Source organism: Ruminococcus champanellensis 18P13 = JCM 17042, from assembly GCF_000210095.1.
In the GTDB taxonomy this organism is placed as follows: Bacteria; Bacillota; Clostridia; order Oscillospirales; family Ruminococcaceae; genus Ruminococcus_F; species Ruminococcus_F champanellensis.
Genome location: NC_021039.1, coordinates 1,104,551 through 1,162,221, shown reverse-complemented (window position 1 = coordinate 1,162,221; position 57,671 = coordinate 1,104,551). Strand labels below are relative to the sequence as shown.

Here is a 57,671-nt window from a genome sequence, read left to right as displayed (position 1 = left end):
TTCTGAAAGAGAGCCTGCGCTTTTCCTGCGATTACAGACTCATCACCGGCATTATTACACTGGATAACCTGAAAGATGCAAATATTACTGATTTCGAACTGGAAGGCATCAACTCCTATGTGGAGCAGTATTATGTGGAGCAATATGAAGAAATGATGATAGGTGTAACAGTTCGGGAATTGTCTGATGGTCGTTGTCGCTGTTCGATGCGCACAAGCGGCAATATTTCTGCAAATGATATTTGCGCAGAACATGGCGGAGGTGGTCATTTCCACGCTGCGGTCTGTGAGCTGGACGTACCGCCAGAGGAAGCAAGGGCAATCATGGAAGAAACTTGCAGGAAGCATCTGACAGAAAGCGGCGATAAAGATGGCAAGACCGAAAATGATACTGTTTGACTACGGCGGAACGATCATGTATGAGCCCAGTTTTGAACCAGCTACATGATGGTGCTCGTTCATGTCATTTTGACTGGGTAAAACTGTTCCGTCAGGAGTGCGTGGACAACAATGTGACTTCTGTTTTCTGCGGAACAGGCAGACGTTTCGTCAAGGACGGAAAACTATATAAGCTGGAAGGAAAAATCCAGACACAGCAAGCGCGTAAATCAGGAATGAGTTTTCAGGGAAAACCGATACACTTTGACCTATATGACGATATGGGTTACCCGATCCCCGGTGATGACAGGCACAAACCGACATACCGTGAGTGCTGCAACACCTGCGGCATGTAAATGAGCTGTAACGGATGCTTTCGGTGCAGAAGTGGAAATATAGATAATCTGCATGATCATTTGACATTAGATGGAAGTCTGCCCCTTTCATATAGGTTCCTCGCGTCCTTATTATATCACAGGAACTGACCGCTTTCTATATTTTTATTATTTACCGCACTGAATATTTGCATATACGTTGTTTTCTCATTTTGCTCAGGGCTATCGAGAAAAAATGAAGGGATTATTATGAAATCACTGAAAAAACGAATGATGACGTTACTGACGTCTATGATTTTCATTGTTGGCATGATTACTGCACAGCCATTTCGGTATGCAAATCTGACTGCTTTCGCTTTACAGAGATCCGGTGATTGGATGTGGGACAGTGCAAGTGATGGTTCAGCTGTGGTTTGCGATTATTTAGGATTAGATGAAAGCGTTACAATTCCTACGCTTGTTTTTACAGGCAACAGTGCAGAAGGTAAACCAGTGACAGTGATCGGTGCTATCGGAGATTCATTTCAGCCCAACAACTCGGTTAAGACAGTAAGAATCCGGAGCAATCTTACAGGCATGATCTGTAGTCCATTCTGTATGTGGAAGGGACTAAATCAATTTACAGTCGATGATGACAGTAAGTTTTACTGTGATATAGACGGTGTGCTGTTTAACAAAGACAGGACAAAGCTAGTATGTTATCCGGCAGGCAGAAAGGGAGACTATATCATTCCTGACGGAGTGACTTCTATAAGCTACAGAGCTTTCGACGGCTGTTCTGGTCTGACTTCAATAACAATACCAGATAGCGTAACAAAGATTGAAAAAAATGCTTTTATGCACTGCTCATCATTGCAGTCAGTGTCACTTCCAGACAGTGTAATCGAAATTGAAGAAAATGCATTTAGAGGTTGTTCTGCTCTATCCACAATCAACATAGGGAGAGGTATCAAAACGCTTCAAGGTATTTTTCAGGATTGTACCTCATTGACTTCAGTGACAATTCCCGAAAATGTTGTGGCTATAGGTAGTGCTTTTGAGGGATGCAGTAATCTGATTTCAGTAAAACTTCCGAAGAATGTAACTTCACTCTCCGGTACCTTCAGCGGATGCACGAAACTGCTTTCCATAGAATTACCCGAGAGCATGACAAAAATCGGAATTAAAACATTTTACAACTGCAAAAACCTGAGTTCAGTTAGTATCCCAGCTCATGTCACTGATATACAGGATTCAGCCTTTGAAGGCTGTTCTGGTCTGACTTCAGTGACCATGCATGATGAATTGAAAATGATTGGGAGCTATGCCTTTCGTCAATGTACCAGCTTGACAGATGTCATAATTCCGAAAAATGTAAACGGTATTGGTGGTGAAGCATTTTCGCTCTGCACCAATTTAAAATCAATCACGATTCTTAGCCCAAGTTGCATCATTGCCGATGGCTACGCAACGATCAGTAATGAATATTCACACAGTCTTGTAAGGTATATTTATAACGGTGTGATCTATGGCTATGCTAATACGGGTACTCAGAAATATGCACAACAATACAGATGCAAATTTGTATCTCTGGGAAGTGATTATGAATATGAATACAGACTTAACTCCGACAAACTGAATGTAACACTTACAAGATATATTGGCTCAGATACAAAGATCGTCGTGCCAGCTTCTGTCTTAGGGCGTTCTGTTACAGCTATTGGAAGCGGAACCTTCAAAGGAAAGAAATTGATCATCTCTGTTACGATATCAGAAGGCATCACAGAAATTGAAAACTCAGCTTTCACTAGATGTAGCAAGTTATTTTATGTATCAATCCCAGGTAGCGTAAAAAGTATCGGAAACTGTGCTTTTGAAAGTTGTTCAGGACTGAATAACGTTGTTTTAACGGAGGGCCTCAAAACAATTGGTAACTTTGCTTTTTCAGGTTGTTCAGATTTGCAGGCAATAATGATACCGGAAAGCGTGACAAGCATTGGTGAAGGCGCTTTTTCCGGTTGCACAAACCTTACTATCATGGGATATACAGGTTCCGCCGCTGAGCTCTTCGCTAACGAAAACAGCATCCCGTTCAAGTCACTTGGAGAAGCTTCGACACCCCTCCTTGGTGATGTCAATATGGATGGAACATTCAATATTGCAGATGTGATCTTGCTTCAAAAATGGCTACTTGCCGTACCGGATACGCATCTAGCCAATTGGAAGGCGGCCGATTTCTATGATGATCATGTGCTGAATGTTTTTGACCTGTGCTTGATGAAACGAAAACTGATTTATGGATATGCTGACAGAGGTGATTGACAAATGAAATTAACAATGCTATTTAGTGCGATTTTGATAATATTCATGTGCCTGTCTGGGTGTCAAGTAAACAAAGTGAACAACAGCGAGTCTCAAAACACCGATATGACAGCTGAAACGATTGAAGAATCTAAGTCGGTGAAAATGAATTCAGTTGATTATAGCTCTGTTTATGATAGCTATCTGTTTGACACATTGATAGAAACATATGGTCTTTCGGCGGCTACCGCAGAAAATGCAACATCTGATAATTTGAACATACCACATAATGAGTTATTAGGAATTGTAAGTGCGTTGGTCTACGATTTTGAAAATGACGGAGCATCTGAACTGCTTGTTCTGACTCGTGAAAGTGCTGGAGATTACAGTTGTAAATGTTACTTAACTCTATATGCATACGAATCGGAAATGGTGGTCAGAGAAGACAGAATTCTGCTTGACGAATATGCGATTACTTACGGCGGCGAGCATGGAGATATATTTGAACTCAGTATTTACGGAGATACGATAGTTCAGTCACTTGAGACACGCAGATATGCGTCATACGGACCTGATGCGCTATGTAATGAATATACATTCATAGATGTGACTGACAACAAATTCTCTAAGCTTGTCTTAAAAGCTAACGCATTGCAAGTGGAAAACAAAAATTACGGTGAAATGCTCTATCATTGTGAGGAACTTTGTAGAAACAGTATGTATGGTGGCTGCGCCTATTATGCAGATAAAAATGAGATAAAAAGTGCCAACGCTTGTATCAATGACATGCTGTCTCAAAGGAACTTCGATTGGTTTGGTGGCATACAAATTGACGATAATCAGGTATTTATGCTTTCCTTCACAAAAGAACCTGATGTGAAAATCTGTGATTACGATAGGTATGAAGGATTTAAAACAACAGATTATACAGGTTTTCGCCAAAAAGCTCTTGATGCAGGTTATCTGCCAGAGATTCCTGCAGCAACAGAGATTACAGAGCCTTCTTCTGAAAAAGGAACGACTACAGAGTATTTTTATGATACATATTCCGCTGAGATGATCGTATGCAAGAAAAAAGGAGAAATCAGGGGAAACGGTGTTGAAGGATGCATCGCTGTATTTGATGAGCGGCGTGGAGACTATTCGTATACAGGAACAACATTGGAAAACAAGATGCAAGTTGTAGCTGTCCGTTGCTACATTTTGAAAGGTCATACATGGTATGACTTATATGATATTGATTACAACACTTACTACGGCTGGGTAGACGAGCAATACATTACATTTTATGATGAATCCACACAGACTGCACCATCTGTAACAACAACAGTGACAACAACAATTACAACAACGGCAACCACAACAACAGCAGAGCCGATTGGTACAAGCTGGCAGGCGGCGTATCGCATTGTGATTGACAATTATAAAAATTCGGAAGAATTTGAACCGGATTATATGTGGGATCTGAGAGATATTGATGGTGATAATGTCCCAGAACTGTTTGTTTCAAAGGGGGGTGAACTTCGGGATTCCGTATCTCTGTATAGCTATGACGGACAAAAAGCAATCCCTGTTGAACGCGCAAATGGAAGAAACAGCAATCATTATGGCTCATTTGGAATTGTCGGTATTTTGTCAAATGCTATGATTAGAAGCGGATATCATGACCATGGCGTGGATTTCTATACGTTTTATCAATATGCTGATCACTCAGTTACAGAATTCGGAACATATTACAATAATGCTGATTTCGCAGAACAAGGCGGGCTTTTGCCGGATTATAAGGTGAACGGTGAATATGTAACGCCTGATTTTTATCATGCTGTTATTCCTGATTGCACAGGAATGGAGTATATAGGACGTAAATACAGCTTTGACGATGTTTTGCCATTGGAATAATATAATTGATGAAAAATGACAGAAAGGAGATATTATGATTATAAGAAAGTTTTTTTCCATAGTGATTACAGTATGTTTGAGCTTGGCAAGCATACCGCTAATACCTCATAGCATGATTGCTGAAGCGGCAACCACCACCTCTGGTACTTGTGGCGACAACCTGACATGGAATTTTTCAGATGGTGTTCTGACGATTTCTGGTGTTGGCACTATGATGGAGGGAGAATTGTACTCCGACTACCCGTGGGCAGATATTCGCCTTAGCATCACAGAGGTTGTGATTGAAGAAGGCGTCAAAAGCATTGGAAAGGATGCATTTAGGATTGCAATGGCCCTAACTTCCGTTCATCTTCCGTCGAGCGTGGAACGCATCAGTGAGAGTGCATTTGCTGATTGTGATAGGCTTATGTCCATTGCTGTTGCTACAAGCAATCCTTATTTCGCAAGCAGCAACGGAATATTATATAATAATGATAAGACTACTTTGCTGATATATCCAGGAGGCAAGAGTGAAAAATGCTACATCATTCCTGATGGTGTAACGTCAATTGGAAATTACGCATTCTATAGCTGCGACAAACTCAAAACCGTCACGATTCCTTCCAGCGTGAAGAAAATCGACGCTTATGCGTTCCGGCTCTGCGAAAGTCTGATTCAGGTCAATACTACAGACGGGCTTATTAGCATTGGCGACTATGCCTTTGCCGGATGTCGTGCTCTCAGGGCATTCAATACTCCTGGAACGGTGACGAGTATCGGGGCATATGCGTTCAGTTCATGTACCCGATTGAAAACTGTCAATCTTCCGGATAGTCTGACAAATATCGGTAAGTTTGCATTTTACAGCTGCGATGAACTTGAAAACATTCATATTCCTGAAAGTATCATAACTCTCAACGATGGCGTGTTCGGACGATGCGAAAGTCTAAGCTCCATCATCATTCCAAAAAATATCACAAACATCGGCTATTACGCTTTTGGCTATTGTCAGAAGCTTTCCTCGGTTGTGATATTCGGTGATGTGGAGAGTATCGGGGATATGGCATTTGCCGGCTGTACTAGTCTTGCCACCATTGCCATAAATGGCCCCGAAAGCGAGATTTTTGATGCTGAAAGCACAATTAACAGCAATGTTGTGATTTACGGTCACAGCGGTTCAACCGCACAGAGCTATGCGAAAAAATATGATAGACTTTTTCATGAGCTATTAAGCGGTACCTGCGGTGATAATGTGGAATGGATACTCACTCCAAACGGCACACTGACAATTGCGGGAAATGGAGCAATGAAAAATTCTCAAGCATTTTATAACTACAATGCGCCGTGGCGTGATGAATTCCTTACGAATGTCATCATTGATGATGGCGTTACAGGAATAGGCGCGTTTTCCTTTAAGGATTGCTTCGATCTGAAACAGGTTGCCATCCCTGACAGCTTGACGAGTATTGGAGGATATGCATTCTGCAACTGTGAGGCTCTCATGTCATTAAATATTCCAGCAAGTGTAGTACATATCGGTGAACTCGCCTTTGAGGATTGTAGAAGAATGGGATCTGTCGGAATAGAAAACCCCGACTGTGAGATTTTTGGTGCGAAAGATACACTGTACCCTGGTTCAGTAGTTTATGGCTACAAGAGTTCTACAGCAGAAAGCTATGCCAAAGAATATGGCAGAAAATTTGTGGAGTGCAATATCGGATCCTGTGGCGAATCGCTTACTTGGAAGTATCTGGATGGAGCGCTTACAATCTCTGGTACTGGTGAAATGACAGATTATTCCTTTATATCTTCTCCTCCGTGGAAAAAGTATCAGGACAAAATCACAAAAGTAATCATCGAAGAAGGTGTGGAAAATGTCGGCGATTGGGCATTCAGATATTTTAATAACATCAACTCTGTCATCATTCCTGATAGCATAACAAGTATTGGAACATGGGCGTTTGGAGACTGCTATCAGCTTACCTCTGTGATCCTTCCAGAAAACGTAACTAAAGTGGATATTGTTGCCTTTGAAAATTGTTGTAATCTGCAATCTGTTTCAATCTATAATCCAGATTGTGAGATTTATGGTCATCGGAATACCATTCCATCTGACATAATCTATGGTTATCAAGGCTCTACAGCGGAAAGCTATTCAAAGAATTATAGCATTTCGTTTATCCCACTTGATACTTTCCTTGTAAAAGGTGATGTCAATGCTGACGGAATATTTGATATTGCTGACGTAGTATTACTTCAAAAATGGTTGCTTGCAGTTCCTAACACGCATCTTGCCGACTGGAAGGCAGCTGACTTCTGTGAAGATGAGAAACTGGATGTATTCGATCTCTGTTTGATGAAGCGTAAGTTGATAAACGGATAAAATAACAGGCACTGTGGATGAGCAAGTGTAAGAAGTATCACATTAGCGCCCACAGCCCCTAAAATTTTATTTTTATAGCAATTGGTACATGTGATAATGATAGGGCAATTATTCTTTACGATATAATAATCACAGGAGATGAAATTAAGTGTTTATATCATTTGAAAATACACATAGATGTGACTATAAATGCATCGTCTGTGGTGAGACAACAGTTACTGAACTCTCAATCTTAAGGCAGCAAGGTGGTATCTTTATGGATTAGGAATTATAAATATCTAACTTTCCCTTGCTGTTAAATGCACCCTCTCCAATTTTCAATCAGAAACGATAGCTTTTACTCCAAACAAAAATGCACCCCCTGACCATTCAGAGGGTGCATTGTATCAAAATTGGAGTCTTTAGCCAATACAAAGCACGTAAAACTGGCGTTTGCCGGGTTTGCGTGCTTTTTTCGTTTTTCGGCAGAATGGGGCTGAGGGCACTATGCGGGCACTACGCCTGCAAAAGCATACTACAAAATACTGCAAGCCGTATGGTGCAAGCGCACTGTGCGGCTTTTTTTATGCCTGCTCTTTTGCCGGAGTATGCTTTTTCAGAATCACATCTGACACACAGTTTACCACCTGTTCCTTACCCTGCTCCAGAATGTGCTCATAAATATTCAGCGTGGTTGTAACGCTCTTATGCCCCAGCCATTTACTAATGGTTGTAATGTCAATGTTCTGCATGCACAGCACAGAGGCAAGGGTGTGCCGGAACGCATGGGGGTTGATGTGGGGCAGATTGTGCCGCTTGGAGAATGCCGCAAGCCAGCCTGTGGGGCTGTCCGGATTCATGGGGTATCCCACCTTGCCAGCCTCCTCCCGTATAAACAGGAATTCCGCCCGCTGACTGTGGAGCTCTCCGCTGCCGGTGGAAATCTGTAAGTAGCTGTTCCAGGATGCGCCATAGGTCTGCCGCAGTGTTTCCCATTCCTCCCGGTATCTGCGCAGCAGCTGTGCGGTTTCCTCCGGGATACGGATGACACGGGCGGAGGTTTCTGTTTTGGTGGTATCCTCATAAACTCCCAGCTTCCGGGAGTACAGCAGATTGTTTTCAATGCGCAGGGCGCCTGCCTGCAAGTCAACTGCTGACCATTTCAATCCCATAATTTCACCCCTGCGGCATCCGGTCACAAGCAGCAGATGGGTAATAACCTGCCATTTCAAGGGCTCCTGCTCCAGCGCATCCCGGATTCGTTCCAGCTCCTCCGGCTGAAAGTAATTGACCGGGTGGGAGCGGGCAGATTTCGGCTTGTTTACCACCTTTTCCGCCGCATTGAAGGGCACCAGCATTTCCTTTTCTGCCTGCGCTAGAATGGATGCAATCAGCCGGTGATACTCCAGTACGGTTTTTTCTGCAAGGGGCTTTGTGCTGACCTGAAAGGAGAACAGCGCCGCCTTGTCCATCTCCAGAGCCTCCGCCAGCCGTTCGGCGCACTGTGCCTGGATCCGGTTTCCTTTGCACAGGCTGGTAATGGTGGTGGGAGAAACGCCGGAGCAGGCTGCAAGCCTTTCCCGTGTCAGTTGCTTTTGCGCCATGACAGCCCGGAAGTCTGCAATCGGGGCGGCCACGCCGGAAGAGGTGCGCACGCCTGCCTGCCGGAGCTGGTTATAAAAAGCGGTCAGGTGCTGGGGGCGAAGCTCCGCCAGTTTGATATGCCCGATGCCCGCATTGATCCGTTGCAGTAAGTCCTGGTATCGTTCCAGTGTACGGCGCTTTCTGCCTGCCTGTTCCTTGCATTGCATGGCATATGCCGCATACTGGGCAAAGGTCTGTCGATTGTCTGGGGCATAGCCCTGCCTGCACTGCTCCTCAAACAGCAGCGCCTGCCGCTGCACTTCCTTTTCCGCTTGCCGTCTGGTCATGCCGGGAGCAGGCTTGAAGGTCATTTCATAGGGCTTCAGCTTGTTCCCCTCCAGGTCATACCCCCTAGAAACCCGGATCCGGTAAGAGATCACATTGCCTGCTTTGTCATGTCTGTGTACATCTGTGTACAGGTGTGTACATTGGAAAATCCGGAAATGTACACACCCGCAACCCACATAAAATAGGGCTTTGCGGCACTTTTCAACAGGAGTTGTGTACATTGTGTACATGGGGGTAGGGGGTGCGGCATGTGCCGGGCAGCTCCTTCTGCCCCACAGGGGTTCCATCCCCCTTGCACGCTTTCGTACAACTTTTTCTCTCTTGTTCCTGTCTATGATGCATCAAACAAACAGCATGCCGGAGGCGGCAACCATCCGGCATGCGGAAAGCAAGAAAAGACCCGAAAAATCTATACTTGCCCGCTCCTAGTATAGCACGCTTTTGGAGCGATGGCAATAGAGAGGAGCTTACATGAACGAAAATACATTCCCCGAAATGCTGACTATCGCCAAAGCCGCAGAGCGCTCCGGACTGTCGGAGTATGCGGTGCGAAAGTTGGCACGGAGCAGGCAGGGGCGCAGCTTCACTGTCAAGCTGGGCACCAAGTATCTGATTAACTGGGGCAGGTTCTCCGCCTTTTTCAATTGCGAGGCGCAGGAGCCTATGCCCGACCCATGCAGGCGCATTCGCCCTGTGCAGATTGAGGGGGTGGGCAGATGATTGACATTTTGCAGTATCTCCCCACCGGAGGCATGGAGAATGCTATTTCACAAAGTGCCCTTGCTGCCCTGCTCCGGGTGGATAAGCGAACCGTGCGGGCATTGGTATACCGGGCACGGTGCAAGGGGGCGGTGATCTGCTCCACGCCGGATGCAGTAAACTGTGGGTATTACCTGCCGGAATGCCCGGAGGATGCGGTTCCCTATGTGCGGTTCCAGCAAGCGCGGATCCGCAGCGCCCGCCTTGCACTTCGCAGCGCAGAGCTGTATACAGGAGGGGAGGAGGCATGAATCAGGAGCTATTCAAATCCTACGTGGATATGATCTCGGAGGGAAACGGCGCACGCTTTCTGGAAAAGATGCCGCCCCAAGCCTTGCAGAAGGAGCTGGATAATCTATGCCATGCAGCCCTGCTTGCGCCGGACGTGGAACAGGGACACACCTTTTTAGAAAAGCTGATGGAATATGCATTCCGGGAGCAGCTGCCCAAAAAGCGGCTTGCCGTCTTGCGGGTAGCCTCGAAGCGTGCAGAGAACGTATACCAGGCGGGCGGATGGCTTCCGATCGTACAGGGGCAGGAGCGGGAACAGCCTGCTCCGCTTCCGTTTCCGGAAGATGTGTTCCCGCCTATGCTGGAACTGTACGGGGACAGCGTGGCAGCCAATGTGCAGGTAGATCCGGCGATGATTAAAACTGCCATGCTTGGGGCGTGTGCCCTGACCATGCAGGGAAAGTACCAGATTACATACCCCTCCGGTAACGGGCATCGGGAGCACTTATGCCTGTACCTGGTGATCGTAGGAAATCCGGGAGAGCGGAAAAGCAGCTGTTTCAGCCTTGCATTGCTGCCGGTGACCCGATGGCAGCACAGCCAGCGGGAATACTACAACGATCTCTTGACCAAATACCGGGTCAAGCAGAAGATTGCCCAACGGGAAATAGACGGCATCGAAAAGCAGCTTGCCAGTCAGAACCTCACTGACAAGAAACGGGGTGAACTGGGGGACAAGCTGACGGCGCTGGAGTTGAGCCGCAGCCAATGCAAGCCGCCGATTTCGCCGGAGATCCTTGCCACAGATACCACAGTGGAAGCCCTGTTCAAGCTGATGGAGCGCACGGGAGAAACTGCCGGGATCTTTTCGGAGGAGGCGGATTCCCTGAAAATCGTTGCCGGACTGTACAACGGCGGCACAGTGGGAAATCTGGAGTTGTTGCTGAAAGCATATGACGGCAGCGGATGCAGCCGGATCCGGAGCAGCGACAACCAAAGCCAATACCTGCATGAGCCGGTGCTTTCTGTCTGCTTATTCTCCCAGCCTTCCTTGTATGAAGACACGTTCAACAATGCGGAAATGCGGGGGCGGGGGTTAATCGGCCGTATGGTGGTATGCTTTCCGGCACAGAAGGCCGGTACCCGGAATGTGCGGAACAAAAGCAGAATTGACCCGGAGGCGCTGCATGCGTACTGTGAATTACTGGGCACCTTTGTGGACAAGCCAAGACCGGAGCCGGGCAGTATGCCGGTGATCCAGTGGACGCCGGAGGCGGCAGAGGTGATGCTGGACTATTTGCAGGAGCTGGAAAACAGCATGCAGAAGGGCAGGACAATGGAACAAGCTACGGATTATACCAGCAAGGCAGGCGGCGTTGCCCAGCGGTTTACCGGGATCCTGCATATGCTGTGGACGCAAGACCCGCAAAAGCCGGTCACATTGGACACGGCGCAGCGGGCAATCCGGCTGCACCGGTATTATTTCCGTCAGAAGCAGGTTGCAATGGAGCAGGAGGAGACACAGGAGCAGGCGCTGGCGGCTCGGGTTATGGAAAAGGTGCTGAACATGACAAAGGGCACCTGCAAGGCGTATATATCCGAGCGGGAATTGCATCAGCGCTTAAGGCACACCAAGAACCTGGAAAAGCGCTCCGGCCTGCGGGATATGCTGGAGCTGCTGGAGGCAAGGCACCTGCTCCAGATCGTAGAGGAGCGAGGGAAAAGCGCTGTGATTTTCCTAAACCCGAATTACACCCCCTAAGGGGATGTACACAATGTACACACCTTATGTTGAAAACCCGGAAAAATCCCGAAAAACTGGTGCTAGAGGGTGTGTACATTTTCAGAAAAGCCAATGTACACACCATGTACACGCATGTACACAGGTTTTTCTCAACCCCAAAAGGTGTGTACATCTGTGTACATCCTGTGTACATCGCAAAACTCGGGAATGTACACACCCGCAACCAACGTAAAATAGGGCTTTGCAGCACTTTTCAACAGGAGTTGTGTACATTGTGTACATGGGGGTAGGGGGTGGTAAAACACCACCCATCAAAGAGGGAACAATGAAGCCCCCTGATACAGGGTGGTATGCTGTCCTGCTCCGGAGTTACTAAAAATACGAATTTATGAGAAAGGAGCAGCCAATGACAAATGAACAGCTTGCGGCATTGATCCAGGCAGGGGACGCACCGGAGCTGCTGCCCATTCTGTGGGAGCGCACCAAGCGGTATTTGTACAAGCTGGCAGGCAGGGCATACAGTGCTTATAAGGAAAGCTGTGATCGGGCAGGCATTGTAATGGATGACTTGCGGCAAGGCTGCTATGAGGCGTTTCTGCAAGCGGTAGGGGCATATAAGCCGGAAAGCGGTTTCGCCTTTCTGTCCTTTACCGCATACCCATTCAAAAACGTGCTGCATAGCATGCTAGGGATCCGTACAAGGCGCAGGGATCCTTTGAACGAATGTAGCAGCCTGGATGCTCCGGCAGACCCGGAGGGGGAAAGCACCTTCCTGGAGCTGCTGCCGGATCCGGAGGCACTGCCCATCTATACAGACCTGGAGGAGCAGGAGGACGCCGCCGCCGTGCATGCCGCTGTAGAGCGCCTGAAAAGCCCTGTACAGCGCCGTGTAATATGCTTGTGTGATTTCTCCGGCATGAGCCAGAAAGCCGCTGGGGAGGCGCTGGGCGTGTCTGGGGAGCGGGTGCGGCAGATTCGCCGGGCTGCACTGCGGGAACTGCGTAAAGATCCGGTTTTGCAGCAGCTGTATTTAGAGAATTGCCGCCACAGTGAGCAGCTGCACCTACAGCGCATAGAATTCCGCCCAGACCTGCATGCACTGTACACACCCTAGCAGAGCCGCCTGCAAGCCCCACAGCGGCGTGTGTCTGCATGGTAGTATAATTTCATGGGTAAGCACAGAGAGCCTTTACAGGGGCGCTGCGTTGGTCTGTGGGGCTTCCCAGAGAAACCTGGAGCGAGGAAGCATGCGGGGACATGTTGAACCGATTCCATAAATTGAAACTGGACAGAAAGACCCCGCCGGAGCAGGACGCTCTGACGGGGTTGTGTGTTATAGAGTGGATTGTTCCCCCAGCATATCCAGATGGCGGCGGTACCGCTTGGGAATGTTGATGCCTACCAGGTAGCCGATCTGGTGCAGAAATTCCGAGATCGTGGAAAACCCGTCCTTGTAAAAGCGCTCTATGCGCTTGTCCTTGAAGGGAATCCCCTTGTACTCCGGTGGGCATACAAATGTCCAGTCCGCCCCGTCCCGGTCAAAGACGATCCGGAAAAACTGGTCTATGTCCGTGTCCCGGAAGCCGGCTTTCATCAGTAGAATATGGTGCTCCACTCCTTCATCAATCTGGCTTAGTATTGCGGTTTCCCCATCAAAGGAAATGGCGGCAAGCATGGGCTCGTTCTGCGCCATTGCCGCATCCACCTCTTGGGGGGACGGATATTTAATCAATTGCATGGCTGTTCCTCCTCCTCGTATTCGAGAATGTCGCCAGGCTGGCAGGCGGCATCTGCACCGAGATCGACGGCAATCTGATTTTCAACTGCTCTGTTTAAAAACTTATTCAAGCTTTCGCCTTGCCGTTCAGCGTGATGCAAAATTTCGGCTTTTCTGCCTTTGGGCACCTTCATTTCCAGCCGATCATATGCCTTTTTATTGTACTTTGCGTTTGCTCTTTGCCGTGCTTCACTAACCGACAAAATGAATCCCCCTCTTGTCTTATGCCGGAACACTGTCCATATACAGCTTGTCAGGGCAGATATCGACTTCATTTCCATTCTGATCTTTCCAAGTAACTGCGCCGCATTCAATATACACCGCATTAAAAAAAACAGTGTCTTTTAGAAAAGTAAATACTGGCTTTGCCAGCAATGGGGAAATGTCCCCGATGCGCTTCTCGCCGTTATCAAATTCGAGCAGCAGCCTGTAATTGCTGAGTGGCTGAACGCTGATAACTGTTTTCATGCAAGCACCTCCTTGTATCAAAGAAAGAGCCTTATTTCAAAGGCTCGATCTTAAAAAATGGTTCACCCTCCTGTGCCAGTTTCCAGTTTGCATCCAGTTCGTCGCGGTGAATCTCAATCCATGCTTCTACAAGTTTTCTTTGTTTCTTTGGGATGCTGCCGTCCAGTAACTCACCGTCTAATGTGAAACATGCAGTATCATTGTTATAAACAGCATGGATATGAGGCGGATTGTGATCGTCGTAGTACATGCGGATCAAGATTCCGTAGAACATTGATATTGTGGGCATTTGCTCACCTTCTTTCTATGTATGATTATACACTGGAAATGTACTATCGTCAATACATAAAATGCACAATATCGATAGTACATATTTGTACAGAATATATATTGAAAATGTACTGTCGACAGTGTATAATATCAATAGTGAGACACAGAAAGGAGGTGATCCCATGAATCGGGCGGCAGAAGCGCTTTACCTGTTGATGCTGAACAGCGGAAAGCTGGACACGGCAGAAACGGAGCAGGCATTTTACAGTGCCTACGATTATATTCTGGACATGGCGGAATGTGAGGAAAACGGCGAGGAGCGGGGCAAGGTATTTGACCTGCTTGCCAATGTGGAAAACCAGGCAAGAAGGACAGCCTTTCAGCTGGGCATGCACACAGCGTTAGACCTGCTCCGGCGATAACACAAGAAGCGCCCTCCCGCAAAGCCTGACAAGACCCGGGAGAGCGCACCACAAGCGGCAGTTTCCCGCCGCCCTGCTCCAGTAGTATAGCATGGAGCGGTGAAACTGTCAAGCGTGAAAGGAGTAAAAACGATGGAAAGTATTTTACAACAGGCAAAGGCGGACTGGCTCGACCGGCAACGGCGGCAGCTGTTCTGCCTGTGCTATCTGGATGCATACAACACCAGCAAGCCCTCCGGCTTTGGGTGGAGCCATGACAAGCGGCTTGTCATATGGGGAGCTGTCCGGGACTTTATAGCATATGCCGGCGGGGAAAACTATCTGTCTCCGGCGTTTGTGCCGAGATACTTATACAGCGGCGTTTTAGAATGGTTCGTAATGCATGGCACATTCCCGGAAAATCTGACCGCAACCAGATTGCAGCATAGGGTTCAAAGGAATCTTCCGGGAAACTGGCAGAAGAATGTTCACCAGCTTGCACAGGAGGAGCTTCTTATTCTTTACAGCTTTGTTGCGGAGAACGGGGAAAGGCTCTATACGGAGCAGGAGCAGGACGAAGCGGCGGAGAAACTCCGGGAGCTGTTGACACTGTACGAGGGAGGCGCTGCACAATGAGAGATCCGGAAATGATGGTAACGCCACAGGAGGCACGAAAGCTGTTTGAAGAAAGTACGCTGTTTGACATGCAGCAAGCCTATTTGCTGCATGAGGCATACCGGCGACAGTATACCGATGAATCCGGTAATCAGGAATGGGAAGACACCCGGCTGCTTTCCTTCCTGTACTACATAGGGCGGATACAAGGCATCCGGGAAGAACGGTACCGCCGGAGGAAAGCCCACAGTATGCGGGGCAGGGGATCCGCTCAAAATTGAGCAATAGTACTGCAAAGCCGTCCGGCGTAATCCGGGCGGCTTTTGTGACCTCGGGGTCACAAATCTGTGGGCAATTTAGCGGCGATGTCAATTGCTTCTCTCCGGTGACGGGTTGTGACGGGTTGTGACGGGTTTGCAGGGTTTTCTATATACTATATATTTTTTTCTTCTGAAATTTTCATATGATAGAATAGAAAAAACCCGTCAACCCGTCACAACCCGTCACACTCATGCACCAGCATGACAGAGGGTTCAGAGGGTTAAGAGGGTTTTCTATATACTATATATATTTTTTCTTCTGAATTTTTTATGATATTTTCTTCTTGCAATGTCTCAAAAATGCGGTCAATTACTCCGCTTTTACACCAGCGATTAAATCTGACATAAATTGTGTGCCAATTTCCGTATTCGTTCGGCAATGCCCTCCATTTACAGCCGTTTTCGATTATATACAGTAATGCACACAAAAAATCATAATTTGATACTTCTGGCTTTCTGCGAGGTGTGGGCATCAAATGCTCTATTTTCGCAAATTGTTTTTCTGTTAATCTCATGTGTTCATTATATCATATTTATTGTCAAATTGCAATAGTTTTATGTGAACAGGCTCTAATAAGCACAATCACAAACGCGCACTCGCTCTCACTGCCAGAAAGTTGGTCAGGTTAGTCTATACACTGCTGAAGACTAACCGCCTGTATGTCCCGCCGGAGGAGTATTGATCCGGCACCTCCAGCCCGTCGAAAAATTTTTTCGGCGCAGGCTTTAGTAGGAGATACCCTTTTTGTCTCTTCTTAGTCAAAATGTATGGGTTTCTTACTTGTTTTTCTGCTTTTTGCCTATTGACATTTTACCGTAGGACTCTTTCCAGGATGCTGACGGCTTCGATTCCAACGGTCCGGTTATCTTCAACGGCGGCTACTACTTCGGAAACGGCGGCAATTCCTTCGACTGCGGCGACGGCTACTCCATTACTTACAACGGCGGCTATGCGTTCGGCGGTCTCGGCATGAACGGCGGCAGCGGCTACAATATGTCCACGCAGATGGTCTTTACCAGCAGCGACGGCACGGTTCTTGCAACCAGTATGTCGGGCGGCAATATGACCTACGCATACGGCGATTCCAAAGTGCTGGCTTATTCCGGTGCGGAAGTAACCGGCGGCGAGAATATTTCGACGCTTGGTCAGCCGGCAGTCTACATCTCCGGTACTGCTTCCGGCGGTACTGCCAAGACGCTCGGACAGGGCGGCAGTACCGGCGGCAATCAGCCCGGCGGCCCCGGCGGTTGGGGCTGATCTACAGTTAATGTTCCCCCTGAACATAAAAACCTCTCCCAACTCCTGAAACTTAAACAAAAGCATCTCCGACCCCCTTCCGGAGATGCTTTTGTTTTTTATGGAATGCTTTAGGGATTAGCTCGATTCTGATATCAGCATGACATGATCGTAACACTTTTGTGGATTATCTTGCGCTCGTACATACAGCATGACACCATATATCAATAAAAATTACAAAAAAACATTGTTTTTTAATCGAACCTTTGTTATAAAGGTATAAACCGAACTTTACAGATCGGTCTTTCAGATAAAAACAGATGCGATTTGTATAGACAGACTGCAAAAACATTCATTTTTATTTTAGGGGAACCATAAGGGGGTACTCACATGAAAAAAAGAAAACTCACCGCAGCGATGCTGTCCGTGGCGATGCTCGCCGGCAGTATCACGCAGCTTCCGGCTGCAACGACGGCTTCAGCCGCCGACATCGCGATCGAGGACTTCTCGCTCGCAGACCTCACGATGACCGATGCCTACACGGTCAACGCATTCTCAAAAGAGGTCGAATATCTGCTGTCGTTCGATACCGACCGGCTGCTCTGCGGTTTCCGCGAAAATGCGAAGCTCGATACTAAAGGCGCAAAGCGCTACGCCGGCTGGGAAAATACCCTGATCGCCGGTCACAGCGTCGGACATTATCTCACGGCGGTTGCGCAGGCATATCAGAATCCCACACTGACTGCCGCACAGCGCAGTGCGCTTGAGGGCAAGATCAAGGCGCTGCTGGACGGGATGCGTGTCTGTCAGCAGAATTCCAAGGGAAAACCCGGATTTCTCTGGGCCGGACAGATCAAAAATGCCAACAATGTCGAAGTGCAGTTTGATCTTGTCGAACAGGGCAAGACCAATATCATCAATGAGTCGTGGGTACCGTGGTATACGATGCACAAGATCGTTCAGGGTCTTGTCGATGTATACAATGCGACCGGCAATGAGACCGCGAAAACAATCGCGTCCGACCTCGGCGACTGGACATACAACCGTGCGTCGAAATGGAGCGCGCAGACGCATAATACTGTGCTTTCGATCGAGTACGGCGGCATGAACGACTGCCTCTATGAGCTCTATGAGATCACCGGAAAGGATACGCACGCGGTCGCAGCGCACTATTTCGATGAGACCAATCTGCATGAAGCCGTTCTGAAAGGCGGCAGAAATGTGCTGACCAATAAACACGCAAATACGACGATCCCGAAGTTTATCGGCGCACTCAAACGCTATATCGTCCTCGACGGAAAGACCGTCAACGGTGAAAAGATCGACGCCTCGCGCTATCTGGAATATGCAGAAGCGTTCTGGGATATGGTCACGACACACCATACCTATATCACCGGCGGAAACAGTGAATGGGAGCACTTCGGTGAGGATGACATCCTCGATAAGGAGCGCACCAACTGCAACTGTGAGACCTGCAACTCCTACAATATGCTGAAACTCAGCCGCGAGCTCTTTAAGATCACCGGCGACCGCAAATACATGGATTTCTATGAGGGCACATATTACAACTCGATTCTTTCCTCGCAGAATCCGGAGAGCGGCATGACGACCTATTTCCAGCCGATGGCGACCGGCTATTTCAAGGTGTATTCCTCGCCGTATGACAGCTTCTGGTGCTGCACCGGCAGCGGTATGGAGAGCTTCACAAAGCTTGGCGATACGATGTATATGCACAGCGGCAATACGCTCTATGTCAATATGTATCAGAGCTCTGTCCTGAACTGGGAAGATCAGAAGGTCAAGATCACGCAGGACAGCAATATCCCCGAGAGCGATACCGCGAAATTCACGATCGACGGCAGCGGCTCGCTCGATTTCCGCTTCCGCATCCCTTCGTGGAAAGCGGGCAAAATGACCATCGCTGTCAACGGCACAAAATATACCTATAAGACTGTCAATGACTATGCGCAAGTGACCGGCGACTTCAAGACCGGCGATGTGATCTCCGTGACGATCCCCGCAGAGGTCGTCGCATATAATCTGCCGGATAACAAGGCTGTTTATGGCTTTAAGTATGGTCCGGTCGTGCTGAGTGCAGAGCTCGGTACGGAGAACATGGAAAAGAGCTCGACCGGTATGTGGGTCACGATCCCGAAAGACCCGATCGGTTCCTCGCAGAATATCACGATCTCCAAGGAGGGACAGTCTGTGACTTCGTTCATGGCGGAGATCAACGATCATCTCGTAAAAGACAAGAATTCGCTCAAATTCACGCTGAATGATACCAGCCAGAAGCTGACCTTTACCCCGCATTATCAGCAGTATCAGCAGCGCTACGGCATCTACTGGAAGTTCCTCTCGAACGGCACAGTCATTGAGGAAAAGCCGCCGCGTGCAAAGGTTTCCGTCAGCGATACCGTTCAGCCGGGCTACGGTCAGTATGAGGGCGACGATCTGCACGCAATGGTGGAGATCAATTCCGTCGGCGTGACCAATGACAGCACTTACCGCTATGCAAAGGCGGGCGGCTCGTTCAAGTATCAGATGGCAGTCGATCCGGATGCGCCGATGACCGTTTTGCAGGTGACATTCCGCAAAGAGGATAACGGCAAGCCCATCGTCATCACGGCAGGCAACAGCATTCTGTTTGACGGCGTGCTGAATTACGAGGGCAAAGGCGATACCTACAATGTCAAGCTGCTCATCCCGCAGGATGTGATCGAGGCATCGCTGAAAACCGTTCAGGCAAATGATACAGAATACTCCGTCATTGATATCGGATTCTCCGGCAAGGACGGCAAGGATTCTGCAAGAGTGTGTGACTTTATCTATATGAATGCGGTGAAGCCGGTCTATGAATTTGACAGCTCGGTTGCATATTTCGTGGACTGCGGCGATCAGGATACGACCACCGCGACCGGCAGCGACAAATTCGGTCTGTATAACTGCCTGACCGAACAGCTTTACGGCGCAGATGAGGTCACGGGTGCAGAGTGGGGTCTGATTGACGACGCGACCGATCAGTATAACGGTTCATCCAAGGGCGGCGGTCTCTATACCGCGAATACATGGTGCAATGAATCCGCCCCTGCTGACGGCGCGGATAAGTCCAGCAGTTTCCGCTATACCAAGAACCAGTACGAGAACAATATCGATCGCCATATCGACTATGCATTCTCGCTGCCGAACGGCAAATATACCGTTGAAATGGCATTTGCCGATCCGTGGAACTGTTCAAAGAATCCGACAGTCTATGCAAACTACGGCAAGGACGATCAGACGGTCGTTGCAAAGAACTGCGCGACCGACGGTACAGCCGTCAAAGGCAGTGTGACCGTGACCGACGGTAAGCTGACGCTGAATTTCCGTTCTGAGGACAAGGCGATCAATGTGTCTTATATCAAGATCAGCTTCGACGGCAAAACCACTCTGCCGGCTGCATCGCTGAAAGGCGATGTCAATCAGGACGGCAAGATTGATGCAAAGGATGCCGCGGCTCTGCGCGATTATTTGCTGATAAAGACCAAGACGCTTGCAGCGCCCGCGAATGCCGATATCAATGGTGACGGCAAGCTCAATGCAGTCGATCTGGCACTCTTGAAGCGCCTCGCAAAATAAGAAACCGAATAGGACAAACTGCCCTCACGTGATCGGAATGAGGGCGGTTTTTTTCAGGTTGACTGGTCACTACTTAACAGATTGTACGGATTAATTAGTTGATATTCGCGTTTTCTGCTTATTTTATTCATTTTTTGTATTGAACTTTTAGGTGAGTATGCTAAAATAGAAAATGGAGGATCGTGCATATCATGTACGGTCAGGGTAGTGCGGCGGATGTCCCCTTCATTCGCAGTACACAAAAGAAATAGGGAAAGGCGGTACCTTATGCAGAAAAATTTACGAATTCTCACCATTTGCGCAGCAATTACCGTTTCGCTGTGCGCCGCGATCAGTCCGTCACAGTTTCCGCTTGTGCAGACAAATGAAAGCGTAGCCGCACAAAGCATGCTATTTTACCCGAACTGATTATCGTGCTATTGTGCTGTGTAATACGGACAATAACAGTAACGGACATCATGCCGATGCTGATTATTTTCGCTATTATGAAAGCCCTGTATTGCCGGAAGAATCAAATTTCCATCCGGCATAATCCTCAACTTCCTATGGCATGCTTAATGATTGAATTTGCAGCGGTGATATCGTTGTACGCTGGGTATTCAAATGCCAAGTCTATATGGAAAACGCTACTAATTTCTGTGGCGGCATTGACCTGTGGATTTATAGCCGTTCACCATTTCAGAAAGATTCATATTAATTATTCGCTTACATTCAGCTATATTGTTCTGACTACAGTTTCTGTTGTTGGATGTATCATCTTCCGACTTTTTGCCGATTATGAGTCAACAAAGACCTACAACTGGGTAAATGTCGGATCAGTCACACTTCAATTTTCAGAATTACTCAAACCATTTATGGTAACTGCGTTTGCTATTGCTTGTAGCAATTTCCGAAAACATCCAAGGGCGTTTCTGTATTACTACGGATATCAGATAATTAATGTAATCCTGCTGGGGCTTCTACAAGAGTATGGCACCGCCATGGAACTCATTTTTATGACCTGCATTTCCGCAATGCTTGTACTACCGTTTCCCATGCATTTGAAACCGTTCAAACAACATCTTATGCGGAGTACTTTTCCAGCAATCGTACTGACACTTTTATGTATCCTTTTGAAGTTCAGTAAAAGAATGCTGGCAATGGCGGATGCTTCTGCAGATGAGCGAACCATTTTAGGACATACAGTTCATTTTTGGGATATCCGCCTTAATTCAACTGGTGAGGAAACGCTCAAGGCTGCAGAATCTATGCACAATTCGCCATTGGTCAGTGCCAATATGACGAGCTTTCAGAGTTTTCGCACAATGAAACCGTCAGTCATAACAGATTATGTTTTTGCTCTAATGGTAGAAAACTTCGGTTGGCTGATTCCGTCACTCTTGATTGCTTTTTTCTCATTCGTCATGATCAGCATCACAGTGAAACATAGGCGTAAAGCCGCTGAAGGTGGATTTTCTGATGCGATGGCTCTTGGAACTGCAATTCTGCTTCTGGTTCAGGCCGCCATTCATATTTTAGGACCATTTCGCATCCTCCCGTTCTCAGGGATTACTCTGCCCTTCCTAAGCATTGGCTTGAATAGTTTGATTGTATGCTTGCTTTTACTGACAACGACAGAAGATTCCCCTGATATCTCTATTACTAAATCCGATACGGATATTGAAACAAGCTATTTCAAACAAGTATCCATTTCAAACGACAGCGAAGATGAAGATATAATGTTCGCTGTGAATGACGATTTTGAATGTAACCGTCAACCAGACCAGCGGGCAAAAAAATGAGCCGAGATCAACCTCGGCTCAAATCCCGCATTTGGTTCATCACAATGAATTACTGTGAGCTGCTGTGAATTACTGTGCGTGAAATACTGCCAGTTACTATGAAATACTGTGGATGAGAAGCTGTTACTCAACAACAGCCTCGTTTTCAACAATCTGATGATATGTTCTGTGGCAGGTTTCAGGCAGAGTAGCACTCCACGGCATGATGCTGTCAAGCTGTTCGTCTGAAGGTGTTTTGCCCCACGAAGGAAGAACCAGCATCAGATAGGAGAGATAACCAAACACATTCAGTTCGTTTCGCTTGGCTGTTTCGATTATTACTCCCACTCTTTTTCCGGAGCCTTACCTAACACATTTTGCTTAGCGCTTATTACTCCTGATGCTTTGATTATCTAATGTCTCCGTATTATCCTGAGTTAAAAAGCTCCTGTTATCATTTCGTTATCAGGGGTGATAACTCCGATAGTTGCACTGTGGATAATACTCAAGTGGTATGTGAGTATTATAGCGTATTTGACCTCAAATTGCAATATGTTTTTCGAAATTTACACGCAATAATCTCAAAAAGCGTGGAAAACCTCTTGATTTCTTGAAGGTTATTGATTATAATATAAACACGCATAATGCGAATACTGCGTGCAGAAAGTTGGTGGCAGTTTGGGCAAGCACGATATCGTAAACGAAGTATTTCATACAGTAGGCGAAGTTGCAAAGAAGTCTGATTTCATTTCTGCCGGACTGAAAGATCAAGATGTTTATTCGCTTTTTAAGCAAGGATATATTGAGCGCGTCAGAAAAGGTTATTACAAGTTGGCTGCCTCCGATGAGCCAAAAGAGGAACTGCTCCTTTCCAAACTGATGATACCGGGGATCGTCTGTGTAGAATCGGCGCTGTTTTATTACGGTTACAGCGATTTTGCACCCCGTGAATGGACAATTACCGTTCCTCGTTCCTATTCCAGAACCGTAAAAGCAATACAGGAGAAAGTGCCGGTAAAGGCGTATTATGTTCAGAACGATATGTACCATCTCGGCGAAGCAACCGGCACATTCAACGGCGTAACACTTCCCGTATATGATCGTGAGCGTACAATATGCGACTGCTTCAAATACCGCACGAAACTCGACAATGAGATTTTCAATAAAGCAATCAACGCTTATGTGGCGGACGAGAAGAAAAACCTTGCCAACCTTTCAAAATACGCAAAGGAAATGGGCGTTTATAAAAAAATGATGAATGTAATGGAGGTGCTACTGAATGGCTGATATTGCTGCATCCGTGCTCGCACGGCTCAAAAATAAAGCTGCCGAAAGCGGCAGAAGCTATCAGCTCTGCCTGCAACTCTTCTGCCAGGAGGAATTCCTGCGCCGACTGGAAAAATCCAAATATGCGGAAAACCTCGTCCTGAAAGGCGGATTGTTCATCTACTCCCTCACGGACTTTGACAGTCGCGTTACCGTTGACGTTGATTTTTTGCTCAGAAAGATGCCGAACACACCCGAACAACTCAAAGCGATACTGGAAGAAATCGTCGCAACCGATACCGGCAACGATTTCATTACCTTTGAAATCAAAGACGTAGCGCCCATAGCGGTAGCGAAGAAATACGCCGGAATCGGCGCATCCCTCGTGGCGAAGATCAAGAATACAAAAACCCCTTTCGGTATCGACTTCGGTGTGGGTGATGTAATCGTACCAAAACAGGAAAAGCGGAAGATTCCGACACAACTTGACGATTTCGCCGCACCGACAGTCAACACATATTCGCTGGAAACGACGGTTTCCGAAAAACTCGACGCTATCCTTTCACTGATGGAGTTCTCCAGCCGGATGAAAGACTATTACGACCTTTATTACCTCGCAAACAAGTTCGATTTTGACGGCGCAATGCTGACGGAAGCTCTGAAAAAGACCTTTGAAAACCGTGGGCACCATTTCACTGTGGAGCAGTTTGAACAGGTCATGACCTTCGGCAGCGACGATGCTATGCAGAAGAAATGGAAAGCATTCTGCCGGAAAATCGACACAAAGACCGATGACTTTGATACGGTGTTGAGGACGATAAAAGCGTTTTTATATGCGCCATTTAGCGCAGTGTTTTCAAATACAGCCTTTTCCAAGAATTGGTCAGCCTCAAATTGTAAGTGGGGTTTAGAAAGGGATAATTTATGAAACCTAATGAAAAGCATCTTGAATTTTTACAAAGCAATATTTCAAGAATGAATCAGTGTTCTTTTCAGATGAAAGGCTGGGCGATTACTTTGGCATCTGCACTGATTGCGGTGTTTGTGTCAACAATTTCGGAAAACAATTTCGGAAATAAAATCTATATCTATGCCTCTATCGTTTCAACATTCTTGTTTTGGTGTTTGGATTCGCTTTATTTGTCAAAGGAACGAAAGTTTATCGGCATTTATAATGACTTAATTGGCACCAGCAATGGAAAAAATCAAAATCCAATAGCAATTAAGGACTATGAAATCCCTCTGAATAAATACAAAGGATGGAAATACTGCATCATTAGAGCTATGTTGCTTCCATCAGAAATTATATTTTATGGCGCAATAGTAATCGGACTATTCATTTTTTGCAAAGTTATCTAATGTGAGGTGATGAAATAATGTTTGCAAAGTTTAATTATTCTCCATCAGGTGCTTTTTATAACAGCGTAATTAACCATTTTTACACAAAAGGGAATGAGCTTTTTGCGGCTCACGAAAAGGAAGTGCAAGACTGTCTTTCTGATTATATTTCAGAAGATGGAGTAATAAATGGAACAGATTTAAAAGAACACTGGTTTTCGATTTCCAAAAAAGATATCTTTATATCTCACTCACACAAAGATATAAATAAGGTCAAAGCCTTTGCCGGATGGCTATATGATTGTTTTGGATTAGAAGCTTTTATTGACTCTTGCTCGTGGGGATATTGTGATGACTTGTTAAATAAGATAGATAAAAAATATTGTTATCGGCCAAAAACTAATACATATGACTATCAGCTAAGAAATTATACAACCAGTCATGTACATATGATGCTTTCTATGGCATTAACTGAAATGATTGACAACACTGAATGCATCATTTTCTTCGATACTCCACAATCTATTAATATGGCTGATGAATTGAAAAAGATAGAAAAGAAAAGCAAAAAAGAAACTACACTTTCCCCCTGGATTTATCACGAACTATCTATGACCACTATGTTAAGGGAAAGGCAACCAAGAAAAGCCATATCTGAAAGTACACATTTTCAGCATTCGTCAACACGAGACAGTATTGCTATTGAATATGATGTAAGCAAGGCTTTATCGGGAATGACAACTTTGTCAGATATCCAACTCCAACAGTGGAATGAAAATTGGAGTAAACGACCAATAAAAGTTCCTGAAGAAGCCCTTGACGAATTATATAAAATTGTTTTCCCGAAAGGACAATGAAAAAATGAGCACAAATATTTCAAAGCAAAAGCGAGATGACTTGCTGAATAAAATACAGGAAATCCGTACATATATCGCTTCCGCCAAGCAGGACGATAACACTGCCCGCTTGTTGTCATACCTTTCCGAGCTTGAAAAAGATGTGAACGGTAAGAAATACGGGCTTGTTTTCGAGGAACACCGAGAGAAAATTGACGATGAGCTTGCAACGCATTTGCCCGTATTATCCGAAGAAAAAGACCTTTTCATCGACAACGGTGGACAGATGAATTTTCTCATTGAGGGAGATAATCTCGCTTCTTTGAAACTGTTGGAGAAAACGCACAAGGGCAAAATTGACCTTATCTACATAGATCCTCCGTATAATACTGGAGCTTCAAATTGGATTTATGACAATAATTATGTCGATGGCAATGATTTGTTTAAGCATAGTAAGTGGTTGAGTATGATGAAGTCCCGCCTCGAGATTGCAAGACGCTTGCTTACAACGAAAGGTGTACTGATTTGTGCCATCGATGAAAATGAAAGCGCCACCTTAAGGTTATTGCTTGATGAGGTTTTTGGTGTTAATTACGAATACGACTGCATAACTATTGTTCACAACCCAAGAGGAATCCAAGGAAAGAATTTCTCATATACCAATGAATTTGCTTATTTTGTCATTCCTAAAGGGGATAAAATCATCGGTGAGCGTCGCCTATCAAATAATGAGATTTATTGGTCACCCCTGAGAAACTGGGGAAGCGAATCTTTAAGAACGGATGCGAGAAATTGTTTTTACCCCATTATCGTTAAGGATGATAAAATTATTGGTTTTGGTGAAGTGTCACCAGATGACTATCATCCGAAAAAGAATGAAATATTGGAAGACGGTAGTATTGCAGTATATCCCATTGATTCAAAAGGAATTGAACGCAAATGGCGTTACGCCCGCCAATCAGTAGAGGGGATTTGCAGCTATCTTGCTGTCAAGAAAACGAGAGGCATTTTTGATATCGAATTGGGAAAAACGTTCGGTACCTATAAAACGGTATGGTCGGATCCTAAATATGATGCTAATGGATACGGAAAGCAACTGTTAAATTCCTTAATACCAAACTGCCCATTCGATTTTCCAAAGTCTTTGTGGAACGTTTATGATTGTCTGTATTCCGTTGTGGCAAAAATGCCCAATGCCATCGTTCTCGATTTCTTTGCCGGTAGCGGCACAACGGGACACGCCGTAATGAAACTAAATGCAGAGGATGGTGGCAATCGCCGTTTCATCCTCTGTACTAACAACGAAAACAATATTTGCCGCGATGTTACCTATGAGCGCATCAAGCGGGTTATCGACAAAGAGGGCTATGCCGCCTCGCTAAAATATTACAAAGTAGATTACATTCCCATTTCCGAGCGTATGTATTACGAATACGCTGATGAACTCTTACTTCATATCCGTGAGCTTGTAGAACTTGAAAACGGTATTAATTTTACGGGTAATGCCGAAATTGCCATTGTACTGACAGATGAAGAATTGGAAGAATTCGTTAAAAACATCAATCAGCACAAGAAATGCAAAAAGATATATGTCGGACACGATGTACTGTTTGATGCCGAGCAAGCACAGGTATTTAAAAGCAAAAGAATCAGCGTAAACATCATACCAGATTACTACTATAAGGAATTGGAGGGTTGAAAATGGATATTACATTAGCAAATTTTCAGTTAAAAGCCATTGCCGATTTGACCGAATCAATGGAAAAGCCAAACCGTGAAATCGTTTTGAAAAGCTGCACCGGAAGTGGAAAAACCATCATCCTTACACACTTTATGGACGAGTATTTCAAAAGCAATGCGAAAACCGTATTTGTTTGGCTTACTCCGGGAAAAGGCAATCTTGAAGAGCAAAGCAAAGAGAAAATGGACAAATATATTCACGGCAGTAATACCAAACTGCTTTGTGATATTATGACATCCGGTTTTGAAGAAAACGATGCCTGCTTTATCAACTGGGAAAAGCTTACTAAAAAAGGTAATACGGCTCTGAAAGATAGCGAGAGGACAAATTTCCTTGAGCATATTCAAAAGGCATTTGATAATGGATTGTCATTCAAAATCATTGTCGATGAATCTCATCAAAATGACACGATAAAAGCTGATGATATTATCGAATTGTTTAATCCCGATAAAATCATTCGTTGCTCTGCTACGCCAAAATCATATAAGGATGCTATTTTGATAGAGATTCCCGAAGCGGATGTCATTGCCGAAGGACTAATCAAAAAGCTGCTGATCATCAACGAAAACTTTGAACAGAATATCAGTGTGGACGATCAAATTACATATTTGATCGATAAGGCAATCGCCAAGCAGCAGGAACTGCACTCTGCCTTCTTGAATCTGAAAGATCGTACCGTAGATATCAATCCCTTGATTATCGTTCAATTGCCCAATAAATCCGATGCTTTGCTTGAAAACGTTGAGAATTATTTTGAAAGCAAGGGCATTACTTATGAGAACAATCAGCTTGCGGTTTGGTTGTCCGACAAGAAGCAGAACTTGGAAGATATTGAAGAGCCGGATGCACAACCGGTAGCGGTTATCATCAAACAGGCGGTTGCAACCGGATGGGACTGCCCGAGAGCACATATTCTCGTCAAACTCCGTGACAATATGAGCGAAACATTTGAAATCCAGACAATAGGTCGTATTCGCCGTATGCCGGAAGCAAAACACTACGAAAGTGACCTCTTGGATTGCTGTTACCTTTATACGCTCGATGAGAAATTCACGGAAAGTGTTAAACTCAGTTTGGGCAAAGATGCTCTTGATGCGTGTAAAATATTTTTGAAGCAGGAACACCGTAATTTTGAGATTGTCAGCGAGTATAAGACAGATGTCCCTTTCCCTCGTGATGCAAAGTTGGCAATGAAGGTTATAAGCAAATACTTTGAAAGCAAGTATCATACGAGCAAGGATTTAGCCAAAAACAAAACGGTGTTAGGTGCAAATAAGTATTCCTTTGACGAAGATATAGTTGATTATACAAAATCGGGTTCGGTCGCCACTTTGAACAAGGAAGAAATTTCCGACCTGAATGATATTGCGATTCACGAAGAATTAAGCACAACAAAACACGGAAGAGAGTATCATCATTGTGCCGCTGAGATTGGAATGAAAGCGAATCTGGAATACAGCAGCATGAATGCCATTCTTCGCCGACTATTCCTCGATAATGTAAAATGCGAACATAAAATAGTCGCTTTGCCGACACGAGCCCTCTATTCTTTTGTCATCAACAACAAACACAAATTGATAGACGATGTCCGTGATGCAATGTCCGCAGAAAATGCTCAAATCACCTTAGCATTCAACAATATTACCGAAAAGCCCATATCGTTCCCGTTGGAAATGCTTTTTACTTACGACGGATCTGCAAAATCTCAGGCTGAAATGACGAAAAATGTGTACAAGGGCTATTTGTCATCTGCCGAAAAACGTTCTTTGCCGGAAAAGCTTTTTGAAAAGTACTGTGAAAGCAGTGGCAAAATCAGTTGGTTTTATAAAAACGGCGACAAAGGTAACGAATATTTCTCAATCGTTTATGAAGACAATTTCGGCAAGCAAAAATCTTTTTACCCTGATTACATTGTAGGCACAACTGAAGGCAAGACTTGGATTATTGAAACAAAAGGTGGATTTACAAAATCCGGCGACAGTGAAGATATTGATAAATACACCGCCAAAAAATTCGGTGTGCTGAAAAAATATCTGGGCAAATACGGCTTGCAGGGCGGCATCGTCCGGCAAGACAAGCAAAGCGGAGAGTTGTGTATCTGTACGGAAACATATTCAGATGACATAAAGAGCGACAGTTGGGTTTTGCTGTCAGATATTATGTGAATGTGGAGGATGATGAAATGAGTACGCAGGAAACAAAGAAAAATGTTCCGATATACTTTTATTATCTCACCATTTCCAAGCAGAAAGATAGTAAAGATGAGTCAATTTATGACATTTCAAAGGTTATTGATTCCCTATCTAATATGTTTACTTACGTATTGGGAAAAGACCTAACTGAACGCAAAAAAGATAATAAAACATCGGAAAAAGTCATTTGGTTAGACTCCGTGAATGATTTGAAGAATGGAAACTACGATTTAATTTTCAAATCTGCAAAGTATAATCATGTTCGCAATGAAATCGATACTGAGACGATGAAAGAGTTAGGAACACGAAAAAGGCAGCAAGATGGCGATGAAGAAAAAACGCACTTGTGTATTCGCCATTTTGGAAGTGAAATGCGATTTCTTGCAGTACACGAGAGCAATCATTATGGAATAACACTAAACGGTATCGTTGCATATTTGAATGAACAATTCATAAAGTACAACGAAGATTGCAAAGATGATTTCCATTATATAATCTCATATGACATTATGCCGGGTGAGGATTTCCTGTCTTCCATTAAAAAAGCAAAAACTATGTCTGTTCTAAAGCTCATTGTCAGTAAAGATGATATTAAAGACGATTTTATGGGGTTTGCAGGAAGAACGGATATAGCTGATGAAGTTGAAATATTTATTAAGCGTCCAAGAGGAACAAAAAAATATCCGGACAACTTGATACAAGCATACTTTAGAGAGAATCAGAAAAAGCAAAACAGTAAAATTAAAAGGATTACAATCAAAGGTACAAATGAAGCTGGACAATTCGAAATTGATACGGATCTAATGAAGATGAAGCATTATTTATCGGTAAAAGGTTTGGCTGTAACAAATGAAGTCGACAGCTATGACTTTTTCAATCGAGCACAGGAATTTATTGACGAAACGAGGAACAAGCAATGAATACAATCGTATTTGTTCCAATTAAGGACTACTTCCAATCAAGAAAGCGACTATGGTTAAAAATGCTTATACCCTTTCTTTTTGGGGTTGCTGCCCTTGTTGGCGCATTCGTTTTTGACTTTGGGGATGAAAACGGTATTTGCACTATTTTTTCGGAATTCATCAATGTACAGATTAACATAGTGGCAATCCTTATTTCGTTTTCTGTAGCCATAATAACAATATTGGTATCGGCTGATAATAAGAACATTGAACAGCTAAAAAACACTCCCTCAAGCGATTGCAAACAAATAAACGGCAAAACATTATCGCTGTTTCAAGTTTTATTATCCAACATTGCATACAATGTCATAGTGGAAATAATATACTTGATTCTGCTGATTGTAGTCGTGTTAATAAAGGCATTGTTGCCGGCTGTACTGTTTAAGTATATTACTGCTGCTTGTGTCTTCTTTATTATGCACATTCTTTTTGTATTGCTTGAATCTGTTTCACAAATGTATTTGACATTTTGGAGCAAAAAATAAAAAGGCGGCAGGGATTTCTCCCAGCCGCCGTATGTCTGTTATACGCAAATAAGATCATTATTGACGATCTCCGTTGCCGTTTCACGTACTGCGTTCATCCGCTGTACCCAAAGCATCTGATCTTCCGCTTTGAGCGTTTCCGTGATACCTTCTTTTTCGGCAAGTTGTTTTACCAGTCGACAAAAAAGATTTTCAGACTGCGCGTCAACATCTGCAAGATAACTGTTTAACTTGCAGGATGTCAGAAGATTAGCGTAAAATACTCGTTTATGCTGCCTGATATACCGCAAATGCCGCTGTCCCCAAATGCCGACAGGCTTGTTTTCTTCTTCGGGAAGTGACAGGCAGGGGATAAAATAATCGCCCTGCTTTTCATACCAAAGATCGTTCTTTTCATCGTAAATTCTGTTTTCCATTATGTGTTCCTACCTTTCATAATTGTTATTTTTTCTAAAGCGTTCGCCACGCTGTTTAGACTGTTTTTCCGACCTTGCTCTTTCGAGCAAACCATCAATTTGTTTACTTCCGAAAACTTTGCGGAGCAGTTTATAATCCTTATTATCCGCACGCAGATTTTCATTTTCGTAGGACAGCTTTTTGTTTGCCCTTGTCAGCTTTTCATTTTCACGGTATAAGTTGCCGTTCGTAATATTCAGTCGGTTATACCTGTCTATTGCTTTGAAATAGCGTGCAAACAAGGTGCTTATCAGCGACTTTAACCGAGATATAAGCGGCTCAACAAATTTTGTTTTATAAGTTCTTGCCGACATCATTGCAGACGGTTCAGGCAACTGATATTCGGGTTCGTTCATTATACTTTCATCAAGGTTCTGCAGCGCTCTTTCACCGTTATCAAAATTTTCTATACGGTCTGACATAACACGGAACTCGTCTTTTTTCTCGGCGAGCTTGTCCTCTAAAACTTCAATTTCTTTCTCTCTTTCCTGCTTTTTATAGTCAAGAACAGATAGGTGTTTTTCATGCGTACCTTTGTGTTCCCATTCAATTCCGTAACGCTCCATCACGGCTGCAAGCTGTTCTTTTTCGGCTTGTACCCATTGATTCCACTCGGTATCTCCACGAGTTCCGCCCTTAAAACCTTGTGTAGCTAACGCTTGTTTCAGGCTTACTCTTGTATCAAGTCCACGCTTGCTGCCGGTTGTGAACGGAACAAAATCAATGTGCAAATGGGGTGTTGCCTCATCCATATGCAAATGAACAGAGAACACTTTTAGGTTGGGATTTCGCTCTTGAAATCCACGGTAATACTCATCTAAAATTTGTCTCGCAAGCTGTCCGTTTTCGCTTTCGGCGCTCATATTTTCTTTATCACCAATCTGCAATATCAGTTCGTGGAACGGCTTTTCCTGCTTTGAATTTCTGATTTTTTCATAATAGTTTTCTATTCTGCGGTCGGCTCTCGTCTGTTTATCGTTGTATCTTTTGAGTGCTTCGTCAAACAATTCATGATAGATTTTCTTTATCGGCTCGTTACAGTAATCAATGTTCAAATGCGTTCTGCTACCGTCAACATTTTCCGCCTTGAACTTGCGGCTGTTATGATTGACCGAGCCTTTGCCAACCATTGCACTTATCGTTCTTTGCATTTATATACCTCCAATCTCACAAACTTGCTCGTCCTCGGTTCTGTTACTCTTGTCAAGAGTAACGCAAAAGCACTTTTGACAGTCGTTGGCTATCAAAAGGTGCTGTTGCGCTCTCCGAGGGGGTGTAGAGCTTTGCCCTGCTTACTGCGGTAAGCACCCAGCAGAGCCGCCCTTTGAAAAGGGCACCCTGCACCCCGCCGAAACTTCTGCGTGTCGGTCCGTGTCGATGGTGACGGTATTTCTGACACCGCCACCGCTGTCGAAAATATCGACACGACCGTCACACATCGTCACGCTGTCGGCTGCTCCCGGTGGAACGTGATTCGCCGCCCATCGTGACACCGACTGCTTTCATAGCGGATGCCATATTCATTCAGCAGTCGGCTGGCGTTGATATTCAGCTTCATCGTCAGGGCATTCGGCTTCATATCCACACCAAGCAGAGACACCAGCTCCGTCGGTGTACCCTGCCAGCCGGGAGTGTTGTTCGAAAGCTGTTTTGCTACCAGATCAAGGAGAGGTTCAGACGGCAGCTTCCAAAGATCTGCCTCCGTCCGTTCCAGCTCCCATATCAGCTTTTCGGGATTGCGGTTGAGATAGAGCCGCTGATCCTGCTGATCTCTGCCGGACACATCAAGCGTTGCAGCGTTCGCCGTGCGCTTTTCCTTTTGGAGCAGGAAAGCACCGTCCGCTGCACCGAGCAGACCGTTGGTGCCGGAGATCATATCATAGGGATCGTCTGACTTCTGCTTTCGGGTGTGGTGTACCAGCATCAGACACACACCGCTGTTGTCGGCAAACTGTTTCAGCCGGGCAATGATGTCGTAATCGTTGGCGTAGCTGTAACTGTCACCGCCGACCTCACGCACCTTTTGAAGCGTGTCGATGATGATAAGCTCCGTATCGGGATGCTCCCGGACAAAGTTCTGCAACTGCTCGTCCAGTCCGCTGCCAAGCTGACTTGCCGAAACAGAGAAGTACAGGTTTTCCGTACTCTCTGTCCCGAACATCTGATACAGTCGTTTTTGCAGTCGGCTGTAATCATCCTCAAGGGCAAGATACAGCACCGTGCCTTTTCGGACGGGATAGTTCCAAAGCGGCGTTCCCATGCTGATATGATAAGCAAGCTGCGCCATCAGGAAGCTCTTGCCGAGCTTGGGAGCACCGACAAACAGATACGTGCCGGGATAGAGCAAACCGTCGATAAGCGGCGGCCTGCTTCGGTAAACGGTGTCGTAAAGCTCGGTCATAGATACGGTGTGAAGGTATCTCGGATCAAGCATACGCATCATTTTTCGCTGAATTTGCTCAAAACTATTGAAATCTGCGTCTTCATTGGTTATACTATTATTAGGTATTGCATTGAGTGACTGTCCGTCATCTGCGCCAACAGATGTGTTCAGGGCGGTCATTTCTTTTTCATCATTCATTCTGTTCTCCTTTCATTCCGTATAGCGTAACGGTGATCTGCTCGATCAGCTCCCGCAGTTCATCGGTTACGCCGCCTGCGTTCTCGATTCGCTGTAATTCCGTGAGCACAGCGGCAAGCTGATCTCTGAGAGCTTTATACACTCTCGGATTGCCTTGTACCACGATATCACGTTCAAGGCAGCGACGGTAGCAGTATTCCTGCTTCGGAAGCCCGGAGAGCTTCACCGCCGCATTGATTGCTTCGTTTTCCTCAGGGGATACCCGAAAACCCACGGTAATATTTCTGAAACGGTTATGGTTATCTACATTTTTAGCGGACATCTTCTATTTCCTTCCTTTCATATCCTAATTTCTTTGCCATTTCTTCCTGCTTTGACGGGAAAAGATGCGCATATCGGTAAGTGATTTCAATGCTTTCGTGACCTACACGGTCTGCAATTGCCACTGCTGAGAAGCCCATATCAATCAGAAGCGATATGTGACTGTGACGGAGATCGTGGATTCTGATACGTTTTACTCCGGCTGCCTTTGAGCCCCGTTCCATTTCTCTGCCGAGATAGTGCTTTGAGATATTGAAGATACGGTCATTTTTATCGACGTCGTACAGCATACCGAGATAATCCTGCATTTCTTCACAGAGAAAATCCGGCATCTTGATTGTGCGGTTGCTTTTCTTCGTTTTCGGGGTAGTAATGACGTCTTCACCGTGCAAGCGCTGATAGGATTTATTTATCCGCAGCGTACCCTTATCGAAGTCGAAATCAGACGGCGTAAGCGCCAGCAGCTCGCCCTCACGTATGCCACACCAATAGAGCACCTCGAAAGCATAGAAGGAAACGGGCTTGTCCATCATTTCATCGGAGAATTTCTTGTATTCCTCCTTAGTCCAGAACTTCATTTCCTTGCGTTCTTCCGTACCCATATTCCCGACCTTTGAAGCAGGATTACAGTGCAGACCGTAGTGCCTGACTGCGTGATTCAGTATGGCGCTGAGTTGGTTGTGTACCGTTTTCAAGTAGGTCTGGGAATACGGCTTGTGTTTTTCATCGCGGTAGGCAAGCAGCTCATTTTGCCACGCCATAATATCCTTGTTGCTGATTTCGCTGAGACTGCGCTTTCCGAAATAAGGCATAATCTTGGTTTCTACGATATGCTCTTTGGTCATCCACGAGTTTTCCTTTAATCTCGGTCTCATATCGTTCCTATACAGTTCATAGAACGCCTCGAATGTCATGTCCATATCGGAAGCGTTCTGCTGCTGGAAAGTTCGTTCCCATTCGAGTGCTTCTTTCCTTGTGGAAAAGCCCCGTTTGCATTTCTGCTTACGTTCGCCTTTCCAGTCAAGGTATCTGGCGAGCACATACCAGGTGCCGTTATCGCTATTCTTATAAACCGGCATTTAGATCACCACCTTTCCATTGTGATATACTCTTTCATAGAAATACTCTCTGTTGATGCGTCCTGCGATTGTGATATACCCCTTTGATTTGAGCTCGTCATTGAGCTGGCGGATCACCTTATAAGCAAAAGAGGTAGATACCTCGAGAACTTCTGCGACTTCTTCAACCCGCATAAACTTGTTGTCCATTTTTTCACCTTCTTTCTTTTCAGATAGTTTTGTTGTTTAGTGTCGGAGAACTTTCTGACCGCATTCCGATTTGCCCGAGCGGATACGTCATTACCGTGGCGTATAACGGCTATTCAGTTGTTATATTAAGCATATTTGCTTAATGCCATTTCATTATACTAAACTAATTTGCTTATGTCAAGAGGTTTTTGAGAAAATATTTAACTTTCTTGCTTTGGTTATCTTGACAATATTATAACATATATGCTATACTGTGTTTGCAGTACATAGATGGGAGATAAGAACAATGGCAATCGGTGAAAGAATTCGTTTCATTCGCAATTTGAAAGGTATGACACAGAAGTGGCTCGGCATCGCCGTCGGTTTCCCCGAAAAGACCGCTGACATTCGTATGGCGCAGTATGAATCCGGCTCAAGAACACCAAAAGCCGTTCTGACCGGAGCACTTGCCAACGTGCTTGATGTATCTCCGTTGGCTTTGTCTGTGCCGGATATTGATTCGGAGCTCGGTCTAATGCACACTTTCTTTGCGTTGGAAGATCTTTACGGCTTGAAAATTGATAAAGTCAATGATGAGCTCTGCATCCGTCTTGACTCTCATAGAGGGAACAGCAATGCCTTCCTGTTTGATTTCTTTGCAGCTTGGCAGAAGCAGGCAGAGCTTTTCAAGAACGGTGAAATTTCCAAAGAGGAATATGATCGCTGGCGTTATAACTACCCGAAGTTCGATGCCGGCAGCGGATATGTTAAGGTGCCTTCTCAGGAACTCAGTGATGTACTGGCAGATGCCTTCAAAGACCGCCTGAAAGAAGATTAAAGATGACAAAAAGCCCGTAACTGTTTTATCCACAGTTACGGGCTTTCTTCGTCTTATAATACGGTTACATTAGTTCCAAAGCCACACCTTTTTTATTCTGATAACCCCGAAACCACTCGGGGTAGAGAATAAAGGGCGCCTCAATGGATGTTATCATTTTGTTATCAAAGCGGGTGGTCGAAGCTCGAAAGCCCTTGATATTACTGGTTTTTTGGGCTCTCTTTTATCATTCCCACTCGCTCCTTGCCCGAAAGGCTGAAAAGCCTTGAAAATGCTGGACTTTTGCGCTACGGCATTGCCCCGTGGCAACAAAATGACAACATTTTAAGATTATCCAAGAATAAAGAGCTATCTGATTCAATTTACGAATCGGATAGCTCATTTTGTATTTATGCCACCAATTCATTGTTAAATTGATTATCAATATCATGGCCATTGCTTTTTTTAATATCAGATTTTCCTCCTCAAGCAATGCCAGCTTTTTCTGCATTTTTTGATTTCTGCCATGGCCATTGTTTCGGTGTCTGAAGCTTTAACCTGCGTATACTTTTTGATCCATTTATGCAGCGTGGAACTGCTCATTCCGTATTCTTTGCATACATTACCGTTTTGACGTTGCTGTAACGACCACTGTTGCTGACAGTATGAAGTGCGACAAAAAGGGAAAGGCTGCATAACCACTTGGTTACGCAACCTTATCTTTAAAGAAATAAAGCTTCTATATTAGTATCCACCTATCCGGGGGTGCTTTGTCTTATGGCAACACGCACAGAGATTGTGCAGCAGATGCTATGTAAAACCATCCGGCAGGCTTTGTGCGGTGCTGCCTTAGATTCCATACTCCAGTTCCTCGCAAACCATAGACCAGAAGGTGTCCTCCCGATCAAAGGCATGCCGATCCAGCTCCGTCAGCTTTTCCCGGAATCCGGCTGCCGCAGCAGTCAGCTGCGCCTCCGTCATATTGTCCGGCTGGGGATGCTGCTTACCGTATGACCGCCAGAGCATCAGCTCCCGAACAAAGATGGCAAGATCCGGCGCCGCATAGAACACCTGCTTCTGTGCAGCATCCAGTTCATAAACCCGCTGGTCCGATGCGACTCCGATCAACCGATCCGGCAGATCCTTGTCCCTGCCAACCACCGTATAACATTGTCCCGCCAGGACTGTTTCATAAGTATCCTCCGGCTTGCAGAATACCAACTCCAGAATAGGCTCAGAGGGAAATTGAATCTCCTCGTACATAAACATGCTCCTTTCTACAGACCGCCTTTATGCGTTGTGTATGGTGAACCGATCCTCCTGGCAATCCAGCAGCTGTCGGGTCAGGGCATAATCCATGGCATCGCTGACTGCATGCTCAATGACACCGCCTGTACGGGTATAACCAAACAGCTTGGCGGTTTCCCGCAGCAGATCTGACCGGAGCATGCTGACCTGATCCTCCAGAATCAGCAGCATGCCGGCGCACAGCTCCTGGGGACAGATCTCCTCCATAGGTCGCTTGCCGGTTCCCTCCTTTGGGATCCGGCAGATCCGGTAGGCTTCCGGATTCTGCTCCCGGCTCCAGAACCAGCATGCATCCCCGGTATCGGTGCCGGAAATGCCACAGTCCTGCACTGCCTGGTCAAAAACCGCCTCTACCCGGCTGCCGCTGCGGGAAATACCAAAAGCATTCAGCACATGCCGCAGCACTGCCCGGCGACTCACTGGTGCCTCTGTTTCCACAGTTTTCCGGATCACCTGCATGATGGCTCTCTTGCTCTCTGGCAGATAAAATTGCTCCGGTGTGCCCAGAAGCTCCGGCACATACGAACTGTATGGGATGCAGCGATCCACCGCCGTCAGGGTCTGTTCCCGTTCAAAGCTTGGGATATGCTCCGGCGCAGGAGCTGCCTGCACCGGTTCCTGCTTTGCCTGGGTCTTTGCGTCCTCAATGGCATGCAGGAGCTGTTCCAGAGTACGCTGCCGGTTTTCATACCAGTCCAGAATATGCACCCGGTACAGCTGCCACCCAAGTCCACGCAGCACAGAAGGCTGAAGCAAATTCCGATCCCGGGCGGTGGTAGCGGTGAAGATCTGCTCATTTTCGCAGAGGATCCCCAACAGGTAGCCGTCCGGTCTGTCCGGATCGATGACACCCACATCCACCTTATAGGCAGAGCAGCCAATGCCGCAACGGGTCTGGAATCCACGCCCCTCCAAGGCAACGGCAATCTGCCGGGCAAAGGGATTGTCCGGTTCCACATGCTCCGCATGCACCGGCAATGCCCGGGTGCCCCTGGCTGCAAACTCCAGAAAGCCCCGCAAAGCAGCGACGCCGTCGGAACGGGTACGGGACAGGTCAATCTGCTCCGGCGCAATGACCGAGTACACCTGCATCTGCCGACGGGCACGGGATACCGCCACGTTCAGCCGCCGCCAGCCTCCATCCCGGTTCACCGGGCCGAAATTCATGGACACCTTTCCGTCCTTGTCGGGACCATAGCCGATGGAAAACAGGATCACGTCCCGCTCATCCCCCTGTACATTCTCCAGATTCTTCACCAGGATCGGCTCGTACATCTGTTCCGCATAGGTTTCCAGCTGGGGCTGCTTCCGGAATGCCTCCGCCAGCAGATCATCAATCAGCACCTGCTGCACCACGCTGAAGGTCACTACGCCAATGCTCTCCCGGCGCAGCTGTTCATCCGACAGCCGCCGCAGGATCTCCGCCACAATGGCTTCCGCCTCTGCCCGGTTCTGCTTGGTACCGCCCTTGTCATAGAAGCCCTCCACATGATGCCACTGTACCCGGGACACCAGGTCATCCGGGGAGGGGAAGGTAAACAGCTTGTTTTCATAAAATCGGGCGTTGCTGAATGCGATCAGGCTCTCGTGACGGGAGCGGTAATGCCACAGCAAGTGCCGCTGGGGCATAGCCAGTGCCAGACAGTCATCCAGCACGCTTTCCAGATCCTCCTGCTCGAAGTGTTCCTCGTCCACCTGGTTGGAGGCAAAGAAGCTGGTAGGAGGTAGCTGTCTGGGATCTCCCACCACCACTACATTTTCACCCCGGGCAATAGCACCCACCGCCTCACAGGTAGGCATCTGGGACGCTTCATCGAAAATGACCAGATCGAATTTCGGGAACGCCGGATCAATATACTGCGCCACGGAAATGGGACTCATCAGCATACAGGGACAGATCCGGCGCAACAGATTGGGAATGCTGTCAAACAGCTTCCGGATGGGCATCATCCTGCCGCCGCTGCGAATCGCCTTTTGCAGCAGGGAAAGCTCGGAGGAGCCTGCACCCGCAGAGGTGGCAGGAATCTTTGCAGACAGCCGTGCCGCCAGTTCCTGAACCGTCAGCTCCTGGAACCGTTCCGCCGTCTCCCGATACCGATTCACTGTGTCCTCAAACTGCTCCCCCTGGAAGCCGGACAAAGCCGGAGCACTGCGGAAGGCAGCAGAGATCACCGCCCTGCATACCCCCTGCCGGAACCCGGACAAAAGCTGTTCCTCCGTGACCTGTCCGGCTGTATAAGCATCCACTGTCTGCTGCAAACCCATCTGCTCCAGTGCATCCAGACTGTTTTCCAGCAGTACCCGGGATTTCAGATTGTCAATATCCCCAACCCAGCCGATTGCCTGCTGTTCCAGGGTCACAAACCAGTTCTCGGCTGCATCCAGCACAGCCCGATCCACAGGCATCCGGGACAGGGTTTCCTCCATCTCACGCCGGGCATTCTCTGCTGCCGGCAGCTGTGCTGCAATCCGGCTTCTGAACTGTGCATCCCGGAACATCTGCTCTGTCAGGCGACATGCCGGTTCCCGGTATGCGCCTGCCTGCGCCAGGCATTCCCGCAGAGCCATTGAATCCGTCCATGCCTGCTGCAAGGCAGCAAAATCCGTCTGTTCTCCCAGCCACAGGCTTCCGAACCGACTGGTCAGCGCTGCCGGAGCGGCGGACAGCTGTTCCCGGCGCTGCCTGCATTCGGACAACCGGCGGTACTGCTCCACAATGGTTTCCTTGGTGATCTGGTCGGGCTGTTTGGCATATGCCGCCAGAGTCTTGACCTGTTTGTTGGAGCCGATGAGCCGGGGCAGGAACCATTTTTGCTGGGTCTGGTTCCACCGGAGCATTGCGGCATCGCTGTCAAAGCTCTGCACACTGGGTTCATACTCCGCTGCGATCTCCCGACTCAAGGCAGTGTATGCAACACCATTTTCCAACAGGGCTTCTGTCTGACCACGGGTTTGCTCCAGCTCCGCATCAAACACCAGCGTCTCCAGTCCACGGCTTCGCTCCAGAACGGTTTTCAGCAACTGCAGCATATAACGGCTGCCGGCTGCATCCAGAGGCAAGCCCTCCCCCAGTGCTGTATAGATCCGACCGCTCTCCCGTGCCTGTGCTGCAAGAGTGCCTGCATTCTCCAGAAACTGCTGCCGTAGTTCCGGGGTATACTCCCGCATCCGGCAGTGCTGCAAGGGACTGTTCCGGTATCCCCCCAATGCCTGGCCTGCAACGGCGGTTTTGCGCACGGCATCCGTCCAGGCGGTGTACTGTTCCGGATCCGCAGCTTCTACAAAGTCGGGATCCATTGGGAGCTCCACTGAACAATCCTCCTGCATGAGCAGGGCATCGTATACGGACATGCCCACCGGACGCTTCCGGTACAGCTCCTCCATCACGCCATTCAGCTCCTGCCGCAGGTTGTGCAGCCGAGCAGCCTCCCGGTCGTAATCCTCCGGTGCCTTGATACGCCCCACCTCCAGGGTATGCGCCAGCTGATTGAGCACCGCCTTTTTCTGCGCCTTGTTGGAGTGAAGCTCCAGGCAGAAGGGATCCAGCCCAATGGCTGCCAGTCGCTTCTGCACCACGGACAGTGCTGCCATTTTCTCCGCCACGAACAGCACAGATCTGCCGTTGTACAGAGCGTTGGCGATCATATTGGTGATGGTCTGGGACTTGCCCGTTCCGGGCGGGCCGTGCAACACAAAGCTCTGCCCCCGGGATGCGTCATAGATCGCCGCCAGCTGGGAGGAATCCGCACTGGTGGGCACCGCCATGTCACAGGGGGACACCTGCGCATCCAACTGGGCAGGCGTCATGGACAGCTGCTCCGGTTCCCAGACAAGACTGCCGGAAACCAGACTGGATACCACCTTGCTTTGTTCCAGATCCGCTGACCGACTGCGAATATCGTTCCACATAATAAACTGGCTGAAGGAGAACTGTCCCAAAAATGCCACTTCTTCAATATCCCAGTGTTTTTTAGACATGACGCCCTGCCGGACGGTCTGATACACCAAAGGCAAATTCACGCCGCTTTCATCCTCCGGCAAAGGGTTAAGCCCATTGATCCGGATGCCGAAATCCTGCCGCAGCATTTCCAGCAGCGTCACGTTCATCTGGGTTTCCTCATCCCGGATCCGGATGGAGTAGGAGCGATCCTGAATCTTCCGAACCAGATCCACCGGTACCAGCACCAGTGGCGCATACCTGGGACGCTCGCTTTGATCCGTTTCAAACCACCGCAGAAACCCAAGAGCCAGGTACAGGGTATTGGCGCCGTTTTCCTCCAGACTCACCTTAGACTGCCGGTGCAGCTTTTTGAGGATCCGTTCCAGGTCGGCAGTATCCATAAAAGTGCGCAGCCGCTTGTTTTTGAATTCAGACTCCGCAATGGTGGTGATCAGATCCCGTTCGTTTTCGATCTCGAAGATCCGGCTGTCAGACAGGGTCAGGGTAAAATCATTGGGGGCAGGCATGATTTTGAAGTCCTCGCCCCGGGACACCTCGTCCTCCAGCTTGCTGAGATCTGCCGTCATCAGCTGAATGCTGGAGGCGGTGGGACGGAAGTTCAAAAGACTGTTTCGCAGGCTCAGATCCAGCAGTTTCCGCTCCCAGATGGTCTTTCGGGTTACGGTCTGCTCCTGGGAGGCAGCATTGTGCAGTGCCAGGTCGATCTGCTTGGGAGCAGCGGTTATGTCCGATTCCGTCCGGGTGCCGTAATCCACAGAGGCAAAGGTACCGTCCTGACTGATCCGGGTGGGAATGGGGCGGATGCCGCTGCCCCGGCACCGGCTCATGTCAATGGCACACTGGAACGCCACCGGATCCTCCAGATGCTCTGCCGCATGCTTGCCTGCATGATCAAAGTCCACGGATCTGCCTGCAATCCAATCCGTACACTCCACCAGGTACAGCTGGTCAATGCCGGATGCCATGCGCTTGGTCAGCGCAGAGATGTCATCCTCCACACACTCCGCAAAGGTCTCCTCCTCCAGCCACACCCCGGCAAAGGCATGCCCCTTGACGAACACCAACAGTCCATTCAGTCCTACAGCCTCCAGACATGCTGCATACAGCACCGCCAGATCCAGACAGGTGCCGCATTTCTGCTCCAGCACCGCATGGGGCAACCGCACCCGCTGTCCCATGGTTTCATAGCTTGCCGGGGGCATATGATACGCAATGTTCTCCGCCTGCAATGCAGCATAGATAGCTGCCGCCTGCGTTTTGACGATGTTGGGATTCCGGCTTTGGTAGCCGGTAAAGGAGGGCTCCCCCAGCCACTTTTGCAGCCATTTCCCTGCCTTTGCAGTCAATTCTCCTACTCTGGGATGATTGGGTGTCACAAAGGCTGCAATGATCTCCGGCACTTGCAGCAAGCCCGGCCACTGGTCATAGGCAAGCAGAGCAATGGAAATGCATTCCTCATGCAGACATGTCTCCCCCTGCATCACCCGGATCCGGATATTGCCCTCCATCCGCTCCGTCAGTGAAAACAGATAGTCCCCATGCATCACCAGCCGCACCGGGGACAGCTCCACCGGTGTTCCCGGAGACAGCTTCGGCAGCTGGGCTTCAAACACATGGGCAAATTCCGGCTCAAAGCTGATCCGCACCCGGAGACCGTCCAGTTCCTCCTGCCCCTGGTTGGTGAAAACCAGCCTGCGAATCACCGGAATATAATTTTGCTGCATGGCAAAGTTGATCGTTCCTGCAACCTGTCCGTTGATGCTGATGTTTGCATCCATACGCCTGCTCCTTCCTGCATGCACTGCGACAATATCTAAGTCTATTATAGCACGAACTTTGTCAGAAATCAACAAAAACCGTCCCCAGTCAAGCTGTTGCGAGAAAGCAGCGTCTGGAGTATCGCAAAAGCAGCCCGGAAACGATGGGATTCATCGCCTCCGGGCTGTTTGGATTTGTATTCGGCTGCACCACTCAAAGATGATACAGTATTGCCTTTACTTGCTGCCCAATCTGCGGAACAGCTTCACCAACTCCACGATGGGAATGATGAGGAACGCCAGTCCCACGGCAGTCAGATACTCCGCCGGACTGATGGACTCAAACTGGAACGCCTGCTTCAACGCCGGAATGTAGATCACGGCAGTGGTGGCAATCAGAGAGAACGCCATGGCGCCAAACAGGTACCAATTCTGCCTATGCACAGCGAAGATGGAACCCCTTTCCCGGCGCATGTTGAAGGCATGGAACATTTCCGTCAGAGACATGGTGAGGAATGCCATGGTCATGCCATCTGCACTGTTCTCAATGGCAAAATGTCCACGCTCCATATAATCCCCGATCAGGTACGCCGCCAACGTCAGCAAGGCGATCACAAAGCCCTGCCATACCACGTCCACGCCAAGACCGCCGGCGAAAATGCCCTCCTTCCGATCCCGGGGCGGCCGCTGCATAATGTCCTTCTCGCCGGCTTCCATGCCCAGCGCCAGTGCCGGAAAGGCGTCCGTGATCAGATTGATCCATAGCAGGTGGGTGGGCTTGAGAATGGTAAAGCCTAGCAGAGTAGCAATCAGGATGCTGATAACCTCCGACAGGTTGGAGGACAGCAGGAACCGGATGGTACGCCGGATATTATCGTAGATCCGCCGCCCTTCCTCTGCCGCCTTGACAATGGTGGCAAAGTTGTCGTCGCTGAGGATCATATCCGCCACGTTCTTGGTTACATCCGTACCGGTGATGCCCATGCCGACGCCGATATCCGCAATTTTGATGGAGGGTGCATCATTCACTCCGTCTCCGGTCATGGCAGTTACCATTCCCCGTGCCTTCCATGCCTTCACGATCCGCACCTTATGCTCCGGCTGTACCCGGGCATACACGGAAAATTCTGTGACACGCTGTGCAAAATCCTCGTCGCTGATCTGGTTCAGTTCCGCTCCGGTAATGGCCTGGGAGGGATCCGTCAGAATCCCCAGCTCCATGCCGATGGCAACTGCCGTATCCCGGTGATCTCCGGTGATCATGACCGGACGGATGCCGGCAGAACGACACTGGGCAATTGCCGCCTTGACCTCCGGCCGAACCGGATCGATCATGCCGGTCAGACCGCAAAATACCAGGGACTGCTCCAGATTTTCCGAAGTGTAATCCCCCGGTACAGGCTCCTGGGCATGCCGCCGGTAGGCTGCCGCCAGCACCCGGAGCGCCTTGTCCGCCAGTGCCTTGTTCGCCCCCAGAATCTGCTGCCGGAGGGCATCCGTCATGGGCACCTCCTTGGTGCCGTCAAAGTAGGCGCTGCACCGTGCCAGTAAGCAGTCCGGCGCGCCCTTGGTGTACTGGAGGATGCCCTCCTCCGTCCGATGCACTGTGGTCATCAGCTTCCGGTCGGAATCAAAGGGCAGTTCCCCGATCCGGGGCTGCTCGGCTTTCAGTACAGGCTTGGGCAGTCCGCACTTGTTTGCGTATGCCACCAGAGCGCATTCCGTAGGCTCTCCAATAGCCTCCCCCTGGTCATCCAGCTCTGCATCACTGCACAGTGCCATGGCGGTTGCCAGCAACGGCTCACTGCCTGCCTCCCGGGTTTCCACCACGGTCATTTTATTCTGGGTCAGGGTGCCGGTCTTGTCGGAACAGATGATCTGGGTGCATCCCAGGGTCTCCACCGCCGACAGCTTCCGGATCACCGCACCCTGTTTGGACATTTTCGTCACACCCATGGACAGCACGATGGTAACCACCGTTGCAAGCCCCTCCGGAATCGCTGCCACCGCCAGGCTCACTGCCACAATGAAGGTGTCCACATAGGTCTTGGGATTGGTAAAGTCACCGGTTCGCAGCAGGGATGCCACAAACACAATCACGCAGATGCCCAGCACCAGCCAGGTCAGATACCGGCTCAGCTGGGTCAGCTTTTCCTGCAAGGGCGTCTTTTCGTCCTGCGCCGCATTCAGCGCCCCGGCAATCTTGCCCATTTCCGTATGCATGCCGGTGCCGGTGACCACTGCGGTACCTCTGCCGTATACAATGGTGCTGCCCATATACAGCATATTCCGACGATCCCCCAGAGAGATCTCCTTTCCGTCCTCTCCATGCAGTCCCTCCGCTGATTTATCCACCGGCACGGATTCTCCCGTCATAGCGGACTCCTCACACTTCATGGAGGCGCATTCCAGGATACGGGCATCTGCCGGCACAGCGTCTCCAGCCTCCAGCAGGATCACATCACCGGGCACCAGCTCCTCCGTGGGCACGGTGGCAGGCTTTCCATCCCGCAGAACCTTGGAATGCGCAGCGGTCATTTTCTTCAGCGCATCAATGGCCTGTTCCGCCTTGGATTCCTGCACCACGCCCAGAACTGCGTTCAGCAGCACCACCACTGCAATAATAATGGTATCCGCAAAGTCCGACAGCCCCACTCCGCCCCCTTCAAACAGGGGGATCAAAGCAGAGACCACTGCCGCCGCAATGAGAATGATGATCATAGGATCCTTCAACTGTCCCAGAAACCGCTTCCAGGTGGGGGTCTTTGCCGCCTCTGTCAGCTTGTTTTTTCCATATTGTTCAAGCCGCCGCTGTACCTCCTTCTGATCCAGCCCCTTGGGACTGCTGCCCAACGCCTCCAGAGCATCCTCCGGGGTCTGCAAGTGATATGCCTTCTGCTCCATACCTGCAACTTCCTTTCCTATATTTTACAGCAAAAAGCGAGACTCCTGCATCTCTGCAAAAGTCTCGCAAATTTCGTCTCAACGAAAGATTTCCTGCCGAGAGCCATGCTCCGTGATGACGACAGGAACCATACATCCGCCCGGCGGATATATATGCTACTCCCTTTTCAATGATTTTACCATACCGAAAGCAAATTGTCAAGCCATCATAAGCACCTTTTTGTTGAACTCCTCCGGGGTGGTAAAGGTGGGAACCATCTCGTGCAGTGCCCACACGGCAGTTGCTTCATCATTTTTCAATGCCGCATCCCGCAGCCGCCGCAGTGCCTGAATAAAGGTGGTGTCATTGATCTCGATTTGTCTGCCAATGAAAATCAGCTTGTTTTGGGTCTTTTGCAGTCCCTCCTCGTCCATCAGCAGCTCCTCCTTGATCTTCTCCCCGGGTCGCAGTCCCGTAAAGACAATGGGGATATCTGTATAGGGCTGCTTGCCGTACATGCGGATCAGGTTTTCCGCCAGTGCCACGATCCGCACCGGCTTGCCCATATCCAGCACGAAGATCTCGCCGCCGTGGGCAATGGCTGCCGCCTCCATCACCAGGCTCACCGCCTCCGGGATGGTCATAAAATAGCGGATAATGTCCGGATGGGTCACAGTCACCGGCTTGCCCTGCTCGATCTCCCGTTTGAACAGAGGGATCACCGACCCGTTGGAACCCAGTACGTTGCCGAACCGGGTGGTGACAAATTCCGTCACCCCGTCCTTCTCCTGGGACAGATACTGGATGATCATTTCACAGCACCGCTTGGAGGCTCCCATCACGTTGGTGGGATTCACCGCCTTGTCCGTGGAGATCATCACAAACTTCTGCACATTGTGGAACTGTGCCAGGCTTGCTACGTTGAAGGTACCCACCACGTTGTTCTTGATAGCCTCCATGGGGGAAACCTCCATCAGAGGCACATGCTTGTGAGCCGCCGCATGGAACACGATCTCCGGCTTGTATCGATCCATGATCTGGTTCATCCGGAAGTAATCCCGGACAGAGGCAATCAAGGTCACCAGATCCAGGCCGTCCCCGTACTCCATTTTCAGCTCCTGCTGAATATCATAGGCATTATTTTCGTAAATATCCACAATAATGATCTGCTTGGGATCATATTTTGCGATCTGCCGCACCAGTTCCGAGCCGATGGAACCACCGCCGCCGGTGACCATACACACCTTTCCGCTGATAAACGCCCGGATATCCTGGTTGTCAAATTTGATGGGCTCCCGCCCCAGCAGATCCTCCACCTTAATGTCGTGCATCTGCCCCAGCAGGGTATTTTCTTCAAAGATCAGCTCACTGATAAAAGGCATTACCTTCACCGGCAGGTTCGCCTTTGCACAGATATCCAGGATCCGCTGCCGTTCATCGTCCAGGCAGGAAGGGATGGAGAAAATAATCTGCTGGATCTGCATCTGTTCCGTATACTTCAGAAGCTCGTCCGTGGTGCCAACCACCGGCACCCCTTGCACTGCCGTGCCGATTTTGGCAGTATCGTCGTCAATGATGCACACCGGATCATAGGAAGCGTCATTGACCGCCCGGCTTTCCCGGGTGTTGAAGATCTCCCGGATCAGCATATCTGTCGCTTCCCCTGCGCCGATGATCATAGTTCGCTTGTAGACTGCCTCCACCTTGCCGCAGGCGGTCAGTTCAATAAAGGTCTGCTTGAAGATGTACCGGAACAGACAGATGCCGATCACAATGATGCCTCCATGCAGCACTGCATAGATCACCGGCACATCCCCCCGGATGATGTACACCAACAGACAGGCGGCAGTGACCCCCGCTACAACCCCATATACACAGGAGAGATAGTCCTTTACATTAAAATATCGCCACAGTTTGTTGTATGCCCCTGCAAGCATCAGGCAGGCACCACAGCAGCACACACTGACCGCCATGGAGATCCGCAGGTCGGATACACCAAGCCCCTTCCCCCAATTGGACAGCAAAAAGTTTGCAAGCAGTGCAGAAATGGCTACGATAAATGCATCCGCAACTGCCAGAATCATTTTCCGGTACCGGAACTTCTGAATCAATTTTTTCAACCCACACATCTCCCACATGTTGTCTGAACTGTACTTGTAATGAATGACGGGATTAATTTACAAAATGTCAGGGCAGCACCGCACAAAACTTGCGCAGTATTGCCTTAAGGCTCGATGATAAAATACAAAGCCGTAAAAACCAGAACTTGTTGTATTTATTGTAACATGAGATCTCAAATAATTCAAGTGTCAGAGAATGGAGTTTTAAAGGAAATTTGAAGGGTTTTCTAATAAAAATGCACATACACAAAAAATCCCGGTCTCCAAACACAGAAACCGGGATATGATATATTATTCTACCGTTACGCTCTTTGCCAGATTTCTCGGCTTATCCACATCAAAGCCCTTGCCAACAGACACATAATAAGACAATAGCTGCAGGGGAATGACCGAAAGGCTCCCGGCAAACAGATTGTCGATTTTTGGAATATAAACCGTAAAGTCCGCCGTATCCTCCATGGCATAATTGCCGTAAGTGGTCAGACCGAACAGCTTGGCGCCCCGGCTCTTGACCTCCACCATATTGCTGATGGTTTTTTCATACAGCGCTGACTGGGTCACCACGCTGAACACCACGGTACCGTCCTCGATCAGGCTGATGGGGCCATGCTTCAGTTCTCCTGCTGCGTAAGCCTCTGAATGGATGTAGCTGATCTCCTTCAGCTTCAGACTGCCCTCCATGCCAATGGCATAATCAATGCCTCTGCCGATGAAGAATGCGTCCTTGATGTTCACGATCTTGGAGGCAAACCACTGGAGCCGCTCCTTATCCTCCAGAATCCGCTGGATCTTCTCCGGAATGGTTTCAATGTCTGCGGCCAGTGCGGCGAACCGCTCCTCTGTGATCTCTCCTCTTGCCTTGGCGAACTGCATCGCCAGCAGATATGCTGCAACCAGCTGGCAGCTGTACGCCTTGGTGGTGGCAACGGAGATCTCCGGCCCAGCCAGGGTGTAGAATACATCGTCCGCCTCTCGGGCAATGGAGGATCCCACCACATTGACAATGCCCAGAGTCTTGACGCCCTTTTCCTTGCAAAGCCGAAGTGCCGCCAGGCTGTCTGCGGTTTCGCCGGACTGACTGATGATGATCGCCAGACTGTTCTTTGCCAGGGTCATAGTCCGGTAGCGGAACTCGGAAGCAAGCTCCACCCGAACCTGTAAGCTGGTCAGCTCCTCCAGCACATACTGCGCTGCCATGCCGACATGGTATGCAGAACCGCAGGCTACAATATAAATCTGCTGGATATTACGCATTTCCTCATCGGTCAGCCCAACGCTTTCAAAGCTGATTTTTCCGTTCTGTAATACGGAATGGATAGTATCTCGCACCACCTTGGGCTGCTCGTGGATCTCCTTGAGCATGAAATGCTCGTAGCCGCCTTTTTCTGCCGCTTCCGTATCCCAGTCAATGGTTTTCATTTCCTTCTGGATCTCGTCCCCGTCCAGATTGTAGAAGGTCACGCTGCCCTTTGTGAGCCGGGCAAGCTCCAGATTGCCGATATAGTACACATTCCGGGTGTATTTGAGAATTGCCGGCACATCGGAGGCAAGATAGCTTTCTCCTTCCGCCAGCCCGATAATCATGGGACTGTCCTTCCGGGCTGCATAAATCTCCCCCGGGTATTCCTTGAACATAACCGCCAGAGCATAGGATCCCCGGATTCTGACAAGGGCATGGTTCAATGCGTCCACCGGCGTGCCCAGATACTTTTTGTAGTAGTAATCGATGAGCTTTACAGCAACTTCCGTATCCGTCTGGGATTTAAAGGTATAGCCCTTTTTCAGCAGCTTATCCCGCAGCTCCTGGTAGTTTTCGATGATGCCGTTATGTACTGCGACAACGTTTTCATCATCGCTGCAATGAGGGTGGGCATTGAGAGCGGAAGGCTCTCCATGGGTCGCCCACCGGGTATGCCCGATGCCGCAGGTACCCTTGACTGCCTTGCCGTCGTTGGTCATTTCCTTGAGTACCTTCAGCTTCCCCTTGGCTTTGACAATCTCCACCTCGGCATTTTCGTTCCGGACAGCGATGCCCGCAGAGTCATAGCCTCTGTATTCCAGCTTGGACAGACCGTCCAACAGAATGGGTGCTGCCTCTTGACTACCGGTAAATCCTACAATTCCGCACATAAATTGTTCTCCTCACAAAAGAAAGATAATATTGTCATGCATGTTCCTCTCCGGGAACTGAACAGATCACTGCCGCTTTTTCTTCACACTGCGTGGACGCTCCTGGATCCGGCTGATATAATCCACACTGATGAGCACGATCTGGTGATTGGCACGTTCCACCTGGATTCATCCCTCCTCCACCTTCCGGAGAAATCCACCTACCGTAGAAACAGCGCCATCTGACACATACACGATCACTTCCTGACCCAGCATGGTTTGAATCAGATCATACATATCCTTGTTTCCTTTCCTCCGGCACCGTCCGATGATCCGCCGGATGTGAGCACGCCGTGCTGCCGCTCTTGCAGGCAGTATGATCAGAAATAAAACTATGAAAACGATCCAATACGCCTGCATTCTGATCCTCCACCGGGCTTACTCTGCCAGAAATATGTTATTATATTATTATACACGACTTTCAATGCATTGTCAACCAATTAAACGGGATTTGTGCAGCAGGCTCATGTCCCGGTCAGCATCCGGCGCAGCATGGTCAGATCCGCTCCGTTCAGCATGCCGCTGCCGTCCAGATCTCCTGCCCGCCAGTTTGCCAGGGATACCTGCTCCCGGCGCAGCCATCTGCCCAGCAGCACTGCATCCGCCACGGTACACGCTCCGTCTCCGTTCACGTCTCCGGTAACGGAATCCTGCCGCAGCCGATATGTTTTGATCCGGACATTGCCCTGCTCCGAGCAGTATGCCACATACAGCATATCCCCGGCGGCAGCGGTTGCAGCGGCTCCCACCGTTTCACCGGCAATGCTGTTGCCAAGCTTCGCAAATCCACCGTCCCGGTACTGATACACCGCCAGGTCACTGGGATTCTGGGTGCTGACGGTGAGATACAACCCGTCTGCTGTCCGGGTCAGTTCCGTGTAATAGCAGTTGCCGCTGACGGCATTCCCCAGCAGGGCATGTTCCGTTTCTCCGTTCTGCAAAGCATACAGCCCCGCCGCCTGCTCTGTGGCAGAAATATAATACCCCTCCTGTCCCCGGATCAGATCCGTCCTGCCGGCGCTCTGATCGGACAGGGAAATGGTTCTGTGTCCCTGCGCATCCCACACATCCACCGCCGGAGCCGTGCTATTCACCGCCCCCCGGTATGCCACCGCAACACTGGTATCATCCGCCCCGATGGACAGATTGCACACATCCCCGGCGCCATCCTCATAATCGGTTTTCTCCCCGGTATTCAGATCATAGGCAGACACATGAAGCCCATATGGGAAGGAGCCTGTGGTGTAAGCAAGATACAGTCGATCCCCCCATATAGTGAAATCCTGGTACTGAGACAGTTCACTGCCCCGGGTCAGTTGCTGCCATGTCCCATCCTGATAGGATTGGATCACATAGGAAAAATTCTTGCCGTCCTGGTACAGCACATAGGGAATCTCGCCTCGCATGCACAGCTTCGGATCATATGCCTGCTCCGGCAGTCTGCTAACCTGTTCCCAGGTGTTGTCCTGCAACCGGCTGAGGATCGCACCATCGGTTCCACCCGTCAGCATATACAGCACACCGCTGTCCGATGCCTGCAGATCCAGCGCAGAGGCTCCGGTCATCCAGTCCGCCTCCGGCATGCTTCGCCAAAGATCCCGATCCGTAGTATCCTGAAACCGGGCGGTAAAGTGCAGCTGATCCCCGTCGATCCGGATATCCGAAAGCCGGATGCCGCTGTTGGTGCCATCCGAATACACCAGTGCCCCATCCGTAATGGTAGCTGTAGGATCCAAAGAGCCAATGCTGTCCGGCGCACCCTCTCCCCCGTAGGCGGACAGATAGGGGTTCCCTTCCCCGGCGTCCAGACCGGTTTCCTCCGGCCGGAACACATAGATCTGATCTCCGGATGCACCGTGGTTGCCGTGAATCTCCGTGTTCACCCGGTACACCACCATGCCGGTGCCGTAGATCTTCACGTCCATTTCCTCTGAATAGGGTGTGCCCTTCTGTCGGAATTCCACAGCGAAAAATTCCGTATCCGACAGAGGCGTTTTCAGCAGATACAACCGGTTGCCGGATCGGGCGGAGGCTGGTTCCAGAGTATAGGTTCCGTCCTGGGTAACGGTTTTCGCATCCAGCCAGCCAGATACACTATACCGCATATACGCCAGAGGATACTGCACAAATATCGAATTTGAAGCCATAATGTCCCACATCCCGACAGGAATTCCAGTACGGTCATCGTTCCGGTACAGATCCGGGTAACCCACCGAGTGCAGGAACTCATGCCCCAGCACGCCTACGCCACCCATGATGGAACTGCCAAACAACGTGGCGCTGTTCTGTATGTTCACCATGCCACTCTGCACATCATTGATTCCAATACCTGGCAGTGCAAACGCCCGGGGCCAGAACAGGGACTCTGCGGTTTCAGTGTCCGCATCCATTACTAGGATAATATTATCCACAAGGCCATCACCGTTTCCATCCAGCCGGGAATCCCGGGGCACTGGCACATGGGAGATCACTTCTGCAGCCATAGTTTCCAGATTGTGATAGCTGTCCAGTTCTCCGGACATGGTGTAGGGCAGGATGGTGTCCCCCTCCAGCTGGGGAAAAACGAAGTCCACCTGCATCTGCCCGTAGGAGATTTCGTTGATGTACCCTGCCAGGGAGCGGAAGGTGTTTTCCTTCCGGCAGTAATCCAGCATTTCCGCCGTATGCGCCTCCATAAAGTTATAGCCATCCTCTCCCTGGAACTGGGCAAACAACACCAGGTTGTGCACAGTCTGCACAGCAGCGTCCGCATGCTCCGTCCCAGGGGCATATCCCCCCAGCAGCAGAAACACCGTGCATACAGCAGCGGTCAAGAGCCGGAATCCTCTTGGTTTCATAACACTCCTTCTTTCTTTTTAAAAATGCGTGCAATTTGCACAAGAATAGTATACATATAAATTGAGAAAATGTCAATCTCGACAGCACAGATCCATGAAAAAACCGCACAAGCTATGCCTGTGCGGTGCTGTATGATAGAATATGCTGTGCAAACAGACGATCCGCCTGCTGTAGAAGCTCCGGCTTTGCCTTGCGCAGTAAGGAATCAAAATTGGGCCGCCGATCAGACAGATTGTGACAATCCGAGCCAAAGAGCACCGGCAGTCCCCGTTTCAAAAGCTCCTTGACGATCCGCTTCTGCCGGAAGCTTTCAAATGCCTCTGCATTGATCTGAAAAATGGCGTCCCACCCGAGCACCGTTTCCAGATCCTCCTGGGAATACCACATCAGATACCGATGCACATGGGCGATCACCGGGGTCAGACCCTGCTGCACGGCAATGGCATGCACCTCCTGCTCCATCCAGCTCTGATAGGGCACATAGGGCAGCTCCAGCAGGATGAGATCCGTTCCGGTTATGGCCAACGCCCTGATCTGTGGCAAATCGCTGATACCCTGCTCAATGGCAACCTCCGCTCCAAGCCGCAGCTCCATGGGCAACTGCTGTTCCACAAGGGCATCAAAGCGCATCTGCCGCTTTGTCAGATACGCTGCCGGATCCGGCTCCCGGTGCAGGTAAAAATGAGGGGTCGCCACCACCCGCTCCACCCCCTGGGCATGAAGCCGGGTCAGCATCTCCAGGGACATATCCAGGCTCTGACTGCCGTCATCCATATTGGGGAGAACATGCGTGTGTACATCCGTCAGCATGCGGATCCTGCCTTTTCCTTTTCTTCTGCCTGCTTTGCAGAGCCGTACTGATAGTCGTATTTATACTTGTACTTGTATTTATAATTGGAGTAGTAGCCGCTCCCGTGCTTGCTGGACACTTCGTTGACCGCAAAGCCCAGCACGTTGCAGTTGGCAAGCGCCAGCCGGTTCACAGCATCGTCCAGTTCCGGATAAGTGGTAAAACCGTAATGCACCACCATAACCACCCCGGCGATTTCCTGGGACAGACCAGCCACATCGGACACTACGTTGATGGGGGCGCAGTCGATGAGAATCATGTCATACCGCTCCTTCAGCGTCTCCAGCAGTTCCTTCATCTGTCTGGATGCCAGCAGCTCAGAGGGGTTGGGGGGAATGGTGCCGGAGGTCAGCACATCCAGGCTACCGGTCACGTTCCGGTTCAGCGCCTTGTCCAGAGGCTTGTCCCCGGTAATCACATCGGACAGTCCGACCTTATTGGACAGCCTGAAGCACTTATGCTGCACGGGCTTGCGCATATCCGCATCGATCAGAAGAACCTTCTTGTCGGTCTGTGCCACCGCCACTGCAAGATTGGCAACGGTAACGGATTTCCCCTCGCTGGGGTTCGCACTGGTCATGGCAACGATCCTGCTGTCGCAGGTGGAAATGACGAAGGACAGGGCGGTGCGGAAGCTTTTGTATGCCTCCACCGTGGAAAAGGGAATGTTCTCATTGCCGAACAGCAGCCGGGTCTTCCGATCTGCATCCGTACCCCGGTTCTTTTTCTTTGCCTTGCCCCCGATGGACTGGATCTCCGCAATGATGGGCTTGCTGAAATGCTCCCGGAGTTCTTCCGTACCCCGGACTGTATTGTCGAAAAAGTCAATCAACAGAATGACCAGGATTGCCAGCAAAGCACCTCCGGCAAAGCCGATGGCAGTGTTCTTGGTGACACTGGGGGATACTGCCGCCTCATAGATCTTGGCATCCCCGATCTTTTCCACCGAGCCGGCACCTACCACCCGGATCAGAACCTCCGGTGCCACATCTGCCATAATGTTGCAAAGCTCTGCGGACAGGGCGGCGTTCTTGGTGGTGGCGGTGATCTTCAACACCTCTGTATTGTTCACTGCCGCCATGGTGAATGCGCTTTTCAGGCTTTCGTTGGTGATCTTGCCATTTTTTATGGTAAAATTGCCGGACAGCTCCTCCGGGGTATGCTGCTTCAGCAGCTGCTCCCCCACCTGCTCCATCACTGCATCATTGTTGAGAATGACAATGTAGGTGCTGACCAGGGATTTGGACACGGACAGGTCACTGTTGTTGATGTCCTGTTTCTGATCCTCCTTGTTGCGCACATACATGGATACGTTGGACTGATATTTTCTGGGAATCGCAAAATCTGAAATCAGAAACGCCCCCAGCCCGCAGATCAGAGCGGCACCGATGATCCACCAAATGCGTCCCAGCATCAGATAAACCAGATCTTTGATTGTGTATTCTTTTTTCATGCATTCTTCCATCCTTGCTTATTCTGCCGCACCGCCAATGGTTCCCCAGGCGACACACTATCAGATTAAAGTATACCACTTATCTTATTTATTGTCAATCAATTTGCATGCATTTTTTCCTGTGGCAAATCCTCTGTACACTTTTTTATAAAAACATCTTTCACATGAAAGCGAAATGCGGTATAATAGAAGCATACGGATACAGAAGGGGGAACGGATATGGGCAAGGAACCGGCGGAACAGAGCCTGCACAGCGGACACCGGGATCGGATGCGGGCTAAATTTTTGCAGCAGGGACTGGAGGGCTTCCAGGAGCATGAAATGCTGGAGCTGACCCTGTTCTACGCCCTGCCCCGGGTAAATACCAACGAGGTTGCGCATCGGCTTTTGCAGCGGTTCGGCTCTCTGGCAGATGTGCTGAATGCAGACTATCACGCCCTGCGGGATGTAAAGGGTATGGGGGAAAGCAGTGCCATGCTGCTGACTCTCATCGCCCAGTTGTCCCGGCAGTACCGGCTCAGCGCCCGGAAGGATCTGACCCTGAACACCTTTGACGCCACCTGTGCCTACTTCAAGGATATTTACCTGGGAGAACCGGAGGAGCAGCTGCGGCTGGCGTGTCTGGATGACCGGCTCCGGCTCATGTCCTGTGGGGTGGTGTCCGAAGGCGCCCCCAGCAGTGTGCCGGTACACATGCGCCGGCTGGTGGAGTATGCATTGCAGCAGAAAAGCGAGCTGGTGGTGCTGGCGCACAACCATCCCAACGGCACGGCGATGCCTTCTCCGGAGGACATTGCCGCCACACAGAAGATCTTCAATGTGCTCAAGAGCGTGGGCATCCGGCTGGTGGATCACATCATCGTTGCCGGAGAGCAGGCAGTATCCTTAAAGGAATACGGGGCATTTTCATTATTGGATTAAAAGGAGAACCTATGGAACAGGCATGCTTTCATCTCAAATCGGATTATCAGCCTGCCGGGGATCAGCCGGAAGCCATTCAACAACTGGTGGAGGGTCTGAACCAGGGGGAAAAGGGACAGGTGCTGCTGGGAGTCACCGGCTCCGGCAAGACCTTCACCATGGCGAACGTCATTGCGCAGGTGAACCGCCCTACCCTGGTGCTTGCCCACAATAAGATCCTGGCGGCGCAGCTTTGCTCCGAATTCAAGGAGTTTTTCCCGGACAATGCAGTGGAGTATTTCGTATCCTACTACGATTACTACCAGCCGGAGGCATACATTCCCAGCACCGACAGCTTCATTGAAAAGGACTGCGCCATCAACGACGAGATCGACCGGCTGCGTCATTCCGCCACCACCGCCCTGGCGGAACGCCGGGATGTGATCATCGTGGCAAGTGTATCCTGCATCTACTCCCTGGGCAGCCCGGAGGAGTACCGCTCCATGGTGGTATCCGTCCGGCAGGGCATGGAGAAATCCCGGGAGCAGCTCATGTCGGAGCTGGTGCGGATCCAGTATGAGCGGAACGATATCAGTCTGGAGCGGAATAAGTTCCGGGTGCGGGGGGATGTGCTGGAGATCTGCACCTCCGGCACGGCGGATCATGCCCTGCGAATCGAGTTTTTCGGGGATGAGATCGACCGGATCACCGAGATCAACATGGTCACCGGGGAGATCCTTGCCACCCTGCAGCATGCCGCCATCTTCCCGGCAAGCCACTACATTGTGGGCAGGGACAAGCTGGAGGATGCCATTGCGGACATTG

47 protein-coding genes (2 of these 47 running past the window's edge) are annotated in these 57,671 nt (G+C 48.9%); 26 read left to right on the top strand and 21 right to left on the bottom strand.

What is annotated here, in order from left to right; genetic code table 11:
• From RUM_RS05105 to RUM_RS05085, 5 genes are all read left to right on the top strand, one after another.
• Positions 1-398 carry the 3' portion of a DHH family phosphoesterase gene (locus RUM_RS05105; RefSeq protein WP_054685884.1) on the top strand. 7 nt of this gene lie to the left of the window's left edge, so only the last 398 of its 405 coding nucleotides appear in the window; its start codon lies off the left edge, out of view; the stop codon is at positions 396-398.
• 20 nt (positions 399-418) lie between these two features.
• Positions 419-733 carry a hypothetical protein gene (locus RUM_RS05100; protein WP_015558126.1) on the top strand — a complete coding sequence of 105 codons (315 nt, stop codon included), beginning with the start codon at positions 419-421 and terminating at the stop codon, positions 731-733.
• Between the two features lie 228 nt (positions 734-961).
• Positions 962-3,013: a leucine-rich repeat protein gene (locus RUM_RS05095; protein ID WP_015558125.1), complete on the top strand. Its 2,052-nt coding sequence runs from the start codon at positions 962-964 to the stop codon at positions 3,011-3,013.
• A 3-nt stretch (positions 3,014-3,016) separates the two neighbouring features.
• Complete coding sequence (locus RUM_RS05090; RefSeq protein ID WP_015558124.1) at positions 3,017-4,891, top strand: hypothetical protein; 1,875 nt, start codon at positions 3,017-3,019, stop codon at positions 4,889-4,891.
• Positions 4,892-4,925: 34 nt separating this feature from the next.
• Positions 4,926-7,253: a leucine-rich repeat protein gene (locus RUM_RS05085; RefSeq protein WP_015558123.1), complete on the top strand. Its 2,328-nt coding sequence runs from the start codon at positions 4,926-4,928 to the stop codon at positions 7,251-7,253.
• A 563-nt stretch (positions 7,254-7,816) separates the two neighbouring features.
• On the opposite strand, the gene RUM_RS05080 is transcribed toward RUM_RS05085, so the two are convergent.
• On the bottom strand, positions 7,817-9,256 hold the full coding sequence (locus tag RUM_RS05080; RefSeq protein WP_157864598.1) for a tyrosine-type recombinase/integrase: 1,440 nt from the start codon (positions 9,254-9,256) through the stop codon (positions 7,817-7,819).
• A gap of 379 nt (positions 9,257-9,635) precedes the next feature.
• Here RUM_RS05080 and RUM_RS12025 point away from each other — a divergent pair, with 379 nt between their 5' ends.
• The 4 genes from RUM_RS12025 to RUM_RS05060 all read left to right on the top strand — a co-directional run bounded on the left by RUM_RS12025 (position 9,636) and on the right by RUM_RS05060 (position 13,012).
• A complete protein-coding gene (locus tag RUM_RS12025) occupies positions 9,636-9,884 on the top strand; it encodes a hypothetical protein (RefSeq protein ID WP_015558121.1) in 249 nt (82 codons plus the stop codon).
• Positions 9,881-10,174, top strand: coding sequence for a hypothetical protein (locus tag RUM_RS05070; RefSeq protein WP_015558120.1), 294 nt, complete (start codon positions 9,881-9,883; stop codon positions 10,172-10,174). The genes RUM_RS12025 and RUM_RS05070 overlap by 4 nt, the downstream gene beginning before the upstream one ends.
• Positions 10,171-11,916, top strand: coding sequence for a YfjI family protein (locus RUM_RS05065; protein WP_015558119.1), 1,746 nt, complete (start codon positions 10,171-10,173; stop codon positions 11,914-11,916). Before RUM_RS05070 ends, RUM_RS05065 begins: the two co-directional genes overlap by 4 nt.
• Before the next feature lie 388 nt (positions 11,917-12,304).
• On the top strand, positions 12,305-13,012 hold the full coding sequence (locus RUM_RS05060; RefSeq protein WP_015558118.1) for a sigma-70 family RNA polymerase sigma factor: 708 nt from the start codon (positions 12,305-12,307) through the stop codon (positions 13,010-13,012).
• 219 nt (positions 13,013-13,231) lie between these two features.
• On the opposite strand, the gene RUM_RS05055 is transcribed toward RUM_RS05060, so the two are convergent.
• The 4 genes from RUM_RS05055 to RUM_RS05040 are packed head-to-tail and all read right to left on the bottom strand — an operon-like array spanning position 13,232 to position 14,432.
• Positions 13,232-13,636 (bottom strand): hypothetical protein, encoded by a 405-nt coding sequence (locus RUM_RS05055; RefSeq protein WP_015558117.1) that lies wholly within the window; start codon positions 13,634-13,636, stop codon positions 13,232-13,234.
• A complete protein-coding gene (locus RUM_RS05050) occupies positions 13,627-13,878 on the bottom strand; it encodes a MoaD/ThiS family protein (protein WP_041326279.1) in 252 nt (83 codons plus the stop codon). Before RUM_RS05050 ends, RUM_RS05055 begins: the two co-directional genes overlap by 10 nt.
• Before the next feature lie 19 nt (positions 13,879-13,897).
• Entirely contained in the window at positions 13,898-14,143 is a 246-nt protein-coding gene (locus RUM_RS05045; RefSeq protein WP_015558116.1) for a DUF2442 domain-containing protein, read from the bottom strand.
• 31 nt (positions 14,144-14,174) lie between these two features.
• Positions 14,175-14,432: a DUF4160 domain-containing protein gene (locus tag RUM_RS05040; RefSeq protein ID WP_015558115.1), complete on the bottom strand. Its 258-nt coding sequence runs from the start codon at positions 14,430-14,432 to the stop codon at positions 14,175-14,177.
• Positions 14,433-14,595: 163 nt separating this feature from the next.
• Here RUM_RS05040 and RUM_RS05035 point away from each other — a divergent pair, with 163 nt between their 5' ends.
• The 3 genes from RUM_RS05035 (at position 14,596) to RUM_RS05025 (ending at position 15,710) form a co-directional block, all read left to right on the top strand.
• The gene (locus RUM_RS05035; RefSeq protein WP_015558114.1) at positions 14,596-14,835 is read left to right on the top strand and encodes a hypothetical protein; all 240 of its coding nucleotides are present in this window, start codon (positions 14,596-14,598) and stop codon (positions 14,833-14,835) included.
• Positions 14,836-14,967: 132 nt separating this feature from the next.
• Positions 14,968-15,450 (top strand): hypothetical protein, encoded by a 483-nt coding sequence (locus tag RUM_RS05030; RefSeq protein WP_015558113.1) that lies wholly within the window; start codon positions 14,968-14,970, stop codon positions 15,448-15,450.
• Complete coding sequence (locus RUM_RS05025; RefSeq protein WP_015558112.1) at positions 15,447-15,710, top strand: hypothetical protein; 264 nt, start codon at positions 15,447-15,449, stop codon at positions 15,708-15,710. The genes RUM_RS05030 and RUM_RS05025 overlap by 4 nt, the downstream gene beginning before the upstream one ends.
• A gap of 260 nt (positions 15,711-15,970) precedes the next feature.
• On the opposite strand, the gene RUM_RS12380 is transcribed toward RUM_RS05025, so the two are convergent.
• Entirely contained in the window at positions 15,971-16,264 is a 294-nt protein-coding gene (locus RUM_RS12380) for a transposase (RefSeq protein WP_081459989.1), read from the bottom strand.
• A gap of 455 nt (positions 16,265-16,719) precedes the next feature.
• Here RUM_RS12380 and RUM_RS05020 point away from each other — a divergent pair, with 455 nt between their 5' ends.
• The 11 genes from RUM_RS05020 (at position 16,720) to RUM_RS04970 (ending at position 31,184) form a co-directional block, all read left to right on the top strand.
• Complete coding sequence (locus tag RUM_RS05020; RefSeq protein WP_015558111.1) at positions 16,720-17,007, top strand: hypothetical protein; 288 nt, start codon at positions 16,720-16,722, stop codon at positions 17,005-17,007.
• Between the two features lie 369 nt (positions 17,008-17,376).
• Positions 17,377-20,604 (top strand): beta-L-arabinofuranosidase domain-containing protein, encoded by a 3,228-nt coding sequence (locus RUM_RS05015; RefSeq protein ID WP_015558110.1) that lies wholly within the window; start codon positions 17,377-17,379, stop codon positions 20,602-20,604.
• Between the two features lie 464 nt (positions 20,605-21,068).
• Positions 21,069-22,385: an FtsW/RodA/SpoVE family cell cycle protein gene (locus RUM_RS05010; RefSeq protein ID WP_015558109.1), complete on the top strand. Its 1,317-nt coding sequence runs from the start codon at positions 21,069-21,071 to the stop codon at positions 22,383-22,385.
• Between the two features lie 636 nt (positions 22,386-23,021).
• Positions 23,022-23,651 carry a type IV toxin-antitoxin system AbiEi family antitoxin domain-containing protein gene (locus tag RUM_RS05005; RefSeq protein WP_242821751.1) on the top strand — a complete coding sequence of 210 codons (630 nt, stop codon included), beginning with the start codon at positions 23,022-23,024 and terminating at the stop codon, positions 23,649-23,651.
• Positions 23,644-24,558: a nucleotidyl transferase AbiEii/AbiGii toxin family protein gene (locus tag RUM_RS05000; protein ID WP_015558108.1), complete on the top strand. Its 915-nt coding sequence runs from the start codon at positions 23,644-23,646 to the stop codon at positions 24,556-24,558. Before RUM_RS05005 ends, RUM_RS05000 begins: the two co-directional genes overlap by 8 nt.
• Positions 24,555-24,989 (top strand): hypothetical protein, encoded by a 435-nt coding sequence (locus RUM_RS12020; RefSeq protein WP_015558107.1) that lies wholly within the window; start codon positions 24,555-24,557, stop codon positions 24,987-24,989. Before RUM_RS05000 ends, RUM_RS12020 begins: the two co-directional genes overlap by 4 nt.
• A gap of 17 nt (positions 24,990-25,006) precedes the next feature.
• On the top strand, positions 25,007-25,825 hold the full coding sequence (locus RUM_RS04990) for a TIR domain-containing protein (RefSeq protein WP_015558106.1): 819 nt from the start codon (positions 25,007-25,009) through the stop codon (positions 25,823-25,825).
• 4 nt (positions 25,826-25,829) lie between these two features.
• Positions 25,830-27,503, top strand: coding sequence for a site-specific DNA-methyltransferase (locus tag RUM_RS04985; RefSeq protein ID WP_015558105.1), 1,674 nt, complete (start codon positions 25,830-25,832; stop codon positions 27,501-27,503).
• Positions 27,504-27,505: 2 nt separating this feature from the next.
• Positions 27,506-29,710 carry a DEAD/DEAH box helicase gene (locus tag RUM_RS04980; protein ID WP_015558104.1) on the top strand — a complete coding sequence of 735 codons (2,205 nt, stop codon included), beginning with the start codon at positions 27,506-27,508 and terminating at the stop codon, positions 29,708-29,710.
• A gap of 17 nt (positions 29,711-29,727) precedes the next feature.
• The gene (locus tag RUM_RS04975; protein ID WP_015558103.1) at positions 29,728-30,657 is read left to right on the top strand and encodes a hypothetical protein; all 930 of its coding nucleotides are present in this window, start codon (positions 29,728-29,730) and stop codon (positions 30,655-30,657) included.
• The gene (locus tag RUM_RS04970; RefSeq protein WP_015558102.1) at positions 30,654-31,184 is read left to right on the top strand and encodes a hypothetical protein; all 531 of its coding nucleotides are present in this window, start codon (positions 30,654-30,656) and stop codon (positions 31,182-31,184) included. The genes RUM_RS04975 and RUM_RS04970 overlap by 4 nt, the downstream gene beginning before the upstream one ends.
• A 38-nt stretch (positions 31,185-31,222) precedes the next feature.
• On the opposite strand, the gene RUM_RS04965 is transcribed toward RUM_RS04970, so the two are convergent.
• From RUM_RS04965 to RUM_RS04940, 6 genes are all read right to left on the bottom strand, one after another.
• Entirely contained in the window at positions 31,223-31,600 is a 378-nt protein-coding gene (locus RUM_RS04965) for a TnpV protein (protein WP_015558101.1), read from the bottom strand.
• A gap of 9 nt (positions 31,601-31,609) precedes the next feature.
• A complete protein-coding gene (locus RUM_RS04960; RefSeq protein ID WP_015558100.1) occupies positions 31,610-32,791 on the bottom strand; it encodes a plasmid recombination protein in 1,182 nt (393 codons plus the stop codon).
• 290 nt (positions 32,792-33,081) lie between these two features.
• Positions 33,082-34,221 carry a helicase RepA family protein gene (locus RUM_RS04955; RefSeq protein ID WP_041326277.1) on the bottom strand — a complete coding sequence of 380 codons (1,140 nt, stop codon included), beginning with the start codon at positions 34,219-34,221 and terminating at the stop codon, positions 33,082-33,084.
• On the bottom strand, positions 34,214-34,543 hold the full coding sequence (locus RUM_RS04950; RefSeq protein ID WP_015558099.1) for a plasmid mobilization protein: 330 nt from the start codon (positions 34,541-34,543) through the stop codon (positions 34,214-34,216). The genes RUM_RS04955 and RUM_RS04950 overlap by 8 nt, the downstream gene beginning before the upstream one ends.
• Entirely contained in the window at positions 34,533-35,621 is a 1,089-nt protein-coding gene (locus RUM_RS04945) for a site-specific integrase (RefSeq protein ID WP_015558098.1), read from the bottom strand. Before RUM_RS04945 ends, RUM_RS04950 begins: the two co-directional genes overlap by 11 nt.
• A complete protein-coding gene (locus RUM_RS04940) occupies positions 35,622-35,810 on the bottom strand; it encodes a hypothetical protein (RefSeq protein ID WP_015558097.1) in 189 nt (62 codons plus the stop codon).
• 286 nt (positions 35,811-36,096) lie between these two features.
• Here RUM_RS04940 and RUM_RS04935 point away from each other — a divergent pair, with 286 nt between their 5' ends.
• Entirely contained in the window at positions 36,097-36,627 is a 531-nt protein-coding gene (locus RUM_RS04935) for a helix-turn-helix domain-containing protein (protein WP_015558096.1), read from the top strand.
• Between the two features lie 226 nt (positions 36,628-36,853).
• On the opposite strand, the gene RUM_RS04930 is transcribed toward RUM_RS04935, so the two are convergent.
• From RUM_RS04930 to RUM_RS04885, 9 genes are all read right to left on the bottom strand, one after another.
• The gene (locus tag RUM_RS04930; RefSeq protein ID WP_015558095.1) at positions 36,854-37,117 is read right to left on the bottom strand and encodes a hypothetical protein; all 264 of its coding nucleotides are present in this window, start codon (positions 37,115-37,117) and stop codon (positions 36,854-36,856) included.
• 338 nt (positions 37,118-37,455) lie between these two features.
• Complete coding sequence (locus RUM_RS04925) at positions 37,456-37,869, bottom strand: SUKH-4 family immunity protein (RefSeq protein ID WP_015558094.1); 414 nt, start codon at positions 37,867-37,869, stop codon at positions 37,456-37,458.
• A gap of 27 nt (positions 37,870-37,896) precedes the next feature.
• A complete protein-coding gene (locus RUM_RS04920; RefSeq protein ID WP_015558093.1) occupies positions 37,897-43,653 on the bottom strand; it encodes a DUF3320 domain-containing protein in 5,757 nt (1,918 codons plus the stop codon).
• A 216-nt stretch (positions 43,654-43,869) separates the two neighbouring features.
• Positions 43,870-46,536: a cation-translocating P-type ATPase gene (locus RUM_RS04915; protein ID WP_015558092.1), complete on the bottom strand. Its 2,667-nt coding sequence runs from the start codon at positions 46,534-46,536 to the stop codon at positions 43,870-43,872.
• A gap of 198 nt (positions 46,537-46,734) precedes the next feature.
• A complete protein-coding gene (locus tag RUM_RS04910; protein ID WP_242821750.1) occupies positions 46,735-48,636 on the bottom strand; it encodes a polysaccharide biosynthesis protein in 1,902 nt (633 codons plus the stop codon).
• Positions 48,637-48,927: 291 nt separating this feature from the next.
• The gene (glmS, locus tag RUM_RS04905; RefSeq protein WP_015558091.1) at positions 48,928-50,766 is read right to left on the bottom strand and encodes a glutamine--fructose-6-phosphate transaminase (isomerizing); all 1,839 of its coding nucleotides are present in this window, start codon (positions 50,764-50,766) and stop codon (positions 48,928-48,930) included.
• Positions 50,767-51,269: 503 nt separating this feature from the next.
• Entirely contained in the window at positions 51,270-53,642 is a 2,373-nt protein-coding gene (locus tag RUM_RS04895; RefSeq protein WP_041326275.1) for a dockerin type I domain-containing protein, read from the bottom strand.
• A gap of 112 nt (positions 53,643-53,754) precedes the next feature.
• Positions 53,755-54,453 carry a CpsB/CapC family capsule biosynthesis tyrosine phosphatase gene (locus tag RUM_RS04890; RefSeq protein WP_015558089.1) on the bottom strand — a complete coding sequence of 233 codons (699 nt, stop codon included), beginning with the start codon at positions 54,451-54,453 and terminating at the stop codon, positions 53,755-53,757.
• The gene (locus RUM_RS04885; protein ID WP_015558088.1) at positions 54,447-55,946 is read right to left on the bottom strand and encodes a tyrosine-protein kinase domain-containing protein; all 1,500 of its coding nucleotides are present in this window, start codon (positions 55,944-55,946) and stop codon (positions 54,447-54,449) included. Before RUM_RS04885 ends, RUM_RS04890 begins: the two co-directional genes overlap by 7 nt.
• Positions 55,947-56,165: 219 nt before the next feature.
• Between RUM_RS04885 and RUM_RS04880 the strand changes: the two genes are divergently transcribed.
• Both RUM_RS04880 and uvrB read left to right on the top strand, forming a co-directional pair.
• A complete protein-coding gene (locus RUM_RS04880; protein WP_015558087.1) occupies positions 56,166-56,867 on the top strand; it encodes a JAB domain-containing protein in 702 nt (233 codons plus the stop codon).
• 11 nt (positions 56,868-56,878) lie between these two features.
• Positions 56,879-57,671 carry the 5' portion of an excinuclease ABC subunit UvrB gene (gene uvrB / locus RUM_RS04875; RefSeq protein WP_015558086.1) on the top strand. It continues 1,178 nt past the right edge of the window, so the window shows 793 of its 1,971 coding nt (coding positions 1-793); the start codon lies at positions 56,879-56,881; its stop codon lies beyond the right edge, outside the window.

Excerpts from the sequence above, each read along its gene's own strand:
- RUM_RS05000 (WP_015558108.1), top strand. The coding sequence starts at position 23,644 with ATGGCTGATATTGCTGCATCCGTGCTCGCACGGCTCAAAAATAAAGCT.
- RUM_RS12380 (WP_081459989.1), bottom strand. The coding sequence starts at position 16,264 with ATGAGATTAACAGAAAAACAATTTGCGAAAATAGAGCATTTGATGCCC.
- RUM_RS04955 (WP_041326277.1), bottom strand. The coding sequence starts at position 34,221 with ATGAATGATGAAAAAGAAATGACCGCCCTGAACACATCTGTTGGCGCA.
- RUM_RS04960 (WP_015558100.1), bottom strand. The coding sequence starts at position 32,791 with ATGCAAAGAACGATAAGTGCAATGGTTGGCAAAGGCTCGGTCAATCAT.
- RUM_RS04925 (WP_015558094.1), bottom strand. The coding sequence starts at position 37,869 with ATGTACGAGGAGATTCAATTTCCCTCTGAGCCTATTCTGGAGTTGGTA.
- RUM_RS05100 (WP_015558126.1), top strand. The coding sequence starts at position 419 with ATGAGCCCAGTTTTGAACCAGCTACATGATGGTGCTCGTTCATGTCAT.
- RUM_RS05070 (WP_015558120.1), top strand. The coding sequence starts at position 9,881 with ATGATTGACATTTTGCAGTATCTCCCCACCGGAGGCATGGAGAATGCT.
- RUM_RS05060 (WP_015558118.1), top strand. The coding sequence starts at position 12,305 with ATGACAAATGAACAGCTTGCGGCATTGATCCAGGCAGGGGACGCACCG.
- RUM_RS04950 (WP_015558099.1), bottom strand. The coding sequence starts at position 34,543 with ATGTCCGCTAAAAATGTAGATAACCATAACCGTTTCAGAAATATTACC.
- RUM_RS04915 (WP_015558092.1), bottom strand. The coding sequence starts at position 46,536 with ATGGAGCAGAAGGCATATCACTTGCAGACCCCGGAGGATGCTCTGGAG.
- RUM_RS05010 (WP_015558109.1), top strand. The coding sequence starts at position 21,069 with ATGCTGATTATTTTCGCTATTATGAAAGCCCTGTATTGCCGGAAGAAT.
- RUM_RS04970 (WP_015558102.1), top strand. The coding sequence starts at position 30,654 with ATGAATACAATCGTATTTGTTCCAATTAAGGACTACTTCCAATCAAGA.
- RUM_RS04935 (WP_015558096.1), top strand. The coding sequence starts at position 36,097 with ATGGCAATCGGTGAAAGAATTCGTTTCATTCGCAATTTGAAAGGTATG.
- RUM_RS04890 (WP_015558089.1), bottom strand. The coding sequence starts at position 54,453 with ATGCTGACGGATGTACACACGCATGTTCTCCCCAATATGGATGACGGC.
- RUM_RS05045 (WP_015558116.1), bottom strand. The coding sequence starts at position 14,143 with ATGAAAACAGTTATCAGCGTTCAGCCACTCAGCAATTACAGGCTGCTG.
- RUM_RS05055 (WP_015558117.1), bottom strand. The coding sequence starts at position 13,636 with ATGCAATTGATTAAATATCCGTCCCCCCAAGAGGTGGATGCGGCAATG.
- RUM_RS04945 (WP_015558098.1), bottom strand. The coding sequence starts at position 35,621 with ATGCCGGTTTATAAGAATAGCGATAACGGCACCTGGTATGTGCTCGCC.
- RUM_RS05015 (WP_015558110.1), top strand. The coding sequence starts at position 17,377 with ATGAAAAAAAGAAAACTCACCGCAGCGATGCTGTCCGTGGCGATGCTC.
- RUM_RS05035 (WP_015558114.1), top strand. The coding sequence starts at position 14,596 with ATGAATCGGGCGGCAGAAGCGCTTTACCTGTTGATGCTGAACAGCGGA.
- RUM_RS04965 (WP_015558101.1), bottom strand. The coding sequence starts at position 31,600 with ATGGAAAACAGAATTTACGATGAAAAGAACGATCTTTGGTATGAAAAG.
- RUM_RS05025 (WP_015558112.1), top strand. The coding sequence starts at position 15,447 with ATGAGAGATCCGGAAATGATGGTAACGCCACAGGAGGCACGAAAGCTG.
- RUM_RS04940 (WP_015558097.1), bottom strand. The coding sequence starts at position 35,810 with ATGGACAACAAGTTTATGCGGGTTGAAGAAGTCGCAGAAGTTCTCGAG.
- RUM_RS05065 (WP_015558119.1), top strand. The coding sequence starts at position 10,171 with ATGAATCAGGAGCTATTCAAATCCTACGTGGATATGATCTCGGAGGGA.
- RUM_RS12025 (WP_015558121.1), top strand. The coding sequence starts at position 9,636 with ATGAACGAAAATACATTCCCCGAAATGCTGACTATCGCCAAAGCCGCA.
- RUM_RS04975 (WP_015558103.1), top strand. The coding sequence starts at position 29,728 with ATGAGTACGCAGGAAACAAAGAAAAATGTTCCGATATACTTTTATTAT.
- RUM_RS04980 (WP_015558104.1), top strand. The coding sequence starts at position 27,506 with ATGGATATTACATTAGCAAATTTTCAGTTAAAAGCCATTGCCGATTTG.
- RUM_RS04985 (WP_015558105.1), top strand. The coding sequence starts at position 25,830 with ATGAGCACAAATATTTCAAAGCAAAAGCGAGATGACTTGCTGAATAAA.
- RUM_RS04920 (WP_015558093.1), bottom strand. The coding sequence starts at position 43,653 with ATGGATGCAAACATCAGCATCAACGGACAGGTTGCAGGAACGATCAAC.
- RUM_RS05040 (WP_015558115.1), bottom strand. The coding sequence starts at position 14,432 with ATGCCCACAATATCAATGTTCTACGGAATCTTGATCCGCATGTACTAC.
- RUM_RS12020 (WP_015558107.1), top strand. The coding sequence starts at position 24,555 with ATGAAACCTAATGAAAAGCATCTTGAATTTTTACAAAGCAATATTTCA.
- RUM_RS04930 (WP_015558095.1), bottom strand. The coding sequence starts at position 37,117 with ATGCAGAAAAAGCTGGCATTGCTTGAGGAGGAAAATCTGATATTAAAA.
- RUM_RS05020 (WP_015558111.1), top strand. The coding sequence starts at position 16,720 with ATGAACGGCGGCAGCGGCTACAATATGTCCACGCAGATGGTCTTTACC.
- RUM_RS05030 (WP_015558113.1), top strand. The coding sequence starts at position 14,968 with ATGGAAAGTATTTTACAACAGGCAAAGGCGGACTGGCTCGACCGGCAA.
- RUM_RS04885 (WP_015558088.1), bottom strand. The coding sequence starts at position 55,946 with ATGAAAAAAGAATACACAATCAAAGATCTGGTTTATCTGATGCTGGGA.
- RUM_RS04880 (WP_015558087.1), top strand. The coding sequence starts at position 56,166 with ATGGGCAAGGAACCGGCGGAACAGAGCCTGCACAGCGGACACCGGGAT.
- RUM_RS05095 (WP_015558125.1), top strand. The coding sequence starts at position 962 with ATGAAATCACTGAAAAAACGAATGATGACGTTACTGACGTCTATGATT.
- RUM_RS04895 (WP_041326275.1), bottom strand. The coding sequence starts at position 53,642 with ATGAAACCAAGAGGATTCCGGCTCTTGACCGCTGCTGTATGCACGGTG.
- glmS (WP_015558091.1), bottom strand. The coding sequence starts at position 50,766 with ATGTGCGGAATTGTAGGATTTACCGGTAGTCAAGAGGCAGCACCCATT.
- RUM_RS05085 (WP_015558123.1), top strand. The coding sequence starts at position 4,926 with ATGATTATAAGAAAGTTTTTTTCCATAGTGATTACAGTATGTTTGAGC.
- RUM_RS04990 (WP_015558106.1), top strand. The coding sequence starts at position 25,007 with ATGTTTGCAAAGTTTAATTATTCTCCATCAGGTGCTTTTTATAACAGC.
- RUM_RS05090 (WP_015558124.1), top strand. The coding sequence starts at position 3,017 with ATGAAATTAACAATGCTATTTAGTGCGATTTTGATAATATTCATGTGC.